The following is a 56166-nucleotide window of genomic DNA, read 5'->3' on the forward strand; positions in this document are numbered from 1 at the left end:
CGTCGAGGGCGATTTGCGGTTCGGCCAGGTATTCCTGGGGCAGGGCGCCCATCGACGCGGAATTCACGTACGGCGGGTTGCTGATGATCAAATCATATTTCTTGGCCGGCACGTTCGTGTACAGGTCCGATTCGATCAGGGTGACGCGGTCTTGCAGCTTGTACGTGTCGACGTTGCGCTTGGCCACGGCCAGCGCATCGGCGGAAATGTCCACGGCGTCGACCTGGGCGTTCGGGAAGGCGTCGGCCATCATGATAGCCAGGCAGCCCGAACCGGTGCACAGTTCCAGGATGTTTTCCACGGCTTCCGGTTCCGCCACCCACGGCGAGAAGTATTCAGGGATCAGCTCGGCGATGAAGGAGCGGGGCACGATCACGCGCTCGTCGACGTAGAAGTTATACGTGCCCAGCCAGCCTTCCTTGGTGATGTAGGCGGCCGGCACGCGGTCGATGCTGCGGCGGTCGATGACGCTCATCACGCTGGCCACTTCCGACGGCAGCAGCTTGGCATCGAGGAACGGTTCGAGCTTGTCGAGCGGCAACTTCAACGTGTGCAGGATCAGATAGGCCGCTTCGTCGAACGCTTCGGCGCTGCCGTGGCCGAAAAACAGCTTGGCGGTATTAAAACGGGTGACGGCGTAGCGCAGCAGGTCGCGTGGCGTGGAAAACGGGTTCGGGGTCATGGCATTCTCGAAAAGACGGTGTTCTGGCCCGCCGTGACGGGCCTCGGTATTCTGGTTCAGACGGGCAGCAAATGCTCCAGGGTGCGCCGGTAAATATTCTTCAGAGGATCGATGTGGCGCAGTTCGATGTGCTCGTCGATCTTGTGAATACTGGCATTGGGCGGCCCGAATTCTATCACTTGGGGGCAGATTTGCGCGATAAACCGGCCATCCGAGGTGCCGCCCGTGGTCGACAGCTCCGTCGTGAGGCCCGTTTCTTCCAGGATGGCGGCCGACAGCGCATCGCTCAAGGTGCCGCGCGGCGTGAGGAAGGGCAGGCCGCTCAGGGTCCACTGCAAATCGTATTGCAAGTCATGCCGGTCGAGGATGGCGTGCACCCGTTCCTGCAATCCCTCGGCCGTGCTGGCCGTGGAAAAACGGAAATTGAAGTCGATCACCATGTCGCCCGGAATCACGTTGTTCGCGCCCGTACCCGCATTGATATTCGACATTTGCCACGAGGTGGGCAAGTAATACTCGTTGCCCGCATCCCATTTTTCCTCGACCAGGTCGGCCAGCGCCTGCGCCGCTTCGTGGATGGGATTCATTGCCAGGTGCGGATAGGCAATGTGACCCTGCACGCCCTTGATCGTCAAACGGCCCGACAGCGAACCGCGGCGGCCGTTCTTGATCATGTCGCCCAGCTGCGCGCTCGACGTCGGCTCGCCCACCAGGCAATAGTCGATCTGCTCGCCGCGCGCCTTCAGTTGCTCGCACACGATGACGGTGCCGTCCGTGGCCGGGCCTTCCTCGTCGCTGGTGATCAGAAAGGCGATCGAACCCGTGTGCCCGGGCGTGGCGGCGATAAATTCCTCGCAGGCAATTACCATGGCGGCGATCGAGGTCTTCATGTCGGCCGCGCCACGGCCGTACAGCTTGCCGTCGCGGTGCGTGGGAATGAAGGGCAACGAGCGCCATTGCTCGACGGGGCCGGTCGGCACCACGTCCGTATGGCCGGCAAAGACGAACACGGGCGACGTCGTGCCGCGCCGCGCCCACAGATTGGTGACGTCGTTCGACTGTATCGTTTCGCAGACAAAGCCCAGCGGCGTGAGGATGTCGATCAGGTGCTGCTGGCAGCCCTTGTCGTCGGGCGTGACCGAGGACAGGGCGATCAGTTTTTCGGTCAGGGCGAGGGTTTTGGAGGTGGTCATGGGTAAGGTCGTGCCGGCAACATCGTTCCGGTGGTCAACTAAGTATGGTTACAGCGAGAAAAGGGTCTGGTACTGCGCATCCGAAAACGCCACGCTGAACTGGCCATCCTTGTCCAGCACGGGGCGCTTGATGATGGACGGGTTTTCCAGCATCAGCTCCAGGGCGCTGGCCGCGTCGGTGATCGATGCTTTGCGCTCGTCGGACAGGGCGCGCCACGTCGTGCCTTTCTTGTTGACCAGCACGTCCCATGGCAATTGCGCCAGCCACGCCTCGACGGTGGCGCGTTCCAGGCCCTGCTTCTTGAAGTCGTGGAAGGTGAAATCGAGTTGCTGCGCGGCCAGCCAAGTGCGGGCCTTTTTGACGGTATCGCAGTTGGGGATACCGTAGAGTGTAATGGTCGTCATGGGTAGGGCTAAGGGGATATGAATGCGGTTCGCTTGATCGCGGCGCTTGCGCTGGCGCGATATGCGATGTTAGCCGACATTATACAGTCGATGCGCGGTCGATGCGGCAGTGCAACACGCCCCAGTGATTTCCCTTACACAGGCCGTGGCGCCGCCTTGCCCGATTCGGCCGGACCGAAATGCAGGCCCAGCCGCAGGGCCAGGGCGCGCAGGGCGCCGCTTTCCTGCAGGTGCAGGGCCAGCGCGATGTGGCCGTCGGGGCGCACCAGATAGGCTGCGTCGCGGCCCAGGCCGGCCAGCTTGGCGGCGACATTGAAGGTGTAGCAATGCACGGGCAGTTTCAGCACGCGCGCTTCGTCCAGCAGTTCGGGCGCCGCTTCGCCATAGATGTGCAATTGCCAATCCATGCTGCGCAGGGCCGTGAAATTGTCTTGCGTGCCGTCCGAGAACCACGGCAGGCGGTCGCCGCCGCGCAAGTATTCCGCGTGGCCCGCGGACAGGGCGCTGCCTTCATAGCTGATCTGGATTTGCGACACGGTCCGGAACAGCAAGCGGCGCGCCCGCCCGAAGCCGGACAGGAAGGGCAGCGCGTGCGGCACCAGCCAGCGGCGCAGGAATTGCCCGGCGATGCCTTGCGCGACGATGGCCTGGAAGGCGCGGTCGGTGGTGGCGACGAGCTTGCGGGCAAACACGATGCGCTCGCTTTCATAGGTGTCGAGCAGGGCGTCGTTGCTTTGTCCCCGCAGCTTTTGCGCCAGTTTCCAGGCCAGGTTGACGGCGTCGCCCAGGCCCGTGTTCATGCCCTGGCCGCCCACGGGGCTGTGCAGGTGGGCCGCGTCGCCGAGGATGAAGCAGCGCCGCTCGCGAAACTGCGCCGCCACCCGGTGATGCACTTTATACGTGGAAAACCAGTTCACGTGCTCGACCTGGATATTCAGCAAGCTTTCCACCTGTTCCCGCACGTCGTCGAAGACGGGCGCGGGCGCGCCATCGGGGCGGTCGGGCAGGATGCCGATCAGGCGCTGCATGCCGCTGGTGCGCACGGGCAACATCAGCGCAAAAGAGTTCGCGCCCAGGTGGGCGTGCAAATCCGTATTCTTGCCGGCCACTTGCGCATCGGCCACGTAGTACAGGTGGTCGTAGGTGCCGCCGGAGAACGCGAAGCCGGCGATTTCGCGCACCTTGCTGCGCGCGCCGTCGCAGCCGCAAATGTAGTTAAACGTGCAATATTGTCGCTCGCCATTGTTGAGCAGGATGGCTTGCACTTCGCTATCGTCCTGCGTCCACAGGTCCAGTGCGACGTTCCATTCCACATGCACGCCGGCCGCGGCCAGCTTGCTGATAAGAAAGCGCTCATGCTCGTCCTGGGGCAGGCTCAGCACGAAGGGGTAGGGACTCAGGCCTTCGCCGATCTCGCCCAGCGCCAGTTTCACCAGCTCCTCGCCGCCTTCGTGGATGTGCATGGCATTGATCTTGATGCCCAGGCTGACGAGCTCGTCGGCAAAGCCCAGCTGCTGGTAAAACTCCAGGGTGCGCGCATGCACGGCCATGGCCCGCGACGCCTGGCCCGGTCCGCTGTTTTTATCGATGATGCGGCAATCGACGCCATGGCGCGCCAGGCGCAAGGCAAGCATGAGGCCGGTAGGGCCGGCGCCGACGATCAATACGGGAGGAGTATTCATGCCATCCAGTATAGGACAGGATGGGTGATGGCTGCGCGACGATTGAAGTTGCTAGTCGGAAATGAAAATGTCCCGCCGGGGCGGGACATTCAGGGTGTTACGTGCGCCTTACGGCGCAGTAATTAAATACCGCGCAGCAGTTCGTTGATGCCGGTCTTGGCGCGGGTCTTCGCATCCACGCGCTTGACGATCACGGCGCAGTACAGCGAGTACTTGCCGTCTTCCGAAGGCAGGTTGCCCGAGACCACGACGGAGCCGGCTGGCACGCGGCCGTAGGTCACTTCGCCCGTGGCGCGGTCGTAGATCTTGGTCGACTGGCCGATGTACACGCCCATCGAGATGACGGAGTTTTCTTCGACGATCACGCCTTCGACGATTTCCGAACGGGCGCCGATGAAGCAGTTGTCTTCGATGATGGTCGGGTTCGCTTGCATTGGTTCCAGCACGCCGCCGATGCCGACGCCGCCGGACAGGTGGACGTTCTTGCCGATTTGCGCGCAGGAACCGACGGTGGCCCAGGTGTCGACCATGGCGCCTTCATCGACGTAGGCGCCGATGTTGACGTAGGACGGCATCAGCACGACGTTCTTGGCGATGAAGCTGCCGCGGCGGGCGACGGCTGGCGGCACCACGCGGAAACCGCCCTTGGCGAAGTCTTCCTTGGTGTAGTTGGCGAACTTGGTCGGGACCTTGTCGTAGAACTGCATCGTGCCGTCCGATGGCAGCACGACGTTGTCTTCCAGGCGGAACGACAGCAGCACGGCTTTCTTGACCCACTGGTTGACGACCCAGTCGCCCGAGGTTTTTTCCGCCACGCGGATGCTGCCGTTGTCCAGGCCATTGATGACGTGGGAGACGGCGTCGCGCAGTTCGGCCGTGCCGTTGCCCGGATTGATCTCGGCGCGGTTTTCCCAGGCCTGGTCGATGATGTTTTGCAGTTGTTGGCTCATGATGATGTCTTATTAGTGAGTTAATGCGGATGCGGAAAGCTGCTGGCAGAATTTTACTATGCGTAAGGCTGCTTCCAGCCCTTCGGCCGTTTCGGCCACGAGGGCCATGCGGATGCGGTTGCGGCCCGGATTGATGCCGTGCGCGTCGCGCGCCAGGTAGCTGCCAGGCAATACCGTCACATTATATTCGGCGTACAGGCGTTGCGCGAATTCGGTGTCGGACAGGCCCGTGCGGCTGACGTCGGCCCACAGGTAGAAGCCGGCGTCCGGCAATTGCACGTCCATCACCGATTGCAGCAGCGGCGTGATGGCGTCGAACTTGGCGCGGTACTTGGCGCGATTTTCCTCGACATGGGTTTCGTCGTTCCAGGCCGCGACGGAGGCCGCCTGCACGGCAGGGCTCATGGCGCCGCCGTGGTAGGTTCGGTAGAGCAGGAATTTTTTCAATACTTCGGCATCGCCGGCAACAAAGCCCGAGCGCATGCCCGGCACGTTCGAACGCTTCGACAGGCTGGAAAACACCACCAGGCGGGCATACGGGCGCTCGATGGTGGACAGGCCCAGCATGTGCGCCGCCTGCAGCGCGCCCAGCGGCGGCGTGTCGCCGTGGTAGATCTCGGAATAGCACTCGTCGGCGGCGATGACGAAATCGTAGCGCTCGGACAGGGCGAACAGATGTTCCCAGTCCGTCAGGCTCAAGACGGCGCCCGTCGGGTTGCCTGGCGAGCACAAAAACAGCAGTTTGACTTTTTCCCACACGCTGGTCGGTACGCTGTCGTAGTCGCAGCCGAAATTGCGCGCCGGGTCGGAATTGACGAAATACGGTTCGGCGCCGGCCAGGTAGGCGGCGCCCTCATAGATCTGGTAAAACGGATTCGGGCTGATCACGAGCGAACCGGCGGCCGGATCGATCACCGTTTGCGCCAGCGCAAACAACGCTTCGCGCGAACCGTTCACGGGCAGGATTTGCGTGGCAGGATTGAGCTTGGGGATGCCATAGCGGCGCTCGAGCCAGCCGGCGATGGCTGTGCGCAAGGCTTCCGAACCGATGGTGGTCGGATAGCTGGCCAGGCCATGGATATTGTCGACCAATGCCTGCTCGATGAAAGCCGGCGTCGGGTGCTTGGGTTCGCCCATGCCCAGGCTGATGGGCGCATACTCGGGATTGACCGTCACGCCGGCAAACAGCTGGCGCAGCTTTTCAAAGGGATATGGTTGCAGTTTAGCAAGAAGTGGATTCACGGAACGGACCAGGGCAAGAGTGGAAAGACGATGTTGCTCAGCGATTGCTAGGCGATTGCTTGGCGCGGCAGACTTGATGCCGGTCAAATAATGAGCCGCGTCTTTCATTATAGCCGTCCTCGCGGGGCCGCTGTGCAAGCGGCATCGGCGTGAGGGCTGCCCGGCTTGCCACGGCATGCCGCAGCGGGGAGTGCCATGCCATGGCGCGGCAAGGTAAAATACGCTATGTCTACCTTACTTCCCACCCTGCTTGCCATTGAAACCTCGTCCGAACTCGCCTCCTGCGCCTTGTTGCGCGGCGATGTCGTCCTGTCCCGTGCGTCGTCGGGCGTGCGCACCCATTCCCAGTCCATTCTGCCGATGGTGCAGGAATTGCTCGCTGAAGCGGGCGTGACCCTGGCCGACGTCGACGCCATCGCCTACGGCTCCGGCCCCGGCTCGTTTACGGGCGTGCGCACGGCTTGCGGCATCGCGCAAGGCCTGGCCTATGGCGCCAAGCTGCCCGTCGTGCCCGTCGTCACCCTTGACGCCATGGCGCTCGCGTGCCACCAGCAACATGGCGCGCAACGCATCGTGACCGTGCTCGACGCCCGCATGGGCGAAGTGTACTGGGCGCAATATGATTACCAGGATGGCTTGCAGATTGTTGCGCCACCGGCCCTGAGCGCGCCGGCCGGCGTGGCGCCGCAAGGCGATGTCGCCGCTTGCGGCAACGGTTTCAGTGCATACGCCGAGGCGCTGGCCGTGCTGCCGTGCGCCGCGACTGCCGACGCCGCCATCATGCCGCACGCCGTGCAAGTGGCGCAGCTGGCGCGCATCGCCTTTGCGGCCGGCCAGTTCGTGACGGCGGCCGAGGCGCAGCCTTTGTATTTGCGCAACAAGATCGCCTACACGAGCGCGGAACGCCTCGACATGCAGGCCGCCAAGGCCGCTGCGGAGTCCGCGCAATGAGTGTGGCGGACCAGGACCGCGCTGCCGGCTGGGACTTGTTGCGCCTCGACTATCAGCCGATGGCCGAAGCGGACTTGACCGAGGTGCTGGCGCTGGAGCAGCGCGTGTATCCGCATCCCTGGACGCACGGCAACTTCGTCGATTCGCTCAAGAGCGGATATCCGGCCTGGGTGCTGCGCGACGTGGATGGCACCCTGCTCGGCTACTTCCTGTTGATGCTGGTCGTCGACGAGGCGCACTTGCTGAACGTGGCCGTCGAAGGCGCCATCCAGGGCCAGGGACTGGGCCGCTTCCTGCTGAACCAGTCCTGCGCCTGCGCGCGCCAGCTGGGCATGGAATCGATGCTGCTGGAAGTGCGCCCGTCGAACGTGCGCGCGCTCGATATTTACCAGCGCTATGGATTTGAACAGATCGGCCGGCGCAAGGGATACTATCCGGCCAGTAACTCGCAACGTGAGGACGCCATCGTGATGCGTTATACCTTATGAGCCGCAGCGCCGTTTTCCTCGATGAAATGGGCGTCGGCCCCCTGTGGCGCTTGCGTCAGGGTGGCGCGCCCGAGGCCGCTGAAGCGGCTGACGTTGCCGAGATCGTGGAAGCAGCAGCGGCACCGGTGGCCGCCGTGCTTGACGCTGCCGCGCCGCCCGTACCCGCAGCGGAGGTTGTTGCTGAGGTGAAAGCCGTTGACGTTGCTGCGCCTGTCGACGTCGCTCCCGCTCCCGCCACGCCTGCCGCTCCCGCCGCATCTGACGATACGGCCTGGTTCGACGATGCGCCGCCACCGCCGCCCGCCAGACAGCTGAGCGATACGGATATCGCCGCCCTCGACTGGGATGGCTTGACGGCTGCCGTCGCCAAGTGCGCGCGCTGCGACCTGTGCAAGACGCGCAAGGGCGTCGTCATGGGCCGCGGCGACCGCCAGGGCGATTGGCTGATGCTGGCCAGCAGCCCGTCGCGCCTGGAAGAGCGGGAAGGGCGCGCCTTGCCGGGCGAGCAGGGCAAATTGCTCGACAATATGCTGAAAGCCATCGCCGTCGATGCGGATAGCGATGTGTACATCACGCACTTGCTCAAGTGTCGTCCGCTCGACGAGGGGGGGCAGGAACGCTTGCCGACAGAAGCCGAGTCCGCCGCCTGCCGCCCGTATTTCGAGCGCGAACTGGCCCTGCTGCAACCGCGTACTATTTTGACGCTCGGCTCGATGGCCGCCGCCGGCATCAATCCCGGCGAGAAACCCGTGCGCGGCACCGTGTGCCAACTGGGGAAGGCCTCCGTCGTGGCCACTTTCCACCCGGAAATGCTGCTGCAGGACGAGACGGGCAAGGCCAAGGCGCGCGCCTGGGCCGATCTGTGCCTGGCGAAAAGCACGCATGGTGATTCGCACGGTGAGTGATGCGGTCGCCGGCGCTTTCCAGGCCCGCTTCGAGCGCCGCTGGGGGCATCTGACGCACCCCCGCGTGCGTGCGCTGGCCTGGCTGCTCGACTCGCCCGACTTGCTGGACCCGGCCAGCTCCCACTGGGGCGGGCGCATCGCCAGCCTCGCGCCCGTCTCGCCTTCTGTTATTAGCTGGCTGGGCGCGCTGCAAGACGATCCGTCGCCGCTCGATGCGGCGCTGGGGCCGAAATTCTACTCCCGCCTGGGCCTGTACGCTGAAAAGCTGCTGGCCTTTTATTTTGAGCAACACGGACTGCTGCAAGCGCATGGCTTGCAAGTGCAGGTGAACCGCAACGACACGGTGGGCGAGTTCGATTTCCTGCTGCGCGATGGGGCGCAGGGTGACGCGTTGCTGCACTGGGAATTCGCCACCAAGTTCTACCTGCTGGAAGGCGCGCCTGATCCCGGCGTCTTCAATCACTTGATCGGCCCCAACCTGGCCGATACCCTGGGATTGAAGATGCGCAAGATCCTCGACAAGCAACTGGCCTTGTCCCGCCATCCGGCCGCGCAAACCCTGCTGGCGCAGCCCGTGCGGGCGGCGCAGGCGCTGGTCAAGGGCTGGCTGTTTTATACCCCGGACGCCACGCCCGCCCTGGACGGTATTTCCCAGGATCATGGACACGGCTTCTGGTGCGCGCCCACACAATTGCCGGCGCAGCGCTATGTCGTGCTGCCGCGCTTGCAATGGCTGGCGCCGTTCAAGGGCCGCGACGTGGAAGTGCTGGACGTGGAGGCCTTGCGTGCGCGCTTGTTTGATCTGGCGCAACCGGTGATGGTGGCCACGGTGGATAATGTCGAAGGCTGGGAAGTGGAGCGCACGCGTGGTTTTGTCGTGCCGCCTGACTGGACGGAGCAGGCTGCCGCGCGGCGGCTCGCTGGCATGCTGCCAGCGTAATGCCGGGGGCTGATCCGCCGGCTCAGCCCCCGAAATTAATGCTTTTGCTCACCGATCAGCGATAAATTGTCGTGCTCGGCCTGGTTCAGCTTGTGCTTGCGCATGATCATGTACATGGTGCCGGCGACGAACAGGCCGAACAGGGTGATGATGATGTTCAGCGGCAGGTGCAAGCGGATCATGATCGAATACACGGCCAGCATGGTCAGAATCGACAGGTTTTCATTGAAGTTTTGCACGGCGATGGAGTGGCCTGCGCTCATCAGCACGTGGCCGCGATGTTGCAGCAGAGCATTCATTGGCACGACAAAGAAGCCGGACAGGGCGCCGATCAGTATCAGCAGCGGGTAGGCGATCCACACGGAATGTACTTGCGTCATCATCATGACGATCACGCCCATGGCGATGCCCAGCGGAATGACGGTAAGCGATTTGCGCAGCGGAATGAAGCGGGCCGACAGCACGGCGCCGGCGGCCACGCCGATGGCGACCACGCCCACCAGGCTGGTCGCCTTGTCGAAGGGCATGTTCAAGGATTGCTTGGCCCATTCCAGCACGATCAGCTGCAAGGTGGCGCCGGCGCCCCAGAACAGGGTCGTCACGGCCAGGGTGATCTGGCCCAGCTTGTCTTTCCACAGGATGGAATAGCAATTGGCAAAATCGGTGATCAGTTTGATAGGATTGCGTTCCTGGTGCGGATATACGCAGCCCGTGTCGGGAATCTTCAGGTTGGCCAGGGTCGCCAGCACATAAATGCCGACCACCACGCACAGGGCCGCTTCCGTCTTGTTGGTGATGCCCGTGTCGATCAGGGGGAAGTCGAAGGACAGCAGCATGTCGGACACGTGGCCGCTGACGAGCGCGCCGCCCATGACGGTGCCGAGGATGATGGAAGTGACGGTCAAGCCTTCGATCCAGCCATTCGCCGCCACGAGCTTTTCCGGCGGCAGCAGTTCCGTCAGGATGCCGTATTTGGCGGGCGAGTACACGGCCGCGCCAAAACCGACGACGGCGTAGGCCAGCAGCGGGTGTACGTGGAAGAAGACGAGGGCGCAGCCGAAGATCTTGACCATGTTGGCGATGAACATGACCTTGCCTTTTGGCAATGCATCTGCGAAGGCGCCGACAAAAGCGGCCAACAGCACGTAAAACAGCACGAACGACAGTTTGAGCAGCGGCGTGATCCACGCCGGGGATTTCATGGACACCAATAAATCGACGGCGACAAAAAAGAGGGCGTTATCTGCCAGCGAGGAAAAGAACTGCGCCGCCATGATGGTATAAAAACCACGATTCATTCTGGATTGCCTGAAATCATATCTGGCTTGCTTTATACCACGAAAAAACGGCAAACCCCAAGTTTGGAAGGGGCCGCTTTGCATACTCTTGCCTAAGCGAACCTTAATTTTTCTGCCGTAGAAAAATACACATACATGTGAGCATTTTATAAATGATGTCCTCTGCATACGACCTTGGGCGTCTGCCGTGTCCGCGTACTGTGCATCCGGTAAAATACGGCTTTCCCACCCGCCGTGAACGATGCATATGCCCAGGCCCCTTCTCGCCACCATCCATCTCGATGCCATGCAACACAATCTGGCGCGCGCCCGTGCCGGCGCCCGCGGCGCCAAGGTGTGGGCCGTCGTCAAGGCAAATGCCTATGGCCACGGCCTGGAACGGGCCATGCGGGGCTTTGCCGATGCCGATGGCCTGGCGCTGGTCGAGGTCGACTACGCCGTGCGTCTGCGCGAACTGGGCTGGACCAAGCCCATCTTGCTGCTGGAAGGTTTTTTTGACGCCAGCGATTTGCCCGTCATGGCGCAATATGGCTTGAACGGCAGCGTGCATTGCGAGGAACAGATCGCCCTGCTGGCAGCGGCGCGCCTGCCGCACGCCATCGATGTGCACTTGAAAATGAATACGGGCATGAATCGCCTGGGCTTTACGCCGGACGCCGTGGCGGGGGCGTATGCGCGCCTGCGCGCCATGCCGCATATCGGCACGATCACCCTGATGACGCACTTCGCCAATGCGGATGAGGCGGCGCCCACGCGCTTGCCCCTGGAGCAGCAGATGCTGCGTTTCGAAGCGGGCGCGGCCAGCATTGGTGTGCCCTTGCCGCGCAGCCTGTGCAATTCGGCTGGCGTGCTGCTGCACCACCTGGACAGCGACTGGGTGCGCCCCGGCATCATGCTGTACGGCGGCACGCCCAGCGGTGCTCCCGGCGGCACGTCCGCGCAGGCGTTCGGCTTGCTGCCCACCATGACCTTGCGCAGCAGCATTATCGGCATCCAGGATATCGCCGCCGGTGAAGTGGTGGGTTACGGCAGCCGCTACGAAGCGGCCGGCAATATCAAGGTGGGCGTGGTGGCGTGCGGCTATGCGGACGGCTACCCGCGCCATGCGCCCGAAGGCACGCCCGTGCTCGTCGACGGCGTGCGCACGGGACTCATCGGCAGGGTGTCGATGGACATGCTGATGGTTGACCTGACGCACGTGCCCGGTGCAAAAGTCGGCAGTGCCGTCACCTTGTGGGGCCAGGGCATGCCGATCGACGAGGTGGCCCTGGCCGCCGGCACCATCGGCTACGAGCTGATGTGCGCATTGGCGCCCCGCGTGCCCGTGGTCGAAGCGACACAGTGACGGCGGCCCGCCGTTTGTATATACTGTATATATAGACAGCAGTTTCACCTTACCCGGGCAAAGTACACCATGGCAAAAGTCAAGACCATCTACACCTGCAGCGATTGCGGCGCCATCAGCAACAAATGGATGGGGCAGTGCACCTCGTGCAACCAGTGGAACACCATGGTGGAAACCCTGCCCGAGACGGGCGGCAACAACCGCTATTCGAACCCGCAACACATGTCGCTGGCGCAGACGGCGCCCGTGCTGTCGCTCGACGATATCGACGCCATCGACGTGCCCCGCTTCGGCACGGGCATCGAGGAATTCGACCGCGTGCTGGGCGGCGGCATGGTGGCGGGCGGCGTGGTGCTGATCGGCGGCGACCCCGGCATCGGCAAGTCGACCCTGCTGCTGCAGGCGCTGGCCAATATGTCGCACCACAAGCGCGTGCTGTACGTCAGCGGCGAGGAATCGGGCGCGCAGATCGCCTTGCGCGCCAAGCGCCTCGTCATCGACGCCAAGGAACTCAAACTGCAGGCCGAGATCCAACTGGAAAAGATTCTCGCCACCCTGGCCGATTTAAAACCGGAAGTGGTGGTGATCGACTCCATCCAGACCGTGTATTCGGACGCGCTCAGCTCGGCGCCCGGTTCCGTGGCGCAAGTGCGCGAATGCGCGGCCCAGCTCACGCGCGCGGCCAAGCAGACGGGCGTGACCATCATTCTGGTCGGCCACGTGACGAAAGAGGGCGCGCTGGCCGGCCCCCGCGTGCTCGAACACATCGTCGACACGGTGCTGTACTTCGAGGGCGACGCCCATTCCAGCTTCCGCCTCGTGCGCGCCATCAAGAACCGTTTCGGCGCCGTCAATGAACTGGGCGTGTTCGCCATGACGGAAAAGGGCTTGAAAGGGGTGTCGAACCCGTCCGCGCTGTTCCTGTCGCAGCACGACAACCAGGTGCCGGGCTCGTGCGTGATGGTGACGCAGGAAGGTACGCGCCCGCTGCTGGTGGAAATCCAGGCCCTGGTCGATACGAGCCACTTGCCGAATGCGCGCCGCTTGTCCGTCGGCCTGGAGCAGAACCGCCTAGCCATGCTGCTGGCCGTGGCGCACCGCCACGCGGGCATCGCCGCCTTCGACCAGGATGTGTTCATCAACGCCGTCGGCGGCGTGAAGATCACGGAACCGGCGGCCGACCTGGCCGTGTTGCTGGCAATTAACTCATCGATGCGCAACAAGCCGCTGCCGCGAGGGCTGGTGGTGTTTGGCGAAGTGGGCCTGGCCGGCGAGATCCGTCCCGCGCCACGGGGCCAGGAGCGCTTGCGCGAAGCGGCCAAGCTGGGCTTTACCCTGGCCGTGGTGCCCAAGTCGAACTTGCCCAAGCAAGTCATCGAGGGCCTCAAGGTCATCGGCGTCGAGCGCATCGATGAAGCGTTCAACAAGCTGCGCGACCACGAGTAAAAGTTGGTATGGTTTAAATGCCAAGCTTGAGACAAGTCAAACAAAATTTCCGTTTAGAACTATAATATTTGTCCGATGGATGCGCCTCGCGCATCCGCATCGACAATGCATAGATAGAGAAGCGGAATACAGTGTCAGTTGAGCAAAGGCAGGGCGCACGCAAGATATTGCGTGCCAAGGCAATGTTGGTAATGGATGGCGCGGGCCCCGTGGCGGCGCGCACCCTCGACGTGGGGCCGGGCGGCATGTCGGCCGTCATCGCGGAACCGGTGCCGACAGGCAAGAAGGGCAAGGTGCTGTTCGAATTGTTTTACGATGGCGCGGCGCACATCATCGAGGCGCGCGTATCCGTCTCGCACTGTATTTTCAGCAGTGCCGGTTTCAAGGTGGGACTCACTTTCCAGCAGCTGGACATGGCCGTCAGCAGCGCCATTTCGAAATTCATGCGCTGAGGCACGTCCGAAGATAAACGGCAAGTGATTGCGCTAAAATGGTGCATATGGGTTTGCAGTCAGGAAAAACCTGTTCTGTTCGCTGTTTTGATATTCCGGTAATACTGCATAATTATCAACCAGAAGAGGGACCTTGCCGCGCCATGCGCGCCTGCCGTCCGTTTCCAGCGCAGCACGGTCACGACCTGAACCGTGCGCCATGACCTTATACCCGACGGGAACGCCTACCATGTTTAATTCGACCATCAACAGCAGGGCCTACACCAATAACACGCAGCAGACGACGCAGGGCAATATCTCGGCCGATGTGTATGCGAAGGTGGAGCGCCAGATGCAGTCGCAAAACACGGGCGTCGTCAAGCTCAACGCCAGCCTGGCGCGCGACCAGGCCAAGTTCTCGGGCCTGGGCCAGCTGCAATCGGCGCTGGCGAAATTCCAGACCGTGGCCAAGAACATGGCCGGCAGCGGCCTGGCCACGTCGGCCACGTCCAGCAGCAAGGATGTGCTGAGCGCCACCACCACCGACAAGGCGGTCAGCGGCAGCCATGAAATGAACGTCAAGCAACTGGCGCAGGGACAGACCTTGCTCAGCGGCGCGCAGAAATCCTCGAGCGCGGCCATCGGCACGGGGGCGCCCGCGCTGGTCAAGATTGAAGTGGGCTCGGCCGACGGCAAGCAATTTACGCCCGGCAGCGGCAAGATCATTGCGGTGACCATCGACAGCAGCAACAATAGCCTCGACGGCATCGCCGCCGCGCTCAAGCAGCAGGGCGTCGACGCCAGCGTGGTCAAGGGCGCCGATGGCTACTCGCTGGCCCTGAACGGCAAGAGCGGCGCCGACAGCAGCATGCGCATCAGCGTGTCCGGCGACGCGGCCGTCAGCAATCTGCTCAGCTATGCGCCCGGCGCGGGCAAGGGCATGCAGCAGACGGCCGCCGCGCAGGATGCGCTGCTGACCGTCGACGGCAAGGAAATCAAGAGCGCCACGAATACCCTGACGACGGCCGTCGAGGGCGCCACCATCGAATTGAAGAAAAAAGGCACGACCGACCTCGTCATCGCCAAGGACAGCAGCCAGATCGCCAGCAACGTGGCCAGTTTCGTCACGGCCTATAATGAACTCAACAGCAAGCTGCAGAGCCTGCAGCAGGGCGACTTGAAGTCCGACACGGCCCTGGGGCAAGTGCGCTCGCAGATGGAACAAGTGCTGCGCACGGCCAGCACGGGCGTGCCTTCCTCGGTCTTGGGCAGCGCCGGCGTGACCCTGGGCAAGAGCGGCGAGCTGGTGCTCGACGACAAAAAACTCAAGGCCGCCATCGCGGCCGATCCGGACGCCGTCAGCAAGATGTTCACGAATAACGGCAAGGGCGTGGCGGACCAGTTCGCCAGCAAGATCGGCGAGTTGACGGGCGAAACGAGCATCATCCGCAAGGAAGTGCAGACGGTCGGCAAGGACATCACGACGCTCACCAACAAGAAAGCCGTGCTGGCCAAGGCGCTGACGGCCCAGGCGCAGGCGCTGGTGAAAGCGTATTCCGCGCAGGAACAGATGGGAACGAATTCGGCCTTGCCGGGTTATACGGGCAAGAATTCCCTGTTCGACTTCATGGCTTGAGAGCGCACCGCTAAAGCGCCCATGGCGGCGTTGCATCGCCTTGCCGTACCAGCGTACTGCCTGCGGCGCTGCGCCTTGCCCTAAGCGCTGTATCGGCGCGCTTTCCAGTTGGCTAGATTCTGTCGCCCTGGGCAAAGAAGGCCGACGGCGAACTGCCGAAAGTCTTCTTGAACATGGCGGAAAAGGCCGACTGGCTGGCGTAGCCCAGTTCTTCGGCCACTTGCGACAGCGGCACGCCGCGCGCGATCAGGGGCGCCGCGTGCGCCAGGCGCACTTGCTGGCGCCACTGGCCAAAACTCATGCCCAATTCCCGTTCAAACAGCCGCGCCAGAGTACGCTCCGAGGCGCCGACCTGCTGCGCCCAGTGTTCCAGCGTCTGGTTCAAGCCCGGTTTCTCGATCAGGCTGTCGCACAGGCTTTTCAGGCGCTTGTCGCCCGGCAAGGGCACGCGGATGGGGCGCGTGGCCGAGCGTTTCAATTCATCGAGGATCAGTTCGGCCAGCAGCGCCTCGCGCGCCGGTTCCTGCCCCGGATCCAGCTGTTCCAGCGCCATGATCAGCTGGCGCAGCAAATTCGATACTTCCAGCACCTTGCAATCGTGGCCCGCAAAGGGCGCGCGCGCGGCGTGGATGCACAGGGGGCGCAAGCGGGTCTTTTCCAGTATCGTGACGGCATGCTCCACGTTGGGCGCGATCCAGATGGCGCGCATGGGCGGCAGCACCCAGCTGCTGTTGTTGGCGGTGATGCGCAGCACGCCTTCGAGCGCCATCGTGACCTGGCCCCAGGGGTGGCTGTGCGGCAATAAGAATTCATCGGGTTGCAGGTCGCGCGCGATCATGGTCACGGGAATGGTGGCGCTGGGCGCTTCCCGTGGCGGACACATGCGGGTATGGTGGAGGATAGGTACACCCATCAGCTTGGCCTTAATTCGATAAATTATGTCGTTCTGTCGGAAAACAGACGATGGTATTTTGCATACACTTGAGCTTCACCAGTATAAGACAGGGTATGACATGATAACAACTAACTCGGCATCCGGACTTCCCACCTTGCGCGGCGATGCGCGCGTCATCGCCCTGGTGGGGCTGGCGCATGGCGTGTCGCACTTTTATCACCTGATCCTCGCGGCCCTGTTCGTCTGGCTGAAACCCGCCTTCGGCCTGTCGTATGCGGAACTGGGCTTGCTGATGACGGTGTTCTTCATCATCTCGGGCGTGGGGCAGGCGCTGGCCGGCTTCGTCGTCGACCGTTTCGGCGCCCGTGCCGTGCTGTTTTCCGGCATTTTCTTGCTGGGCGTGTCGGCGCTGGCCCTGTCCACCGCCCACAGCTATGCGGCGCTGATGCTGGGCGCCATGCTGGCCGGCATGGGCAACAGCGTGTTCCATCCGGCCGACTACACGATCCTCAACCAGCGCGTGTCGGCGGCCCGCGTGGCGTACGGCTTTTCCGTGCATGGCATCAGCGGCAACATCGGCTGGGCGCTGGCGCCCCTGTTCATGACGTATGTCGCCACCAACTACGACTGGCGGGTGGCCTTGCAATGCGCGGCCGTGCTGCCGTTCGGCGTGCTGCTGATCCTGTTCCTGAACCGCCACGCCATCCGCCCCGAACCCGTGAAACAGGCCGCGCCGGGCCAGGCCGCCGGCGGCGAAGGCACGCTGGACTTCCTGCGCCTGCCGGCAGTGTGGATGTGCTTTGCCTTCTTCTTCATTACCGCCATCGCCCTGGGCGGCATCCAGAGCTTTGCCAGCGTGGCCCTCGTCAAGCTGTACGGCATGAGCCTGGCGCTGGCCACGAGCGCCTACACGGCCTATATGCTGGCCTCGGCCGTGGGCATGCTGGCCGGCGGCGTGGTGGGCGCGCGCAGCAAGCAGCCGGACCGCAACGTGGCGATCGCCTTTGCCGCCGCCGCGCTGCTGGCCGTGCTGCTGGGCATGGCCGTCGTGCCGGCCTGGGGCGCGGTGGTGCTGATGGGCGCCATCGGCCTGATGTCGGGCGTGGCGGGGCCGTCGCGCGACCTGATGATACGCGCGGCGGCGCCGAAGAATGCCACCGGGCGCGTGTACGGCGTCGTGTATTCGGGCCTCGACAGCGGCCTGGCCGTAGGGCCTTTGTTCTTTGGCGCGCTGATGGATGGCGACCATCCGGCCCTGCTGTTCGTCTTCATCGGCCTGTTCCAGGCGCTGGCGATCGCCACGGCCGTGGGCGTGGGCGGCAAAACACGTGCCGCGGCGCTGCAAAAGGCATAGAATCGTTGCCATCTGCCACGAAAGGAATCCCCATGACCTTTGCCACCACCGACCTGTGCGACGACTATGCAGCCATGCTGGACGACGGCACCCTGGCCGTGCTGCCGCCCGTGTACCGCGCCTTCGGCCAGCGCGTGCGCTTCAGCGGCCCCGCCACCACCTTGCACGTGTTCGAAGACAACGCCCTCGTGCGCAGCACCCTGGAAACGCCGGGCCAGGGCCATGTGCTGGTGATCGATGGCGGCGGCAGCCTGCGCCGCGCGCTGGTGGGCGGCCAGCTGGGCGTGTTGGCCGAAAGCAACGGCTGGGCCGGCATCGTCGTCGATGGCTGCATCCGCGACAGCGAGGAAATCAATGTCTGCCAGATCGGCGTGCGCGCCCTGGCCACGCATCCGCGCAAGAGCAACAAGACGGGCGCCGGCCAGCGCGACGTGCGCGTGCAGATCAGCGGCGTGGCCGTGCATCCGGGCGACTGGATCTACGCCGATGCGGATGGCATCCTGGTGGCACGGCAAGAGCTTGATTGAGCTGTCGCCCTCCGGAGGAGGGGGGAAGGGCGCCTGAAGACGTTGCAAATTGCTCACATTAAATATATTTTTGCAAAGTTCTTGGATTTTCATCCTGGCTGCGATATGATTTTACTTAAGGTAACTTTAATGCCAATAAGGCAAGGAAATCAACTCATGAAAATCGCCACCATCGCAGCCGTTGTCGCCCTGTTTGCTGCCGGCACCGCCAGCGCCAGCCCCGTCAACCTGATCACGAATGGCAATTTTGAAACAGTTGCTTCCGGCTATACCTTCGACAGCGGCTTTAAAGTCGTCAACAGCGGTTCGTCGGCCATCACGGGCTGGACCGTGGGCGCCAGTTCCGTCGACCTGATCCGCAATGCGTATAACGCCATCAACGGCTACAGCGTCGATTTGCTGGGTACGCCAGGTCCGGGTTTCCTGTCGCAAAATTTCAGCGTCGTTGCCGGCCAGACGTACAGCCTGACCTTTGACATGGCGCGCAATTCCGGCGGCCCTGCAGGCCAGGGCGTGAGCGTCAATTTCGGTGGCGTGGTGGGGGATTTCTACTCGACGGCCGCCGCTTCGAACACCTTGTACAGCAACACCCTGAGCTTCACGGCCGCTTCCACGGGCCTGGCGACCCTGTCGTTTGCCAGCGCCGCCAAGGCAGGCACGCCGTTCGACAATTACTCGGGCGCCGTGATCGACAATGTTTCCGTGATGGCCGCCGTGCCGGAACCGGAAACCTACGCCATGTTGCTGGCCGGCCTGGGCCTGATGGGTTTCCTGCGCCGCCGCAAGGCCGCCAAGTAATTCCAGCCTTGCGCCACGTCAAAACCGCCTGCGGCCATGCCCAGGCGGTTTTTGTTTTTCAGGGAGCTGGTGCTGCATCGGCATCTCCCCGCAACGGACAGGCGGCCGCCTGCGGCTCCATCCGCCGCGCCAGTTCGCCGCGCAACTGCGTCAAGCCGGCGATGCGCGCATCGATGTCGGCCAGCTTGCGCGCCAGCGCCGCGCGCAGCAGGTCCGCCATGGCCGGATCGCCTGCGCCGGCCAGCAGCGGCATGTCGGCCTCGATTTCCGCCAGCGTAAAACCCAGCTGCTGCGCCGTGCGCAGGTAGCGCAGCCAGTCCGCCGCTTCGGGCGGATAGTCGCGGTAGCCATTCGCGCCGCGCCGCGCGCGCAGCAAGCCCCGCTTTTCATAGAAGCGCAGGGTATCGCGGCTCAAGCCCGTCGCCTGCGCCATCTCGCCGATCTGCATGGAAATATTCCTTCATAAAATGCTTGACCATGGAGTGTACTCCAGCCTTGAGAATGGATGCTTTCCATACACAGGAGTTGCCATGTTGTCCGTTTCCGCCTTCCGCCGCGTGGTGCGCGCCAGCGCCATTTACGATGTGCTCATGATTGCCCCGTTTACCACGCCGTGGACGTTTTTGCTGCTGCGCGAGCACTTGAACGCCATCAACCTGGCCCTGGGCGGCGCGCCACTGCCAGTGTTCGAACCCTTGCATTTGCTCATCAGCAGCTTGCTGGGCAGCGTGGTGATGGTCTGGTCGGTGCTGCGCATGCTCGATCCGCAGCCGCGCTTCGGCCGCTACGACGCCGTGGCCCGCTACCTGTTTTCCACCTGGATGGCGTGGGCCTTGCTCATGACGGGCCAGCCCCTGCTGTGGCTGTTCCTCGTGCCGGAGCTGGCCTGGGGTCTCGCGCAAAGCTTGCCGGTGCGCCGCAGCGAGGGCGGGCCGGAAGGGGGCGCGCGTGAATCGCTGTTGAGATGACGATAACGAAATGCAATAATAGCCGTGCTCGCAGTGCAACAATGACTGCAATGAACGACTATTAAGGGAATGACTATGCAGCAGGATGCCGCAGGAAAAAACATGGCGCTACTCGATCCGGTGGTGGCGCCGCGCATCGCGGTGACGCGCCTGGTGACGGGCCTGCTGCAAGGCTTGCTGCTGTACTGGCTGTACAGCACGGCGCAAGACAAGGTGTGGCCCGCCACGGAAGCCTATCTGCTGGGCCCGTTGATGCTGATCAGCTTGCTGCTGCCCATCCTGCTGGTGTCCAGCCTGGGCCACATGTCCCTCAAGCGCATCGCCCTGTGGATGGCGGGCGCGGCCGTCGTGCTGGCCGTGCTGGCCTGGCACGACGTGGCGCGTGGCGCTGAGCACGTGATTTGGGGCAACTACAAGCCGGGCGCGCCGCTGCGCGTGATTTCCGCCCAGCTGTTCGGTTTTTGCGTGGTGGGGTTTTATATCGCCCACGCGCTGGTGCTGGCCAGCGCCCAGGATGGCCAGCGCATCGCCCGCTACCCGACCTACTTTGAAATCGCCTGGAAGCTGGGTATCCAGCTGCTGTTTTCCCTGCTGTTCGTGCTGGGCCTGTGGCTGGTGCTGTGGCTGGGCGGGCAGCTGTTCCTGCTGATTAAGCTCAGTTTCCTGAAAAAGCTGCTGGGCCAGGCCTGGTTCGTGATCCCCGTCATCTGCTTCGCGTTTTCCTTTGCCATCCACATCACGGACGTGCGCCCATCCATCGTGCGCGGCATCCGCACCTTGCTGCTGGTGCTGTTGTCGTGGCTGATGCCGATCGCCGCCGTGCTCGTCTCCGGTTTCCTGCTGACCTTGCCTTTCATCGGCTTCGAGCGCCTGTGGGCCACGCGCCATGCGGCGTCCGTGCTGCTGGGCATGGCCGGCGTGCTGGTGGTGCTGATCAATGCCGCCTTCCAGAACGGCGAAGTGGGCCATGGCGTGGCGCGCGGCATCCGCCTGGGCACGCGCCTGGCTTGCCTGTTGCTGCCGTGGGTGGTGGGCATCGCCATCTATGCGCTGACCTTGCGCGTGATGTCGCACGGCTGGACGTCCGACCGCCTGATCGCGGCCGCCTGCCTGCTGGTCGCCACCTGCTACGCGGCCGGCTATGCCTGGGCGGCCAGCAAGTATGGCGACTGGCTGCACCTGATCGCCAACGTCAACGTGGCCACCGCCTTTGTGACCCTGCTGGTGCTGTTCGCCCTGTTTTCGCCGCTGGCGGACCCGGCGCGCATTTCCGTGGCCAGCCAGATGGCGCGCCTGGACAGCGGCAAGGTGGGCGTGGACAAGTTCGATTTCGAATACCTGCGCTTCCAGGGCGCCCGCTATGGCCAGGCGGCCCTGCAGGAATTGACGAAACGCACGACGGGCCCGGATGCGGCCATCGTGCGGGCGCGCGCCGACGCCATGCTCAAGCGCCAGAACCGCCTCGACGAGGCGGGCGCGCTGAGCGACGTGTCGATCAACCTGACCCTGCGTCCGGCGACGGCGAAGCTGCCGGACAGTTTCCTGCGTCAGGACTGGACGCAAGTGGGCCCGGCCTGGCGCCTGCCCGCCTGCCTGAAGCGGGCAGGGCCGCAGTGCGACGCCTACCTGCTCGATTTCGATGGCGACGGCAAGCAGGACGTGTTGCTGATCAGCAATGATCCGCGCGCCTCGTCGGTGTTGCTGGCGGAAAAAGAAGACGGCAGCTGGACGGCGCGCGGGCAAATCCCCACCGATGCCCTGCGCTGCAAGCCCCTGCGCGAGAAGCTGCAAGCGGGCCAGTTCCAACTGGTGCCGCCGAAGGTGCGCGAGCTGGAAGTGGATGGCCAGCGCGTGCCGATGACTTTGTATACGCCGGAGGACGAGGTCAGCTGCCCGGACGAGACGGCGCCGGCCCCGTAGATGGCAGGAAGAGGGCGCGCAGCGGGGCGTGCAGCGCGGGATGGAACCGCCAGCTTGCCCTGACGGCAGCGACGTGGTGCACTGAATCATTCCGACGGTCCCGTATCGGCGGAAGCTGCGAATGACGATGGCCGGCCGGAGGCTGCCACTGAAGCGTTGAATCTGACAGCGCTGGCCGAAGCCTCCTTCTGGCGAGAGCAGATCGGACGGAAGCGGAGGTTGTCTGCTTCCCTCATCGAGGTGATTTGATTTTTCTGCAATATGTTGCGCAATATATTGTATGATTGGATTTCACCGAGGGGAGGGAACATCAGAATGCGTTATCACTTATGTCTGCTTCAAGCGCTGTCGGCGCTGTCCATCCTGTGCGCACCGGGCGCCTTTGCCGGGGAGCCTGGCCTTTCGCGCAATGAAAAGAGCGAGATCATCGCCTCCCTCAATAGCACCTTGAATGCAAACTACGCGTTTCCGGACATCGCAAGAAAAATTGCGCCGGTGCTTCAGGAGCATCTGAGCAAGGGCGATTATGACTCGGCGACGACGCAGGCAGAGTTTGCGGGCAAGCTGACGGACGACCTCGTCAAAGTCAGCGGCGACCTGCATTTCTTCGTGGGCGCCGACCCCAAATGGATCGCGGAATTCAAGGCAAAGGCCGACCCGACGCTCAAGGCCAAGATACGCAAAGAAGAATTGAGCAGGCTGGAAGAGACCAATTTCGGTTTCGACGAGGTCGCTCGCCTGAAGGGAAATATCGGCTATCTACGCTTCAGCTATTTTGCCGATCCGGAACTTGCCCATGATACGGCGGCGTCCGTTATGCGCTTCGTCGGCAATACGGACGCCCTCATCATCGATTTGCGCTATAACAATGGCGGACATCTGGAAATGGCGCAGTTTCTGGCGAGCTATTTCTTCTCCAGCGAGAAAGACCAGCTGCTCTTCGACTATTACTATAATGAGGATGGCAGGCGTATCCAGCGCGGGCAATGGGTGCTGCCGGGCTTGCCGAGCAAGCGCATGGTGGACAAGCCCGTGTATATCCTGACCGGCTCGACGTCGTTTTCCTCCGCAGAATGGTTTTCCTATGCGATGAAGAAGCTCGGGCGAGCGACACTGATCGGGGAGCGCACCGCCGGTGGTGCGCATCCGGTGGCGCGCAAGCCGCTCAACGACGATTTTTTCGTGCAAGTGCCGATCGGCCAGATCCAGGATCCCGTGGAGCATGGCGATTTCGAAGGAACCGGCGTGCAACCCGATATCCCAAGCCCGTCCATCCGCGCGCTGCCTCTGGCGCACAAGCTGGCGCTTGAACATCTGGCGAAGACCGATGACGCCAGGCGAACCGAACTTGCCTGGCTGCTCCCCAGCTTGACGGCAGCGATCGAGCGCCCGCATGTCGATGCCGGGCTGTTGACGCAAGCCGCCGGAAAATATGAAGGCCGCCAGATCGTCCTGGACAAGGGCACGCTCTACACTATCTGGCGCGACCGGTTTCGCGTCGCGCTGGAGCCGATTGGTCCCGACCTGTTCGCGGTGGAAGGCGTGTCGGATTTTCGATACCGCTTGAATGTTTCGCGCGGGAAAGTGACGGCGCTGGAACGCGTGAACCAGGACGGCAGCATCCAGAGGTACAAGCGCCTTGACTGAGAAGACACCTCACCCGGCCGCGATCGATGACGCCGTGTTTCTCGGCCGCGCCGTCGAACGGCTGAGCGTCCTGATCGCTGAGCAATCCAAGACCGTCTTCGACACGATGGGGATCGTCATCCCGGTGCGTTCGTGTTCGCTGATGACTGTTCTGGCGACGCTCGGCACGGCCTCCGCCTCGGACCTGGCGCGCGAACTCGGACATTCGCACCAGCTGGTCATGCAAAAGATACCCAAGCTGCTCCGCCTGGGCCTGATACAGCATCGGAACGATGACAATGATGCCCGGCGACGGATATTCATGCCCACTGATGAGGGTTTGTCGCAGCTGGCGAAATTCGGGCAGTGCACGGTGCTGATACGGGCGGCCTACGCCGGCTTGTTTGCCGAGGTGGGGGACGTGAGGCAATTCGTGGATCGGGCCGCCGATGCCCTCCACGCGAAGCCGCTGGACCAACGCATCGATTCCCCGGGCTGACGCAGACGGTGTTCGCTTCAGGCCGCGAGCAGAGCTTTCCGCATGCTTGTCCGGGCGGGGGCCGCTGTAGCAGTCGTTCGACTGATACAGCATGTGCTTGTATGCGTCGCCTTGTGCCTTGTCCCCGGCGTGCCGCGCTTCTAGACTGGGGCCTTCTCCACGCTGCGACTGCCTGCCATGACCGAACTCTTGCCCCTGATGAGCTATTGCTTTGTGATGTCCGCCACGCCCGGGCCGAACAACGTCATGCTGGCCACCACCGGCGCCAATTTCGGCTATCGCGGCGCGCTGCCGGTAATCCTCGGCATCCAGGCCGGCATCTTCGTGCAGACCGTGCTCATGTGCGTGGGGCTGGGCAGCGTGTTCGTCGCGTACCCGATGGCGCAGCAGGTGCTGCGGATCGCGGGCGCGCTGTACCTGATATTCCTGGCCTGGAAGCTGGCCGGCGCCTCGGTGGCGGGAAGCGGCGCGCCGAAGGCCGTGTCGTTTGCGCAGGCGGCGCTGTTTCAGGCGCTGAACCCCAAGAGCTGGCTCAAGGCGGTCACCATGGCGTCCGTCTTCATGCCTGCGCAGGGCAATATGCTGGCCAGCGCGCTGCTGGTGTCCGCGATCGGCACCGTGGTGGGCACGCCGTGCAACGCCATGTGGGCGCTGTTCGGCGTCTCGATCCGCAGCGTGCTGAAAGCGCCCCGCAACCAGCGCATCTTCAATCTGGCGATGGGGGCCGTCCTGCTGGTCCTCGCCGTGCTGTTTTTGCGTTAGACTGCCACCCATGTTCGCCATCGACCGCTCCTCGCCCATCGCCCTGTTCCAGCAGATCGAGGCCGCATTGCGCCAGCAGATCGCGCAACGCGTCCTGCCCGGCGGGACCAGGCTGCCGTCGATCCGCCAGCTCGCCACGCAGCTCGCGGTGAGCACCAACACCGTGGTGGTGGCGTATGACAGGCTGGTGGCCGCAGGCGTCATCGATACCCACGGCACGACGGGCTTCTTCGTCTGCACGCCAGCTGACGCCGGCAGCGCCATTCCCGACGAGGTGGCGCTGGAAGCGGGCCAGGAGCAGGAGCCGGTCTGGCTGAGCCAGCAAGTGAACGACCAGCGGCCGGGCGTGCTGCTGGCCAGCAGCGGCGCCTTGCCGCCCACCTGGCTGCAGGATGCGCTGCCGGTGGCCGCCGTGCAACGCGGCCTGGCGCGCAGCGCGGCCGGCATGGCCTCGCGCTGTCCGCCGCAAGGGCTGGCCGAACTGCGCGAGCAGATCGCGCTGCTGTTGCGCGGCATCGGCGTCGCCGCGGACGCCAGCCACATCCTCACCACGTTCGGCGGCACCCATGCAATCGATCTGATCTGCCGCACGTTTTTGCAGCCCGGCGATACGGTGCTGGTGGAAGACCCCGGATACTTCCTGATGTTCGGCAGGCTGCGCCAGGATGGCGTGCGCCTGGTACCCATCAAGCGCCGCCCCGATGGCCTCGACCTGGACGAACTGGAAGCGGCCTGCCGCGCGCACCGTCCGCGCCTGCTGTTCGTGCAGACGGCCTTGCACAACCCCACCGGGTGGAGCAGCAGCGCCGCCAACCTGCACAAGGTGCTGATCATGGCGCAGCAGCATGGCTTCCTGATCGCCGAAGACGACGTGCACGGCCATTTCCAGCCCGGCCACAGCACGCGGCTGGCATCGCTGTCCGGGCTGGACGGCGTGATCTACTACTCCAGCCTGTGCAAGGCGCTGAGCCCGGCCCTGCGCATGGGCTACCTGGCTGCGGCGCCCGCCCTGCTCAAGCTGCTGATGCGCACCAAGATCCACGCCATCATGACTTTGCCTGCGCTGAACGAATACGTTTTGCTGGAAGTGCTCAAGGCCGGCAACCTGCGCAAGCACCTGGAGCGGCTGCAACGCAAGATCATGGTGGCGCGCAACGCCAGCACGCGGCAATTGAGCGCGGCCGGCGTGCTGTTCGAGCAACCCGGCGACGCCGGCATTTTCCTGTGGGGCAGCATGCCCGAAGGGCTGGACGTGGACTTGCTGGTGCAGGACGCCTACCGCAACAAGATCCTGCTGATGCGCGGCGCCGCGTTCTCGGCCAACGACACGCCCGACCAGCACATCCGCTTCAACGTCGCCTTCAGCCAGCATCCCCGCGTGAGCGCCTACCTTGAAGAGCGCCTGCGCGCGGTGGCTGGCGCACGCTCAAGCCTGGCCCGCGCCAGCGCCGCCGCCAGCCTCGGCGGCAAGTCCTGAGCATGGTCTGCGCCTTTCCTTGTCATTTGTTGATATTCTGGAGGGGTTCTTTTTTCGCCAGCGTGTCAATTTGGTGTGCCGCCACCCGTCGCCGGGACGGCGCACCGGTTGTCCATTCCACTTTCACCAGGGAAACAAGGAAGCGCCATGAACAAACAGATCATCCTCAACCTGCCCGTGAAGGACCTGGAGAAATCCAGGGCCTTCTTTTCCGCCCTCGGTTTTACCTTCAATTCCCGCTTCAGCGGCGAGAACGCGGCCTTCATGAACATCGTCGACGACACCATCCAGGCCATGCTGACGAGCGAAGCCTTCTTCCAGTCCCTGATCGGCAAGCCTGTGGCGAAGGCAAAGGAGGCCAATGAAGTGGTCATTTGCCTCAGTTGCGAAAGCCGGGAAGAGGTGGACAGCCTGATCGCCAGGGCCAAGGCCGCCGGTGGCCGCATACCGCATCCGCCGGAAGACCATGGCTTCATGTACGACCAGGGCTTCGAGGATATCGATGGCCACCTGTGGAACCTGGTCTGGACGGCGCCGGAAGCTTGAAGCAAACGGGCCGTATCAGTTTTTCGTGCGCACCTGGCGCACGTGGTTTTCCAGTTCGCTGAACGAGGGGCGTTCCGTGGCGGAAATGACCTTGCGGCCGAATTCCACGGCCAGCGCCGGCGCGTAGCCGTTCAGGCTGGCCAGCAGGGTCACTTTCACGCACTGGTACATCTTTGCCGTTTCATGGTGCTTGCGGCGCAGCAAGCTGGCCAGCGGCGCGATGAAGCCATAGGCCAGCAGGATGCCGATGAAGGTGCCCACCAGCGCCTGCGCGATCAGCACGCCCAGCTCGGCCGGCGGCAAGCCGACGGAGGCCATCGTGTGCACGACGCCCATCACGGCGGCCACGATGCCGAAGGCGGGCATGGCGTCGGCCAGCTGCGAAATCGTCTGGATCGGCATTTCCGCATCTTCATGGTGCGTCTCGATCTCGTTATCCATCAGGTTTTCGATCTGATAAGCATCCATATTGCCCGACACCATCAGGCGCAGGTAATCGGTAATGAATTCCAGGATGTGCTCGTCACCGAGCGTGTACGGGTATTTCACGAAGATGGGGCTGCGGTACGGGTCGTCGATATCGTCCTCGACCGACATCAAGCCTTCCTTGCGGATCTTGCTGAGGATTTCATACATCAGCCCCATCAGTTCCATATAGCGGGCCTTCGTGTATTGCGAGCCGTGGAACAGGGTGGGGATGGCCGCGAACGTGGCGCGGATGGCCTTGGCGTCGTTGCCGACAAAGAAGGTGCCCAGCGCCGCGCCGCCGATCATCAGCAGTTCCAGCGGCTGGAACAGGGCCGCCAAATGGCCGCCCTGCATGGCGAAGCCGCCGAAGACGGAAAACAGCACGACGAGAAATCCGAGTATGACTAGCAAAACCTACTCCTTCATAATATTGCCATATCGCAATATTGTAGTGTAACCCGATTTGCCTGCGGTAGCCGCGTCCGGCTGCAGCTGCTGGATGAGAAAATTGATAAAAGCGCGCACTTTGGCGGGCAATTGGTGGCGGCTCGGATAATAGGCGTACAGGTCGGCCGGCGCCAGCGCGTAATCGTCCAGCACCACGCGCAGGCGGCCGCTGTCGAGGTAGCGGGCCAGGTCCCATTCCGAGCGCAGCAGGATGCCGTGCCCGTCCAGGGCCCAGCCCAGCACCACGTCGCCATCGTTGCTGGCCACCGTGCCGCGCACCTTCACCGTGTGGGTGGCACGCCCTTTGCTCAAACGCCAGATGCCGTAGGCGTCATCGTTTTGCCGGTGCACGATGCAGCGGTGCTGCGCCAGCTCGTCCGGGGTGCGCGGCGTGCCGTGCGCCTGCAGGTAGGCGGGCGAGGCGCACAGGAAGCGCCGGTTCGACATGATCTTGCGCGCCGACAAACGCGTGTCGGGCAAGTCGCCGAAGCGGATGCCCAGGTCGTACGCCTGCTCGACCAGGTTGATGGGGCTGTCCGTCAATTGCAGCTGCACTTCCAGCTGCGGGTGGCGCAGGGCGAATTGCGACAGCAGGGGCGCGATCACCGTGCGGCCGAAACCCAAGGTGGCATTCACGCGCAGCAGCCCGCGCGGTTCGGCGCTGCCGCTGGCCAGCGACTCTTCCATGGCGCGGATATCGTCGAGGATCTGCCGCGCCTGCTGCAAATAACTTTCGCCATCGCCCGTCAGGCTGATGCGCCGCGTGCTGCGGTTCAGCAGGCGCACGCCCAGGCGCTGCTCCATCAGCTGCAGGCGCTTGCTGACGGCGGGCGGCGTGATGCCCAGTTCGCGCGCCGTGGCCGACAGGCTGCCCAGCTTGGCCAGCAGCACAAAGAAGGCCATTTCCGTGGTGGCGTCGCTTTTCATTATTAACTTCAAGTGAAGAATGGTTTAAATTGCTATCGATTATACGATTACGTATCGCGATTAAGCTGGCGTCACCATTCAAATACAGGAGACCCGCATGAAAATCGTCGAGATCCGCGAAAAGACCATCCCCATCTCTTCCCCCATCCGCAACGCCTACATCGATTTCACCAAGATGACGTTAAGCCTGGTGGCCGTCGTCACGGATGTGATGCGCGACGGCAAGCCCGTCGTTGGCTACGGCTTCAATTCGAATGGCCGCTACGGCCAGGGCATGCTGATGCGCGAGCGCTTCATTCCCCGCATCCTCGACGCCGATCCGGCCAGCCTCGTGACGGCTGACGGCGCCAATCTCGACCCGCACAAGGTATGGGATTGCATGTACACCAATGAAAAGCCGGGCGGCCATGGCGAGCGCTCGGTAGCCATCGGCACCATCGACATGGCCATCTGGGATGCCGTGGCGAAGATCGAGCGCAAGCCCCTGTTCCAGTTGCTGGCCGAGCGCCACGGCACGGGCGTGCCGGACAAAAAAGTGTTCGTGTATGCGGCGGGCGGCTATTACTATCCGGGCCAGAGCCTGTCCGCCCTGCAGGACGAGATGCGCAGCTATGTCGACCGCGGCTACACGGTGGTCAAGAAAAAGATCGGCGGCGCCTCGCTGGACGAGGATTTGCGCCGCATCGACGCCATCATGGACGTGCTGCAGGATGGGCAAAAGCTGTGCGTGGATGCCAACGGCCGTTTCGACCTCGACACCTCGATCGCCTACGCCAAGGCGCTGCGCCAGTACGACCTGTTCTGGTATGAAGAGGCGGGCGACCCGCTCGACTTCGAGCTGCAAGCGACCTTGCGCAGCTATTACGACAAGCCCATGGCGACGGGCGAGAACCTGTTTTCCATGCAGGATGCACGCAACCTGATCCGCTACGGCGGCATGCGCGCCGACCGCGACTGGCTGCAGTTCGACTGCGCCCTCAGCTACGGCCTGGTGGAATACCTGCGCACCCTGGACATGCTGCACCAGCACGGCTGGTCGCGCAGCCGCTGCATCCCGCATGGCGGCCACCAGATGTCCCTGAATATCGCGGCAGGGCTGGGCCTGGGCGGCAATGAATCGTATCCGGACTTATTTCAGCCGTTCGGCGGCTTCCCCGACGGCGTCAGAGTGGAAAACGGCCACATCACCATGCCGGACCTGGTCGGCATCGGCTTCGAGGGCAAGGCGAACCTGTATGCGGAAATGCGCGCGCTGAGCGGGCAATAGGCTCAGGCCGGCGCCTGGCGTTTCACCTGCGCGGCGGGGCTGCTCTTTTCCCAGCGGAACAGCCACATGATGATCAGCTTGGTCGTGGCGCTGACGCAGGCCAGCAGCAGCAGGGGCCAGCCTGTCGATAATCCCATGACGCAGGCAAAGAAGATGGTGCTGGCATCCATGGCGAGGATGAACTGGCTCATTTTCAGGGACACGGCGCCCGTCTTGCCCGAGCGCCAGATCAAGCGGATCTGGTGCGCGTAGCCCTGCGCCAGCAGCACGGTGACGGCGACGAGCAGGCCTTGCGAGATTACGCGCTTTTCATCGCTGAAGGTGGGGCCGAAGGCCAGCCCCGCCATGCCCGCGCCCAGCAGCAGTGCGCAGGCCAGCAGCGCATTGCGCGATGTCAAGCTGCGGCGGTCGCGGTGGATTTCATACAGGATGGCCAGCGCGATCAGCGAGGCGACCAGGCGGGGCCAGACGATGTAGTGGTTGAACGGCGTGATCGAATAGCCGTACACAAAGAACGCGCAATACGCGAGGAAGCTGACGGTGAACTGGTTGATGGACAGGATGTCCGTCGTCTTGCCGGCGCCGATGCCGGCATCGCGCTTGCGCTGCCAGATTTTTTGCAGCTGCGACCACAGCCCGTACAGGCTGACGACGATGAAGAGGGAATTGAGGCTGCCGGCAAGGGCGTACAGGGAAGGGGGCTGCAAGGTATCTCCTGGGAAAGCCAAGGCGCCGCTGCCGTGACAGGCCGCCTTGTCTATACATTTTATTTTGGCAATATGCTCTCATGAAATAAATTAGCAGGCAAGCAATGATTGCGCCGTCGGGGCCTGTTGCCGCGGCACTTGCCTGAACGTACCTGTTCCTGCGCTTGGCCCTATAATTGCGGCATGACTTTCTTATCACATCGTGCCCGCTCCGTGCTGGGCAGTATCGGCAAAATGGCCGTTTCCCTGATTCTCCTGTTGACCGCACTGTGGGGCGCGCTGGCGCTGTGGTACCAGTTGTCCGGCGGCACGGCCGCGCAAGCCATCGGCGCGCTGCTGTGGGGCGGGCTGGGCGTGGCCAGCATCGCGCTGTGGTGGACGCGCGGCGATGCGCGCGTGCTGCTGCCGTATGCGGCCGGTTTTCTCCTGCTGCTCCTGTGGTGGAGCCTCATCACGCCGAAACAGCAGCGCGTGTGGGCCGACGACGTGGCGCGCAACGTCACGGGCACGGTCAAGGGCAGCACCGTTACGCTGGACAATGTGCGCAATTTCGACTGGCGCAGCGACGACGACTACACGGTCAAGTGGGAACAGCGCAGCTACGACCTCGACGAGCTGCGCACGGTGGACACGGCGCTGTCGTACTGGACGGGGCCGTACATCGCGCATACCCTGATTTCGTTCGGCTTTGCGGACGGGCGCTTTTTGACGTTTTCCATCGAAATCCGCAAGGAAAAGGGCGAGAGCTTTTCCGCCATCGGCGGCTTTTTCAAGCATTTCGAGATGAGCCTGATCGCCGCCGACGAGCGCGACATCCTGCGCGTGCGCACGAATGCGCGGGGCGAGGACATGCATCTGTACCGCGTGATGATGCCCAAGGCGGCCATGCGCTCGCTGTTCCTCGCCTACCTGGACGAGGCGCAAGCGCTGAAGAACCAGCCGCAGTTCTACAACACCCTGACGGCCAACTGCACCACCATCGTCTTCGAGATGGTGCGCCGCATCGTGCCGGGCCTGCCGCTCGACTATCGGCTGATGGCTTCGGGCTACCTGGACCGCTACCTGTTCGACGTCAAGGGCCTGGTGCCCGGCCAGACCTTCCAGCAGCTGCGCGATGGCGGCCACGTCACGGCGCGCGCGCGGGCGGCCAACGACGACGCGGACTTTTCGCATGCGATCCGCCGCGGCATGCCGGGCTACGATGAAACGGGCCACCCGAAGCTGCAAATGCCCAGGCAGTAATCAACTTGCAGCACAACGTCCAACCAAACCGTAGCGAGCGGAAGGAAGAGGTGGTCGAGAAGCGGAACTGTACTTTAGTACAGTGAGCATCGCAGGCCGCCTATGCCGACGCGCAGTAGGCTTGGTTGGGCGTTATCTGTCATTGCTTTATACTGTCGCTATCCCGACCGGCCGCACATTGCGGCCGGTCTCACTTCATGACTAAATAATAAGAAGGCCCGCTATGCCATTTTCCTCACTGGGTCTGATTCCCGCCCTGGTCCGCGCCGTCGACAAGGCCGGCTATGCCGCGCCGACGGCCATCCAGGCGGCCGCCATTCCCGCCATCCTGCGCGGCAGCGACGTGCTGGGCGCGGCGCAGACGGGTTCCGGCAAGACGGCCGCCTATGCGCTGCCGCTGCTGCAGGCGCTGATGGCGCCCGTTTCCGGCCCGCGCCAGGTGCGCGCGCTGATCCTCGTGCCCACGCGCGAGCTGGCGGCGCAGGTGGGGCAGACGGTGCACGCGCTGGCCAAGCCGCTGCCGATCAAACTGAAGATTTCCGTGCTGTTCGGCGGCGTGTCGATCAATCCGCAGATGATGGACTTGCGCGGCGGCGCCGATATCGTCGTCGCCACGCCGGGCCGCCTGCTGGACCTGGTGCGCCAGAATGCCGTCAAATTGGGCGGCGTGTCGCTGTTCGTCCTGGATGAAGCCGACCGTTTGCTCGACATGGGTTTTAGCGAAGAAATCAACGCCATCCTGGCGCTGCTGCCCAAGCAGCGGCAAAACCTGTTCTTCTCCGCCACCTTCCCCGACAACGTGCAGGCGCTGGCCGACGGCCTGCTCCGGGAACCCGTGCGCATCGAAGTGGCGTCCGAACCGCAGGACAAGCCCGACATCGTGCAGCGCGCCATCACGGTCGACGTGCCGCGCCGCACGCAGCTGCTGCGCTACCTGATCCTGCAGCAGCAGTGGGAGCGCGTGCTGGTATTCGTCGCCACCAAGTACGCGGCCGAACACGTGGCCGACAAGCTGCAGCGCGCGGGCTTGCACGTGGGCGCCTTCCACGGCGAATTCAGCCAGGGCACGCGCAGCCAGCTGCTGGCCGACTTCAAGGCATGCCGCTTGCAGGTGCTGGTGGCCACCGACGTGGCCGCGCGCGGCATCGACATCGCCGGCTTGCCGGCCGTCGTCAACTATGACTTGCCCCGTTCGGCCGTCGACTACACGCACCGCATCGGCCGCACGGGCCGCGCCGGCGAAAGCGGCACGGCCATCAGTTTCGTGACGGCCGATACGGAAGCGCATTTCCGCCTGATCGAAAACCGCAACGACTTGCGCATCGTGCGCGAAGTGGTGGCCGGTTTCGAGCCGACGGAATTGCCGACGCCCGTGAATCCCGTCACCGATACGGTCAACGGCGGCGTAAAGGGTGCGCGCAAGAGCAAAAAGGACAAATTGCGCGAAGCTGCGGCCCTGGCGGCGAAGGCGGCCGAGGGCAATTAAATCCACCTTATGTGCGCTAGCCGCTTGAACGGCCACGTTTCCCGGACTAAGATTGTGTTTCTATAAAGCAAGGGGACGTGCATGCACAGGATCATGATCAAACGGGCGGCCGCTGCCGCCTGCCTCGCGGCGCTGGCCGCTTGCGCCGGCATGGGCGGCAACCATGGCACGTCCGGCATGCAGATGCCGGGCAAGACGCCGGCCGATGCCGCCGTGGCCGCCACCTGGTACAACCCGCCCAGCGAATTTCCCGGTATTTGCCTGACCCAGTTCAAGGATGGCAGCCTGCGTTTCGACGGCGGTTTCGCCTTCTTCAATCCGGGCCGCTGGGCCTACGATGCGGCCACGTCCGAACTGCGTTTGCAGCTGGCGCCGACCCCATCGCTGGAACTGGCGCACGCGCAAACGGTGCTGCACCAGAACCTGCTGAGAGTCGAGGCGGCCAGGAACACGCTGGTGTACGCCGTGAAAGCCGACACGCAAGCCATCGGCCTGGGCGGCTTTGTGTTTTACCGCGACACGCCGTGTCCGGCACGGCGCGGATAAGTGCCGGATAAGTGCCGGATAAATGCCGGATAAGTGCCATAGAGGAATATTTAGTCGTATAATTTCAAGGCAGGCTGGCTGCCGCGCAAGACTCTCCTGCGCGGCAAATCCCCCCTCCAGGCAAGCTCCGATATCGCCGCGGCGATGAGAGGATGGTCCGATGGATGTGCACGATGAGCATGGTATGCCAGGGACTGTGGCGGCGGACGCCGTGGCGCCGCCGCGCACCTTGCTGCTGGTCGATGACGAGCCGAATATCCTCGCTTCCCTGAAGCGCCTGCTGCGGCGCGACGGCTACCATATTTTGACGGCCGCCAGCGGCCAGGAAGGGCTGGAAGTGCTGGCCAGCCATGCCGTCGACGTCATCGTGTCGGACCAGCGCATGCCCGGCATGCTGGGCGCCGACTTCCTGCGCAAGGCCAAGCTGCTGTGTCCACAGACCATCCGCATCATGCTGTCGGGCTATACCGAATTGCAGGCCGTCACGGACGCCGTCAACGAAGGCGCCATCTTCAAGTTTCTTACCAAGCCCTGGGAAGACCATCAGCTGCGCGAGCATATCGCCGAAGCGTTTCGCCTGAAGGGCATCGACGACGACAATGTGCGCCTGAATGCGCAGTTGCGCGACGTCAACCAGGCGCTGGCCGCGGCCAATGCCGCCATGCAGGCGCTGGTGTGCCAGCAGCAGCACCAGATCAGCCGCGATGAAGTCAGCCTGGGCATTGCGCGCGAAGTGCTGCAATTCCTGCCGCTGCCCGTGATCGGGCTCGACGAGGACGGCATGATCGCCTTCATCAACGGGGCGGCCGCCAGCCTGTTCGAACGGGGCGCGGCCTTGCTGGGCAACGAGGCGGCGATCGTCCTGCCGCAGCTGTTCGACGGGCAGGCCACGCCTCGCCTGGCCGCCATCGATGGCCAGCCGTATGTCGTGGCCGTCCATCCGATGGGCCTGCATTCGCGCTCGCGCGGCAGCCTGGTCACCCTGAGTCGTCATGGAGCGGGTACATGAGTATAAGCGTGAGTACAAGCGTGAGTGCAAGCGGCCGCGAGATTTCCATGGAGCAGGCGCAGGAAGGCATGGTGCTGGCGCAAGCCTTGAACGACGCCAGCGGCGCCGTGCTGCTGGCCCAGGGCGCCACCTTGACGGCGGCGAACTTGACGGCCTTGCGCAGGCGCAATGTGGAGCGCTGCCACGTCGTCATGGACGAGGAGCCGGACCCCGCCGCGCAGGCGCATGCCGAGCAGGAACGGGCGCGCCGCCTGGAGCGGCTGGCCGTGCTGTTCCGCGCCACGCCGCCCGATTCCGCGGGTGCGGAACTGCTGGCGCTGCTGCAGCGCTACCGGCAAGGGGGCGCGGCATGACACGCCTCAGTTTTGAACACATCATCCGCCAGATCCAGGAACTGCCCTCGCTGCCCGTGGTGGTGCTGGAACTGCTGTCGAGTATGGACCAGGACGACACGGACGTGCATGTGCTGGCGCAAAAGATCGAACTGGACCAGGCCCTGGCCGCAAAGACCTTGCGCATCGCCAACTCCTCGTTCTACGGCATGCAATCGAAGGTCACCAGCATTCCGCAAGCCGTTTCCGTGCTGGGCTTTCACAGCATCCGCACCGTTGTCACGGCCTGCGCCCTGACGGGCAGCTTCGCGCCCGTCAGCGGCGGCTTCGATTTCCAGGCGTTCTGGCGCCACTCGCTGGCCACGGCCATCGCCGCGCGCCTGCTGGCGCCGCACTTGCGCGTCAATCCCGAAACGGCGTTCACGGCGGGACTGCTGCACGACCTGGGCACCCTGGTGCTGGTGACGCGCTTCCCGGCCGAGCACGCGCTCGTGCGCAGCCACCGCCAGGCGCAGGATTGCCAGATGGCCGAGGCGGAACTGGCCGTCATCGGCATCGATCACGCGCAGGTGGGCAGCGCCCTGGCCGCCTACTGGAAGTTTCCCGCCGCGATACAACAGGCGGTGGCCGACCACCACGCCATCGACCGCCTGGACGCGGGCGGCTTGCCGCTGGCCGTGCACCTGGCCAATGCCGTCGCCCTGGCGCTCGACCTGGCCGGCGTCGACGATGCGCTCGTGCCGCCCCTGTCGCCCACGGGCTGGCGCAGCGTCGCCCTGGACGAGCCGGCCTGGCTGGCGCTGCTGCGGCAAACGGAACACACCTTCGATGAAATGTCGCGGATCATGCTGGCATGAACAGGACAGAGGCCATGGACACAGAAGCAGGGCAGGCACTGCCGGCCAAGCCGGAACGCCGCAAGACCGATTCCATCGCGCTGTCGGCGTTTTTCGACGGCCATCCCGTGGCCACGTTCGCCATCGACACGGACCACGTGATCACGCACTGGAACAGCGCCTGCGAACAGTTGACGGGCTTCACGGCCGCCGAGATGGTCGGCACGCGCGACCACTGGAAGGCGTTTTATCCGCAGCCGCGCGCCTGCCTGGCCGACTTGCTGGTGGCCGACGATATCGCATTCGGCGAAAATGAACTCTATCTTGGCAAGCTGAAGCGCTCTTCCGTGATCCCCGGCGCCTTTGAGGCCGAGGATTTCTTTGCCGATATCGGCCCCGACGGCCATTGGCTGCATTTCACGGCGGCGCCCCTGCGCGACCGCCAGGGCTGCCTGGTGGGCGCCATCGAAACCCTGCGCGACGTCAGCGAGCGGCGCCTGGCGGAACTGGCGCTGCGCAAGGCGCACGACAACCTGGAACATCTGGTGGCCAAGCGCACGGCCCAGCTGGCTGCAATGAACGAGCGCCTGGCCGACGATATCCGCCAGCGCCAGATCGCCGATCTGGAGTTGCGCGAGCGCAACCTGGCCCTGACGGAATTGAACAGCAAGCTGTCGCTGGCCCAGCAAAAGCTGCTGCAGTCGGAAAAGCTGGCCTCGATCGGCCAGCTGGCCGCCGGCGTGGCGCACGAGATCAACAATCCCATCGGCTATGTGTTTTCCAACGTCGGCACGCTGGAAGGCTACCTGGACGACCTGTTTTCCATGCTGGACGCCTATGAAGAAGCGGAACCGGCCGTCGCCGACCCCGTGGTGGCGGCGCGCCTGCGGGCGCTGCGCGAGCAGATCGACCTGGATTTTCTGCGCACCGACATACCGATGCTGATGGGCGAATCGAAGGAAGGCATTGCGCGCGTGCGCCGCATCGTGCAGGACTTGAAGGATTTTTCGCGCACGGATGCGCACCAGGAGTGGGTCTGGGCCGACTTGCGCCAGGGCATAGATACCACGCTCAATATCGTGAACAACGAGGTCAAGTACAAGGCCGACGTGGTGCGCGAATATGCCGACATTCCCGATATCGAATGCCAGCCTTCCGAGCTGAACCAGGTGATCATGAACCTGGTCGTCAACGGGGCCCACGCCATGGGCGAGGCGCGCGGACGCATCACCCTGCGCACGGGCAGCGACAACGCGGCGGAAGTGTGGATCGAGGTCGAGGACACGGGCGGCGGCATCGCGCCCGAACACCTGTCGCGCATCTTCGACCCCTTCTTCACCACCAAGGCCGTCGGCAAGGGTACGGGGCTGGGCCTGTCGCTGGCCTACACGACGGTGCAGAAACACCACGGCCGCATCGACGTGCGCAGCGTCATCGGCCGCGGCACCACCTTCCGCATCACCTTGCCCGTGCGCCAGGCGCAGGCGGCCACACCATGACCGAACAGGACAGCATGAGCGCCAGCACCAGCGCCAGCACCGCGCCGCCCACCATCCTGTGCGTCGACGACGAACCGAATATCCTGTCGTCGCTGCGCCGTCTGTTCCGTCCGCACGGCTACCGCGTGCTGACGGCCGAGAGCGGCGCGGCCGGCCTGGCCCTGCTCGACAGCGAGACGGTGGACCTGGTCATCTCCGACATGCGCATGCCGCACATGGATGGCGCGCAATTCCTGGCCCAGGTGCGCCGGCGCTGGCCCGGCACCATGCGCCTGCTGCTGACCGGTTATGCCGATATCCAGTCCATCCTCGACGCCATCAACCAGGGCGAGATCTACCGCTACGTGACCAAGCCCTGGGACGAGAACGATATCGTGCTGGTGGTGCGCCATGCGCTGGAACGGCGCGCGCTGGAAGAGGAAAAGCGGCGCCTGGAAGCGCTGACGGCCAGCCAGAACGTGGAGCTGCAGGCGCTCAACGCCAGCCTGGAAGCGAAGGTGGCCACGCGCACGCAGCAGCTGAAACTGTCGCACGACGAGGTGCAGGCGGCCAACGAGCGCCTGAAGGCCACGTTCGTGACGACCATCAAGGTGTTTTCCAACCTGATCGAGATGCGCGGCGGCAAGCTGGCCGGCCATGCGCGGCGGGTGGCGGAGCTGTCGCGCAAGCTGGCGCAGGCGCTGGGCCTGGAAGGGCAGGAGGCGCGCGACGTGTTCATCGCGGCCCTGCTCAAGGATATCGGCAAGCTCAGCTTGAGCGACGACGTGCTGGAATTGCCTGCCAGCGCCTGGACGGGAGATCAACTGGCCGCGTTCCGCAAGCATCCGCTGCGCGCCGAACAGCTGCTGATGGCGCTGGAGGAATTGCGCGCCGTCTCCGTGATCCTGCGCTCGCAGCTCGAGCGCTTCGACGGCGGCGGCTTTCCCGATGGCCTGGTGGGCCTGGCCATTCCGCTGGGCGCGCGCATCCTGGCGCTGGCGTCCGATTACGACGGCTTGCAGATCGGCGCCATGGTGCAGCGCAGCCTGCGCGCCGACGAGGCCCGCAGCCTGATCTACGACAGCGTCGGCAAGCGCTACGACCCGGCCGTGGTGGCCGCCTTCCGCGGCATCATGGAAGAGACGGAACCGCCGGCGCGCGACCTGACGGTGCTGTCGGGCCAGCTGGAGCCGGGCATGGTGCTGTCGCGCGACCTGATCAGCCGCGACGGCCTGATGCTGCTGGCGGCCGAACACGTGCTGACGGCCCGCGTGATCAGCCAGCTGCTCGACTTCGAAAGCAAGAATGGCGGGCGCCTGAGCATCCGCGTGTATGCGCCCGTGAAGGAAGCCTAGGCGTTCGCGGCGCCCGGCGGCTGCAGCGGCAGGTGCACGGTAAAGCGCGTGCCGCGGCCCACTTCCGAGGCCACGTCGATGCGTCCGCCGTGCTTGTTGACGATGCCGTACGACAGCGACAGGCCCAGGCCCGTGCCGCTGCCCACGGCCTTGGTGGTGAAGAACGGCTCGAAGATGCGGTTCAGGTGCTCGGGCGCGATGCCGGCGCCCGTGTCGCCGATTTCCACCCATACCCAGTCGTCCGCGTGACCGGTGCGGATGCTGATCACGCCGTCGCTGCCGATGGCCTGGCCCGCGTTGACGAGCAGGTTCATGAAGACCTGGTTCAGCTGCGAGGCCAGGCACAGTATCGGCGGCAGCTCGCCGTAGTGTTTCTCGATGCGCGCCTTGTATTTCAATTCGTTGGCGACGATGTTCAGGGTGCTGTCCAGGCCCGCATGCAGGCTGGCCACTTGCCAGTCCGTCTCGCCCACGTGGGAAAAATCCTTCAGCGCCTGCACGATGTCGCGCACGCGTTTGAGGCCATCCATCGATTCGCGCACCAGGTCGCCGATGTCGTCCTGCAGGAAGGCCAGGTCGGCCTGCGCGCGCACCTGGGCCACGCGCGCGACCAGGGCCGGGCCGTCGAGCGGCTCGCCCATCGCCGCCTCGTATTGCGCGATGACGTCGAACAGGGTGGCGACATAGCCTTGCAGCGAACTCATGTTCGAATTGACGAAGCCGATCGGGTTATTGATTTCATGCGCGATGCCGGCCGCCAGCTGGCCGATGGACGCCATCTTTTCCGATTGCAGCAGCTGGTCGTGCGCTTCCTGCAGCTTGCTGATCAGTAGTTGCTGCTCTTCGCCGCGCGCCTGCAGCATCGCTTCCATGCGCTTGCGTTCCGTGATGTCCGTCAGCGAGCCGATCACCTCGAACGGCACGCCGTGCTCGTCGCGCACGAGGCGCAGGCTGTCGTGCATCCACAGATAGCTGCCGTCGCGCACGCGGAAACGGTATTCATACGCGCGCGCGCCTTCGACGAAGATCTGCGCCAGGCTGGAAAAGATGCCGGGCGCATCGTCGGGGTGGATGTGGTCGAACCAGAAATTGGGGTCGGCCACCATTTCCTCGGGCTGGTAGCCCAGCACGTTCAAGGCATTGTTGCTGACAAAAGTCATCTTGAAGTCGCCGCTGGGCACGGTGCAATAGATGATGGAGGGTGTATTGTCGAGCAGGTATTGCAGGCGCACGGCCGTGGCGGCCGAGGCGTCATCGCCAGGCGCCGACCCGGCATGCCGGCCGGTATCGGGAGTGGAAAGGTCGAAATCCTCGAACTGCATCGTCACACCTCGCTGCCTGCACGGCCTTGATGTCATCCCCGCTCGATTATGCCTGATTCTGCCTGCCCTGGGCCGCCAGCGGCGCGCTCAGGGGGCCAGCGGCTGCTCGACGATCGCCATGCGCCGCGCGATGTGCTGCGCCGCCTGCGTATCGCCCGCCTGTTCGGCGCGCAGGCGCTGCACGCCCAGCCACGCCAGCAGCGGACGGCGCCAGCCCTGGTCCGAGGCCGTGGCGACGGCCGTATCGAGCAGCTCCGGCGTGGCGCGGCTGGCGCGCAGCAGCACGCCGGCCGCCACCAGCTGCGACAGCGGGTCCTTGATGGCGGCCACGGCGCTGGCGGCGGCCGTGTCCGAGCCGGCGCCGGCGGCCGCCCGCTGCGCTTCCGGCAGCAGGGCGATGTCGGCCGTTTGCGCCTTGCCGGCCAGCCAGGCCGCATACGCGCGGTCGGCGGCTGTCGCGTCGGCTTGCAGGGCGTCAAAGCCGGCACAGTCCTCGAAGGCCAGGCTGGCCACGCGCGTGGCGCAGCGCAGCAGTTCGATACGCGCCACGAGTTCGAGCTTGCCCGTGCCGGCCACCTGGCTGCGGGCGCGCCGGAATTCCGTCTGTTCGACGAGGGCGTTGCCAGTCAGGTAAGCCGCTTGAAACCGTTCGACGGAACTTTGCGCATTCATTTTCCAGTCCGGCACGGGCGGGCCGCTGGAGCAGGCGGCCAGCGCGGCGGACAGCAGCGCGGCCAGGGCAGGCCGGAGGATATTGATATTTATCATGGCAGTTTGATCTCCGGATTGCGCTTGAATGGCCACTTGCGGTTGATTTCATTGACCAGCTGCTCGACCTTGCGCAGATTGCTTTCCACGTCCGCGCGCAGCGGGCCCAGGTCGGCCGTGGCCGCCTTGGCGTTGGCGCCCACGGCTTGCGCCTCGACCAGCACGGCGTCGACTTTTTTCAGGCTGTTGCGCGTGTCGGCCAGCAGGGCGTTCAGCTGCACGATGGTTGCCTGCGCATCCGTCATGACGCCCTTGTCGCCGAAGACGCGCGTATCGGCATTGGCCACCAGGCCATCCGTGCGGCGCGCCAGCTGGTCGGCCGTGACCAGCAGGGCGTTGGCCCGCTCGATCAGCAGGCGCGACTGCTTGTCGTCGCCCGTCAGCAAGCCCATGGCCCCGCCCGGACCGCTCAGCTTGCCCGTCACGGCCTGCACGTTGCGCATGGTGCCGTCGAGCGCGGAATCGCTGCCCGTCAGGTTGCCCAGGTTGTTCAGCAAGTCCTTGGCGGCGGCCAGCAGGCGGGGAATTTCCGCCGCCATGTCGCCCACCAGCAAGTCGCGCGTGGCGTCGTCGGGCAGCGGCGGGTCCGTCAGGATGCCGCTGTAGGCGCGCAGCTTGGCGCCGCCCACGATGCCCCGTTCCAGGGTGAAGATGGAGCTGGTGCGCAGCCAGTGCGCATCTTTGCGCGGCACGTCGATGATGACGCGCGCGCGCCCGTCCGGCGCCAGCTCGATGCGCTGCACGCGGCCGATGGGAAAGCCGGAAAAGGTCAGGTCGGCGCCCACGCCGACGCCGTCCGAATCGTCGGCCGTCAGCACCAGCGTCTGCGTCGCTTCGAAGGCGCCGCGCGCATACATCAGGTAGACGACGGAGCCGACCACCAGCACGAACATGAAGACGAGCAAAATGGCCGCCTTCAGTTCCGCGTGGCGCACGGGCGGCGGGGCGGGCAGGACGGCATCTTGCGCGACACCGGCGGGCGCCGTCACGTCGACCTGGTCTGGATTTTGGGGTTGGCTCATGGCTTCTGGCTCTCGTTTGGGTGGTTCGGGGATGGCTGGCGGCGGCGGGCGGGGCATCAGTAGTAATTGCCCATCAGCGAAGCCACTTCGACCAGCAGGATGACGGAAAACAGGCGCAGCATTTCAGACAGGCCATGCGCGGCCCACAGGCGGTTGCGCCGGCCGTGCGGCTCGTCCGGATAGTAGGACGAGGCCAGCGGGATCAGGGCCACGGCAAAGCTGAAGAAGATGACCTTGAGCATCAGGATCAGGGCCACGGCGGGATTGAAGATCTGCCCCACGACGCGCGTGTAACCCTGCAGCGCCCACGGCGTAAAACCGTAGATGGTGATGTAGGCGAGGATCAGCGAAGTGACGCAGCTGACGATGGCCAGCATCCACACGGCAAAGATGCCGGACATGACGCGTGGAAAGTATTCGCGGCGCAGCAGGTCGACGCCCTGGCGCTGCATGGTATCGAGCATGCCGGAAGAGCGCATTTGCGCAAACGCAATGCCGTCAGGCAAAGTCAGGCGCAGCGCGACGAACAGGGCGGCCGTCAGCGGGATCAGTTCCAGCACCAGCACGCGCACCACCATTTCCAGCGCATAGCGCGAGAGGCCGTAGCTTTGCGCGCTGACGACGACGATGCGGATGAGCACCAGGCTGACGAGTGCGCAGGCGACGCTGAACCACACGAGGTTCGGCGCCGTGTTCGTCACGAGGCGGTGCGCGAGGATGGGGCGGTTGTCGCGGTTATAGCTCGACGGCGACAGGGCCAGCGAAAACACGAGGATGGCGAAATGCAGCATGCGCCACCAGCTGACCAGCCAGGCCATGGTGGCCCGGTGCAAACGGCGCAGGCTGATGATGAGGGAGACGGATAGGGTCATCATGGCATCTTAACATCAGCCCGGCCCGGCAAGCACGGCTAGCGTGCGCGGCTATCCGAACAGGGCGAAGCCGGCCATGACGACCATCAGCACGGCGATGTATTGCATCGGAATCCAGAACAGGGTGTGGCGCTTGCGCAGGATGACTCTTTCCTGCGTGGCTGGGTCGATCAGTTCGCGTCCTGGCGCGTTGTTCAGGCGCACGCCCGCATACCAGCTGGCAGCAGCCGCCAGCAGGAAGGCCAGGGCCAGGGTCCATGCGTGGCTCTTCGTGTATTCCTCGCCCAGGGTGGCGCCAAACAGCGCTTGTGCAGCCACTACGACGATGAAACAGATCAGGGGGGCGAGTATGCCGAAGCCTTGCCAGATAAGCATAAAAATTCTCCAGTGGATTGAGGGAACCCGCGGCGGCGTGGCGGTGGCTGTGCCCGGCGGGGCTGCGGATTTTATCAGACTTATCAAAAAGAAAGTTTCTTCTCGGCACTATTGTGCGCGGCTGTCATGCGGTGCTGGCGGTGGCCACGCTGGCGATGATGGCATCGGCCGCTGCGCGCACGCGGGCAGAGCGGTTCAGGTCGGCATGCATGACGAGCCACACGTCGTAGCTTTCCGCCCGCTCGGGCCAGATGCGCACGAGCAGCGGGTCGATATCGCCCAGGTGGGTGGCCAGCTCGGCCACGCCCAGGCCCGCGCGCGTGGCTTCCTGCAGCATCGCCGCCGAGTTCACTTCCATTGCCACCCGGGCGTTGGCGACGGATTCGCCGGCCAGCTTTTCCGCGTGACGGGGCGCCACGGAATGGTGGTAGATGACGATGTCGTGTCCGGCCAGCGCCGTGCCGCGCACGGGTTCGCCCCGCTGCGCCAGGTAGCTTGTTGACGCGTACAGGCCCAGGCTGCGCTTGACCAGATGGCGCGAGATCAGGTCCGGGTCGGTGGGACGCACGGCGCGCACGGCCAGGTCCGCTTCGCGCCGCGTCAGGCTGGCCAGCTGCGGCGCCACGTGCAGCACGATGCGGATGTCCGGGTGCGCCGCGTGCAGCCGCTGCATGGCGCGGATGACGAAGTGGCTGGCCATGGTGTCCGTGGTGGCCACGCGCACCAGGCCGGACAGGCGGTTGTCGACGCCCTGCATCTCGCGTTGCAGCTTGTCGGCCGCCCGTTCCATCGCTTCGGCCGCGTTCAAGGCCAGCTCGCCGGCCGGCGTGGGCACGTAGCCGGACGGCGTGCGCAGGAACAGGGTGGCGCCCAGCGAGCTTTCCAGCGCGGCCAGGCGGCGCCCGCACGTGGCCTGGTCGATGCGCAGCAGGGCGGCCGCGCCGCGCAAGGTGCCGGCCCGGCCGATGGCGAGAAAGATGCGCGCGTTATCCCAGTCCATAAGCCCAATCCATGGTTTGTTTTCCTGTCGTTATTGTGATGCATTTTTGCATCATGGTGCCGATTTTATGCCTGTTTACTGCATTCCTCAACACTCGCATAATGACTGCCCCCCGTCCCTGCAAGGAAATACCATGCCTGCCCCCACACCACGCCGCGCCAGCGGCTTGATCCTGCTGACCCTGGCGTTCGGCTTCGTCATGGCCATGCTCGACGTCACGGCCGTCAACGTGGCGCTGTCCGATATCGCGCTGGACCTGGCCATACCGCTGACGGGCCTGGTGTGGGTGGTCGATGGCTACACCCTGACGTTTGCCGCGCTGCTGCTGGCCGGCGGCGCGCTGGCCGACCGCTACGGGCCGAAAGCCGTGTACCAGGGCGGCCTGGGCGTCTTCATTCTCGGTTCGGTGCTGTGCGGCGCCGCGCCCGACGGGCATTTTCTGACGGCCGCGCGCCTGCTGCAGGGCGCGGGCGCGGCCCTGTTCATGCCCAGTTCGCTCAGCCTGTTGACGCACAGTTTTGAAGACGAGCGCGAACGCACGCGCATGCTGGGCGCCTGGTCGGCGCTGGTGGGCGTGGCCGGCGCGTCCGGCCCCTTGATCGGCGGCATCCTCGTGCACCAGTTCGGCTGGCGCAGCGTGTTTTGGGTGAATGTGCCGCTGGGCGTGCTGGCCATCGTCATGGCGCAGCTGTTGCTGGCCGCGCCGGCGCGCCAGCCGCGCGATCTATCGCTGTTCAGCCATGCGCTGGGCGTGGCGGCGCTGGCGGGCCTGAGTTTCGTGCTGATCGAAGGTCCCGTGCTGGGCTGGCTGTCGCCGGGCGTGCTGGCGGCGGGGGCCTTGACGGTGCTGTCCGCCGGGCAATTGCTGCGGCGCGAGCGCAGCGGCAGCCACCCGCTGTTGCCGCGCGCACTGTTTCACAGCAGCAGCTTTGGCGCGGCCAATGGCGTGGGTTTTTTGATCAATTTCTGCGTGTTCGGCCAGCTGTTCTTGTTGAGCCTATTCCTGCAGCAGTCGGGCGGCGCCGATGCCTTGCAGTCGGGCTTGCGCCTGCTGCCCATGATGGCGGCCTATACGGTGGGAAATTTTATGGCGGGAAGTATTGCGGCGCGTCATGGCACGCGCTTGCCCATGCTGCTAGGCTTGCTGGTAGGCGCTGGCATGGCCTTGCTGCTGATGGCCTTGCGTCCCGGCACGCCATATTTCTTGCTGGCGCTGGGCACGGCTGTCATGAACGTGGCCATCGGCATCGCCATTCCTGCCATGACGGCTACCGTGATGCGGGTGGCCGGCAAGCAGCATGCGAACAGCGCGGCGGCGGCCTTGAATGCGAACCGGCAAATCGGCGCGCTGGTGGGCGTGGCCCTGATCGGCAGCATCCTGCACATGGTGCAAGACTGGTCGCTGCGCCTGCCGCTGGTCTACGCGACGATCGCCGTCGCGTATGGCCTGGCGGCTGGCCTCGTCTACCGCCACGTGCATCTGCCGAAGGCCGTGGCCGCCTGAAGGCTGGCTTGACGGATTATTGCCCGCGCGTGCTGCGCCACTCCACCAGTTCTTCGATGGTCAGGATCGGCATGCCGTGCAGTTCGGCGAAGCGCTCGATATCGTCGCCGCGCATCATGGTGCCGTCCGGGTTCATCAGTTCGCACAGCACGGCGGCCGGATTCAGGCCCGCCATGCGCGACAGGTCGACGGAGCCTTCCGTGTGGCCACGACGCTCGAGCACGCCACCGGGCGCGGCGCGCAGGGGGAAGACGTGGCCAGGACGCACCAGGTCGGCGGGCTTGGCGTTCGGCGCGATGGCCGCGCGGATGGTGGTCACGCGGTCGGCGGCCGACACGCCCGTCGTGACGCCGTCGCGCGCCTCGATGGAGACCGTGAATGGCGTGCCGTAGCGGCTGCCGTTGTCGGACGACATGGGCGGCAATTCCAGCGCGCTGACGACGTCCGTCGGCAGGCACAGGCAGACGATGCCGCTGCATTCGCGGATCAGCAGGGCCATGGTTTCGTTCGTCAATTTCTCGGCCGACAGGATCAAATCGGCTTCGTTTTCACGGTCGAAATCGTCGAGCAGGATGACGGGAATGCCGGCGCGCATGGCGGCCAGGGCGGATTGGATGCGACCTTCCAGGTCGTTGGAAAGCAGGGTATAGCTGTTGACTAACATGGTGAAACGCTCCTCGCATAGGCGAAAAACGCTGCAGGGCAAGCGAATAGACGCAACTGGCCGCATCGCCGTGGCGATGGGACATCACACTACTGCACATCTTCTTTCATCCGGACTATACCGTCGGCTCTGGAGTCACACCAGATCTGCTGACCTCGCCAAGCGGTGCCTGGAAAGCGCTCGCGGGCTTGACCGTTGCCGGTCTTACCGCCGGTGGGGAATCGCACCCCGCCCCGAAGACGTATGTTGTGCCGGTCCACATGACCGGCGGCAACACTTTAGCACAATTGAAAAAATATGGCAGGGCACTGTTGAGTTTGTCATTCGACAAAGTTGCCCGGGGAAAGCAGTTTTTCCTAAGCTGTTTTTAATGGCGGAAACAGGATTTCAGTGTAAGGTATGCCTACTGAATCTTACCGTTGAGAATACATGAAGCTGAGTAAATTACGCCTGATCTCGGGCGCCGTCTTGCTGGCGTGCGCCTGCATGGCCCAGGCAGAAATCCGTTTGAGCGATCCCTTGCCGCTGGCACCAGAAGTGACCGTTGGAAAATTGCCGAACGGCTTGACCTATTACATCAAGAAAAATGCCCGTCCCGCGCAAAAAGTGGAATTGCGCCTGGTGGTGAAAGCCGGTTCCATCCTGGAAGATGACGACCAGCAAGGCCTGGCCCACTTCACGGAACACATGGCCTTCAATGGCTCCACGCATTTCAAGCGCAATGAGCTAATTTCCTATTTGCAATCGATCGGCGTGAAGTTCGGCGCCGACTTGAACGCCTACACGAGTTTCGATGAAACCGTCTACGTGCTGCCGATTCCGACGAACAAGAAGGAAAACCTGGAAAAGGGTTTTCTCGTGCTGGAAGACTGGGCGCATGGCTTGAAATTCAATCCGGCCGACATCAACAGCGAGCGCGGCATCGTGCTGGAAGAGGCGCGCCTGGGCAAGGGCGCCAGCGACCGCATGAACAAGGTGCTGTATCCGAAGCTGCTGAACGGTTCGCGCTATGCGGAACGCATGCCGATCGGCAAGGAATCCGTGCTGAAGACCTTCAAGCCGGAAGCCATCAAGCGTTTCTACAAGGATTGGTACCGTCCCGACCTGATGGCCGTCGTGGTGGTCGGCGACGTGGAGCCGAAACAGGCTGAAAAACTGATCCAGCAGCATTTCGGCAAGCTGAAGAACCCGGCGAAACCGCGTCCGCGCCTGTATGCGGAAGTGCCGCAGCGGGCGCAAACGGAAGCGCTGGTGATCACGGACAAGGAAGCGCCGGACGACGCGGTCTTCATCCGCTACCCGATCCGCGCCGCGCAGGAACCCGTCACCATTGCCGACTACCGCCGCCAGATGATCGAAAACCTGTATGGGCAGATGCTCAGCGCGCGCATGCAGGAATTGACGCAGCAGGCGAACCCGCCGTTCATCCAGGGCGGCAGCAGCATGGGCAAGCTGGTGCGCGGCTATGAATCGTTCAGCGCGTATGCCTTGCTGGGCAAGGGCGGCGTGCAGCCTGCCGTCGATGCGCTGGTGCAGGAAGATGAACGGGCGCGCCGCTTCGGTTTCAGCCAGGATGAGCTGGACCGCGCGCGCAAGAACATGCTGCGCAATTACGAGCGTGCGTACAGCGAACGCGACAAGTCCGATTCGAGCGGTTTCGTGGCCGAGTATTCGCGCAACTTCCTGGAGCAGGAAGCCATCCCCGGCATCGCCAATGAATTGCTGTACGCGCAGGAACTCTTGCCGCAGGTAACTTTGCAGGAAATCAACGAGACGGTGGCCAAGGTGATTCCCGACCAGCAAAAGAAACTGGTGGTCTTCATGGGCGCCGAGCCGAAAGCGGGCGATGCGGCCTCGGTGGTGCCGACGCAGCAGCAATTGCTCGACGCCGTGGCGAAAGCCGAGCAGCAAACCATCGAGCCGCGCACGGAAAAAGTGCTCGCCAGCAAGCTGATGGATGGCCCGCCGGCCGGCGGCAGCATCGTCGCGGAAAAGCTGAACAGCGCCATCGGCGTGACGGAACTGACCCTGGGCAATGGCGTGCGCGTGCTGCTCAAACCGACTGACTTCAAGAATGACCAGGTGCTGATGGGCTCGACCCGCTTCGGCGGCCAGTCGCTGTTCGGCGACGCCGACATCTACAACGCCCGCTACGCCAGCGCCGTGGTCGGCAGCATGGGCTTGAAAGACCTGGCGCCGCTGGACTTGCAAAAAGTGCTGGCCGGCAAGACGGTCAACGTGGGCGCTTCGCTGGGCGAGCTGAGCGAAGGCTTCGGCGGCTCGGCCAGCAGCGCCGACGTGGAAGCCATGCTGCAACTGGTGTATTTGTATTTCCACGACGTGCGCAAGGATGCGGGCCTGTACCAGTCCTTCATCGGCAAGCAGCAGGACCTGGCGAAAAACAGCATGGCGCAGCCGGAAGCCGTGTTTTACGACGCCATCCAGCACGCCATGTATGGCGACAACCCGCGCGTCGATGGCGTGCCGCGCGTGGCCGATTTCGACAAGGTGGGCCTGGACCGCTCGCTGGACATCTTCCGCCAGCGCTTTTCCAGCGCGCGCGACATGACCTTCATCTTCGCGGGCAGCTTCGAGCTCGACAAGATCAAGCCGCTGATCGCCAGCTACCTGGGCACCTTGCCCGTGGCCGAGGTGCCGCACGCCTACCGCGACGTGGGCATGCGCCCGGTGACGGGCGTGGTCAAGAAGGATATCTACATGGGCAGCGAGCCGAAGAGCACGATTTCCATCACCTTCAATGGCGACGTGGCGTATTCGGACGAGCAAAAGCTGACCCTGCAGGCGCTGGGCGAGGTGCTGAACCTGAAAGTCATCGAAGTGCTGCGCGAAAAGATGAGCATGATCTATGGCGGCGGCTTCGAGACGTCCATGGGCCAGCATCCGTATGGCCATTATTCCGTGGCCCTGAACTTGCCGACGGGACCGGAAAACGTGGACAAGGTGATCGCCGCCGCGTTTGCCGAAATCAACAAGATGAAGACGGACGGGCCATCCGCGGCGGACCTGGAAAAGGTCAAGCTGAACTGGATCACGCGCCAGCAGAAATCCTTGCGGGAAAATAATTACTGGATGAACCAACTGATGGGTTCGGTAACGCAGGGCCGCGATCCCGCGTACCTGCTGCGCTACGAGCAGCGCGTGCGTGCCCTCACGCCGCAAGCCGTCAAACTGGCGGCGCAGCGTTACCTGGACATGCACAATTATGTACAGGTAGTCCTGTATCCGGAACGCAAAAATGTTGCAGCCAAGTAAGCTTCATTGTTGAACTGCGGGAGCGGCAAGGTGGCGAAGCTGTTAAACTGCCGCTGATGGATGTGATCGCAATTTAACAAGCAAGGACTGTACGATGGCTAAGAAAGAAGAACTCGATCCGGAAACCCTGGAATTGATCAACTGGTGTATCGAGGTCGAAGGCTTCCTCGTGGCCGGCGGCGCCACCGTGGCGCAGGCGCAGGACCATATCGAAGAGCAGGTCGAGTGGTTCACCGACCAGTTCTACGACGGCTTGACGCCGGAAGAGGCGGCCAAGGAAGCCTTGGCCTGACCTGTCAGTCAGACTTCAGCAAGACATATGCGGGCGGTGCCTGCCGGGCATCAGCCTGGTAGCGCCGCCCGCTTTGCTTTTCTGAAAAGATTTCCACATGGAAATTGTTTATAATTCCACATTTTATTCTTTACCCAGGCTCCCATGACTCTCCGTTCGCGCATTCTCCTCCTGTGTTTCAGTACCTTGCTGGGCATCGTCCTCATCGCTTCCTTCTCCCTGTATTCGCTGCGCCAGACCATGATGGCGGAAAGGGTCGAGCAATTGACGGTGCTGGTGGAATTGGCCAATGCCTCGGTGGAAAAGGCGTATGCGCTGGAACAGTCGGGCAAGCTCACGCGTGAGCAGGCCCAGCAGCAGGCCAAGCTGGCCATCGGCAGCTTCGTCAAGGACGAGATGTATTATTTCGTGCGCGATTTCAGCACGGACTTGCTGTACGTACACCCCAATCCTGCGCGCATCGGCACGCCGCAAAAGAACATGAAACAGTCGGGCGACCGCTACCGCGTGGCCCTGGCCACCAGCCGTATCGGCCTGGTGCAGGCGGATGGCACGCGTCCCGGCGTGAAGGACCCGGTGGCAAAAATGTATGCCGTGGTGAAATTTGCGCCATGGGATTGGCTGATCGGCACGGGCACGTATATCGATGACATCAACCACAAGTTCTGGGCCCAGGCGGGCGTGCTGCTGGCCATCGGCGGCGCGCTGATGCTGGTGGTGGGCGCCCTGGCGGCCCTGATGCTGCGCCGCATCCTGGGCCAGCTCGGTGGCGAACCCGACTATGCAGCGGCCATCGTGGCGCAAATCGCCCAGGGCGACCTGACGACGCAGATCGATACGCGTCCCGGCGATACATCCAGTCTGTTGATGGCGATCAAGGCCATGCGCGATAACCTGGCGCACCTGGTGAGCCAGGTGCGCAACGATGCGGAGTCCATTTCCACGGCGTCGGGCGAGATCGCTTCCGGCAACCACGACCTGTCGGCGCGCACGGAGCAGCAGGCGGGCTCGCTGGAAGAAACGGCGTCGACCATGGAAGAAATGACCTCGACCGTGCGCCAGAATGCGGACAATGCGCGCCAGGCCAACCAGCTGGCCATTTCTGCCTCGCAAGTGGCGAGCCAGGCGGGCGGCGTGGTGAGCCAGGTGGTCGACACCATGGGCGCCATCAATGCCTCGTCGAAGAAGATCGGCGACATCATCGCCGTCATCGACGGCATCGCCTTCCAGACGAATATCCTGGCCCTGAATGCGGCCGTGGAAGCGGCGCGCGCGGGCGAGCAGGGCCGTGGCTTCGCCGTCGTCGCCAGCGAGGTGCGCAACCTGGCGCAGCGCTCGGCCGCCGCCGCCAAGGAAATCAAGCAGCTGATCGACAGTTCCGCCGAGCAAGTGGGCGCCGGTGAAAAACTGGTGGCGCTGGCGGGCGAGACGATGGAAAAAGTCGTTTCCAGCGTGCAGCATGTGACCGATATCGTGGCCGAGATTTCCTCGGCCAGCGCCGAGCAGAGCGCCGGCATCGAACAGATCAACCAGGCCATCGTCGAGATGGACAACATGACGCAGCAAAACTCGGCCCTCGTCGAGCAGGCGTCGGCGGCGGCGCAAGCGATGAACGAGCAGGCGGCGGGGCTGGCGCAGATCGTCAGCGTGTTCAAGGTGGGCGCAGCGGCGCCGGCGGCGGCAGCACTACAGCGCAGCGTGCCTGCGGCGCGGCGCCTGACGCGCTAAGCGCCTTTTTCTGTCATTGGGGAACTTAACCCCGGCTCACCTGTCCAACTTTCTTCGTCCGCAAGGGATGCACAGAAGAGGTGAGCATGACAGACGGTTTTTCGTATCACGCGGCGTTCGCCCGCAACCTGGGCTGGGTCACGCAAGCGGAGCAGGACAGCTTGCGCGGCAAGCGCGTGGCCATCGCCGGCATGGGCGGCGTGGGCGGCGTGCACTTGCTGACCCTGGCCCGGCTGGGCATCGGCGCCTTTCACATCGCCGATTTCGACACCTTCGATATCGCCAATTTCAACCGCCAGGCCGGCGCCATGGTGTCCACCCTGGGCCAGCCCAAGGTGGCGGTCTTGGCGCAGATGGCGCGCGATATCAATCCCGAACTTGATATTAAACAATTTCCAGACGGCATACACGACAGCAACCTGGCCGAGTTCTTCGCCGGTGTCGACCTGTATGTGGACGGCCTGGATTTCTTCGCCTTTCCCGCGCGCCAGGCCACCTTCGCCACTTGCGCCCGCCTGGGCATCCCCGCCATCACGGCCGCTCCGCTGGGCATGGGCACGGCCGTGCTCAGCTTCCTGCCGGGCGGCATGACGTTCGAAGAATATTTTGGCTGGGGCGACTTGCCCGAGGAAGAAAAAGCCCTGCGCTTTCTCGTGGGGCTGGCGCCGGCCGGCTTGCATGCTCGCTACCTGGTCGACCCGTCGGCCATCAACCTGAAGGAGCGGCGCGGGCCGTCGACCATCATGGGCTGCCAGCTGTGCGCGGGCGCGGCCGCCACGGAAGCCTTGAAGATCCTGTTAAAGCGGGGCAAGGTGATGGCGGCGCCGCACGGCATGCATTTCGACGCCTACCGTAACAAGCTCGTGCATACCTGGCGTCCCGGCGGCCACCGTCATCCGCTGCAGCGCCTGACGATGGCGATCATCCAGCGGCGCCGCGCTGCGCAGGGGGCATAAATGGCGCAAGCACCGCAAATCGATCCCGTGCTGGAAAACATCCTCGAGCAGGCGCGCTGGGCGCCCAGCGGCGACAACACGCAGCCGTGGCGCTTTGAAGTCGTGGCGCCGCGCCATGTCGTCGTGCACGGTTTCGATACGCGCAGCCATTGCGTGTACGACCTCGACGGCCATCCCAGCCAGCTGTCGCTGGGCGCCTTGCTCGAAAGCATGGCACTGGCGGCCAGCAGCCATGGCTTGCGCATGGAAGCGCGCCGGCGCCTGTCCATGCCCGATACCCTGCCTACCTTCGATGTGCGCCTGGTCAACAGCCCCGGCATGCCGCCCGATCCGCTGGCGGCCTTCTTGCCGCAGCGCAGCGTGCAGCGGCGCCGGCTCAGCACGCGCAGCTTGCGCGCCAGCGAAAAGGCGGCGCTGGCGGCCAGCTTGCCGTCCGGCTACGGCGTGCAGTGGTTCGAAGGCAGGCGCGCGCGCCTCGCCTGCGCGCGGCTGATGTTCGACAATGCGAAGCTGCGCCTGACCATGCCGGAAGCGCACAAGGTGCACCGCGACGTGATCGAATGGGGCGCGCGCTACAGCACCGACCGCATCCCGGAGCAGGCGCTGGGCGTCGACGCGATGACGGCGCGCCTGATGCGCTGGGTCATGCACAGCTGGCGCCGCGTGGATTTTTTCAATACCTGGCTGGCGGGCACCGTCGCGCCGCGCCTGCAGATGGACTTGCTGCCGGGCCTGTATTGCGCCGCCCATTTCGCGCTGCTGGCCGACGCGTCACCGCGCCACATCGACGATTACGTGGCGGCCGGGCGCGCCATGCAGCGCTTCTGGCTGACGGCCACGCAACTGGGCTTGCAATTGCAGCCGGAACTGACGCCGCTGATCTTTGCCCGCTATGTGCGCGAACGGCGCGCCTTTTCGCGCACCGATGGCCTGCAGGAGCTGGCGCAGGCACTGGCCGTGCGCTGCCAGGCCGTGCTGGGGCCGGCCGCGTTGGATCGGGCCGTGTTTCTCGGGCGCATAGGCGCCGGCCCGGCGGCCAGTGCGCGCTCGCTGCGCCGTCCGCTGCAAGACTTGCTGGTGGCGCCAACGGCGGGGCAGTGAAGCGCGCGTGGCGCCATGCTCGCGCCTGGCGCCCCGTCAGCGCCGCCGCCGGGGCGCCAGGACGGCCAGCGCCAGCAAGCCGGCCGCCAGCAACGGCAAGGTGCCCGGCAGCGCCATTGGCGTGACGCCTGGCACATAGGCCAGTTCGGAACTGTTCAGCATATTCAACACCAGCGTGTAGCTGCCGGCCGCCAGCCTGTCCGTGACGGCGCCGTACTGCCCGCCGCACGCCGTGCCGACGCCCGTGCCCGTGGGGGCGCCGCAGCCGCTGGGATCGTAGGTGAACACGCTGCCGCTGGTGAGCGGCGTTTGCGCGTAGCCCGTATTGAGGCTGGCCGCATCGGCCAGTTCGGTGCCGCCCAGGATGCCGGAGCCGAGCTTGCCGTCGGGCGCCCAGCTGAAGACGATCTGGCCATGTTCATCGATGATGCTGAACGTCATCGCCATATTCGTCGTGGCCGCCGAGCCCGTGCCGGCCAGCGCGTCCAGGTACAGTTGCATGAAGGGCAGGGCCTGGAAGTCGAAGGCCAGGGTCGCGCCCGGTTGGCCGACGACGAAATTGACGGTCATCGCGGTGCTGGAACCGTTGCGCCCCGAGGCGTCCGCGCTGCCGCCGCCCGTCAGGAAGGTTTCTGCCGCGTTCACGGTATGCGTGCTGGTCGAGCCCGGTGGGAAGGGGGGGATTTGCGAGGCGACGATTTGCGCCTCGCCGCGCGCATACGAGGCGTTGCCCATGCCTTGCGGGGTAAAGTCGTTTTCCCCCTTGGTGACGGCGCCGCGTTTCGCCTGCGGCGCGTCGATTTCGTTGCTGCCGCCATTGATGACGCTGCTGCCATTGAGCGTGGCGGTCGTGCGCGACAGGTCGATGTTGCTGAGCAGGGTGACGGAGCCGGAGGGATTGCTGATGACCAGGCCAAAGACGCTGGTGTACGAATAGCCGTAGGCGGCGGCGCCGGCAGGGCCGCTGCTGGCCAGCAATAGCAAGCTCAGCAGGAGCATGGGCAATCGGGTACAAGAAAATGTAGTCATGAAAATCCTCATCTCCTGGTCGGCCGCGTTGTAAGGAAAACCGACAGGCTTGCCACATGAAAAAGGCGAGGAAACTCCCTCGCCTGTGCATCCCCCTGTTGCCTGGTTCAGGCGCTGACTTTGCGGCGGCTGGCATAGCCCAGGCCGGCCAGACCCAGGCCCAGCAGCGCCAGGGTGCCCGGTTCCGGCGCCTGCTTGACCAGGTCCACGCTCTCCACCGCATTCAAGGTCAAGGTGTAGTTGCCGGCCGCGAGGGCATTGCTGACGGCGTTGAAGTTGCCGCCGCAAGTCGTGCCCACGCCGGTGCCGCCAGGCGTGCCGCAACCGGTGGGGTTATACGTAAACAGGTTGCCGCGCGTCAGGAAGTTGGTCGCCAGGCCGGTGTTCAGGTTGGCCGCATCGGCGTTTTCCGTGCCACCGAAGATGCCGGAGCCGACGACGCCATCGGGTGTCCAGTTGAAGACGGTCGCACCGGTCGAGTTGGTGATGGTAATGGTCATCACCAGGTTGGCCGTCGCGGTGGACAGTTGTCCCACTGTGCTTTGCAGGAAGACTTGCATGAATGGCGAGGAGAAGAAGTCAAAGCTCAGCGTTGCCGTGGGCGAACCGACGACGAAGTTGACGGAAAAGCCCGTGGTCGAGCCGTTGCGGCCGGACGCGTCGGCCGTGCCAGCTGGGCCGGCCAGGTGGGCCTCGGCCACGTTTACCGCCTGCGTGGAGGTGGAGCCGGGCGGGAACGAGGGAAACTGCGTGCTGACGATCTGCGCATCGCCGCGCGAGTAGTTGCCCGAGGCGCCCTGTTGCGTGAAATTGTTTTCCCCTTTGGTCACGGCGCCGATGGCGGCGCGGGGCGAGTCGAGCAGGCCGGGACCGCCATTGATGACGCTGACGCCATTCAAGGTGGCCGTGGCGCGCGAGATCGTGGTGCTGTTCAGGGCAGTGATCGAGCCCGTGGCGGCGACGATCTGCAAGCCGAAGATGTTGTTGTAGGCGTAGCCATAGGCGCCCGCCTGTGCGCTACCGGCGGCGCACAACATGGCCAGTGCGGCCGCGGCCGGAAGCAGTTTCAGTTTCGAGAGTTTCATTGTATTCACCTCGTGGTTGAGTGAGTCTGGGAGTGTTGCCTGAGTCCTGTCTGCAGGTGCTCATGGCCAGACTTAAGCGACTTCCATGCCAACGCATGAGGTTCTTTTG

The 56166-nt window shown here is 64.1% G+C and carries 54 protein-coding genes and 1 riboswitch (1 of these 55 running past the window's edge); of the genes, 33 read left to right on the forward strand and 21 right to left on the reverse strand.

The features are described 5' to 3' along the window. The 6 genes from prmB to dapC all read right to left on the reverse strand — a co-directional run. On the reverse strand, positions 1 to 682 hold the 5' portion of the coding sequence (prmB, locus tag CLU94_RS22185) for a 50S ribosomal protein L3 N(5)-glutamine methyltransferase (protein WP_099667205.1). The gene continues 209 nt to the left of window position 1, outside the view; the window shows 682 of its 891 coding nt (coding positions 1-682); it begins with the start codon at positions 680 to 682; its stop codon lies beyond the left edge, outside the window. Positions 683 to 738: 56 nt separating this feature from the next. Continuing rightward, positions 739 to 1875, reverse strand: coding sequence for a succinyl-diaminopimelate desuccinylase (gene dapE / locus CLU94_RS22190; RefSeq protein WP_099667206.1), 1137 nt, complete (start codon positions 1873 to 1875; stop codon positions 739 to 741). A 48-nt stretch (positions 1876 to 1923) separates the two neighbouring features. After that, on the reverse strand, positions 1924 to 2280 hold the full coding sequence (locus CLU94_RS22195; RefSeq protein WP_099667207.1) for an ArsC family reductase: 357 nt from the start codon (positions 2278 to 2280) through the stop codon (positions 1924 to 1926). Between the two features lie 134 nt (positions 2281 to 2414). Continuing rightward, entirely contained in the window at positions 2415 to 3962 is a 1548-nt protein-coding gene (locus tag CLU94_RS22200) for an FAD-dependent oxidoreductase (protein ID WP_099667208.1), read from the reverse strand. A gap of 122 nt (positions 3963 to 4084) precedes the next feature. Then, complete coding sequence (gene dapD, locus CLU94_RS22205; protein WP_070282206.1) at positions 4085 to 4912, reverse strand: 2,3,4,5-tetrahydropyridine-2,6-dicarboxylate N-succinyltransferase; 828 nt, start codon at positions 4910 to 4912, stop codon at positions 4085 to 4087. A gap of 12 nt (positions 4913 to 4924) precedes the next feature. Further along, entirely contained in the window at positions 4925 to 6154 is a 1230-nt protein-coding gene (gene dapC / locus CLU94_RS22210; protein ID WP_099667209.1) for a succinyldiaminopimelate transaminase, read from the reverse strand. A 225-nt stretch (positions 6155 to 6379) separates the two neighbouring features. Here dapC and tsaB point away from each other — a divergent pair, with 225 nt between their 5' ends. Genes tsaB through CLU94_RS22230 form a run of 4 tightly spaced genes read left to right on the forward strand, consistent with a single transcriptional unit; the run spans position 6380 to position 9438 of the window. Further along, entirely contained in the window at positions 6380 to 7105 is a 726-nt protein-coding gene (gene tsaB / locus CLU94_RS22215) for a tRNA (adenosine(37)-N6)-threonylcarbamoyltransferase complex dimerization subunit type 1 TsaB (protein ID WP_099667210.1), read from the forward strand. Next, entirely contained in the window at positions 7102 to 7593 is a 492-nt protein-coding gene (gene rimI / locus CLU94_RS22220) for a ribosomal protein S18-alanine N-acetyltransferase (protein ID WP_099667211.1), read from the forward strand. The genes tsaB and rimI overlap by 4 nt, the downstream gene beginning before the upstream one ends. Continuing rightward, positions 7590 to 8498 carry a uracil-DNA glycosylase gene (locus tag CLU94_RS22225; RefSeq protein WP_099668438.1) on the forward strand — a complete coding sequence of 303 codons (909 nt, stop codon included), beginning with the start codon at positions 7590 to 7592 and terminating at the stop codon, positions 8496 to 8498. The genes rimI and CLU94_RS22225 overlap by 4 nt, the downstream gene beginning before the upstream one ends. Further along, a complete protein-coding gene (locus tag CLU94_RS22230) occupies positions 8476 to 9438 on the forward strand; it encodes a DUF1853 family protein (RefSeq protein WP_099667212.1) in 963 nt (320 codons plus the stop codon). Before CLU94_RS22225 ends, CLU94_RS22230 begins: the two co-directional genes overlap by 23 nt. Before the next feature lie 35 nt (positions 9439 to 9473). On the opposite strand, the gene lplT is transcribed toward CLU94_RS22230, so the two are convergent. Next, positions 9474 to 10736: a lysophospholipid transporter LplT gene (gene lplT, locus CLU94_RS22235; RefSeq protein ID WP_034779369.1), complete on the reverse strand. Its 1263-nt coding sequence runs from the start codon at positions 10734 to 10736 to the stop codon at positions 9474 to 9476. Between the two features lie 247 nt (positions 10737 to 10983). Here lplT and alr point away from each other — a divergent pair, with 247 nt between their 5' ends. From alr to fliD, 4 genes are all read left to right on the forward strand, one after another. After that, positions 10984 to 12081, forward strand: coding sequence for an alanine racemase (alr, locus tag CLU94_RS22240; RefSeq protein WP_099667213.1), 1098 nt, complete (start codon positions 10984 to 10986; stop codon positions 12079 to 12081). Between the two features lie 69 nt (positions 12082 to 12150). After that, positions 12151 to 13527: a DNA repair protein RadA gene (gene radA / locus CLU94_RS22245; protein ID WP_099667214.1), complete on the forward strand. Its 1377-nt coding sequence runs from the start codon at positions 12151 to 12153 to the stop codon at positions 13525 to 13527. Between the two features lie 131 nt (positions 13528 to 13658). Further along, positions 13659 to 13979 (forward strand): PilZ domain-containing protein, encoded by a 321-nt coding sequence (locus tag CLU94_RS22250; RefSeq protein WP_257218936.1) that lies wholly within the window; start codon positions 13659 to 13661, stop codon positions 13977 to 13979. A 229-nt stretch (positions 13980 to 14208) separates the two neighbouring features. Next, positions 14209 to 15594 (forward strand): flagellar filament capping protein FliD, encoded by a 1386-nt coding sequence (gene fliD / locus CLU94_RS22255; protein ID WP_099667215.1) that lies wholly within the window; start codon positions 14209 to 14211, stop codon positions 15592 to 15594. Positions 15595 to 15706: 112 nt separating this feature from the next. On the opposite strand, the gene CLU94_RS22260 is transcribed toward fliD, so the two are convergent. Further along, positions 15707 to 16507 carry an AraC family transcriptional regulator gene (locus tag CLU94_RS22260; RefSeq protein ID WP_180278731.1) on the reverse strand — a complete coding sequence of 267 codons (801 nt, stop codon included), beginning with the start codon at positions 16505 to 16507 and terminating at the stop codon, positions 15707 to 15709. Positions 16508 to 16607: 100 nt separating this feature from the next. Here CLU94_RS22260 and CLU94_RS22265 point away from each other — a divergent pair, with 100 nt between their 5' ends. From CLU94_RS22265 to CLU94_RS22275, 3 genes are all read left to right on the forward strand, one after another. Beyond that, entirely contained in the window at positions 16608 to 17843 is a 1236-nt protein-coding gene (locus CLU94_RS22265) for an MFS transporter (RefSeq protein WP_099667217.1), read from the forward strand. A gap of 32 nt (positions 17844 to 17875) precedes the next feature. Next, the gene (gene rraA / locus CLU94_RS22270; protein ID WP_035820358.1) at positions 17876 to 18370 is read left to right on the forward strand and encodes a ribonuclease E activity regulator RraA; all 495 of its coding nucleotides are present in this window, start codon (positions 17876 to 17878) and stop codon (positions 18368 to 18370) included. Between the two features lie 156 nt (positions 18371 to 18526). Further along, a complete protein-coding gene (locus CLU94_RS22275) occupies positions 18527 to 19168 on the forward strand; it encodes a choice-of-anchor C family PEP-CTERM protein (protein WP_251351617.1) in 642 nt (213 codons plus the stop codon). Positions 19169 to 19226: 58 nt separating this feature from the next. Here CLU94_RS22275 and CLU94_RS22280 read toward each other — a convergent pair whose 3' ends face one another. Then, positions 19227 to 19616, reverse strand: a complete 390-nt coding sequence (locus CLU94_RS22280; protein ID WP_099667219.1) for a MerR family transcriptional regulator — start codon at positions 19614 to 19616, stop codon at positions 19227 to 19229. Between the two features lie 82 nt (positions 19617 to 19698). Here CLU94_RS22280 and CLU94_RS22285 point away from each other — a divergent pair, with 82 nt between their 5' ends. The 7 genes from CLU94_RS22285 (at position 19699) to CLU94_RS22315 (ending at position 26966) form a co-directional block, all read left to right on the forward strand. Further along, positions 19699 to 20136: a hypothetical protein gene (locus CLU94_RS22285; RefSeq protein ID WP_099667220.1), complete on the forward strand. Its 438-nt coding sequence runs from the start codon at positions 19699 to 19701 to the stop codon at positions 20134 to 20136. Positions 20137 to 20238: 102 nt separating this feature from the next. Beyond that, positions 20239 to 22056 carry a DUF4153 domain-containing protein gene (locus tag CLU94_RS22290; RefSeq protein WP_099667221.1) on the forward strand — a complete coding sequence of 606 codons (1818 nt, stop codon included), beginning with the start codon at positions 20239 to 20241 and terminating at the stop codon, positions 22054 to 22056. Positions 22057 to 22371: 315 nt separating this feature from the next. Next, complete coding sequence (locus tag CLU94_RS22295; protein ID WP_180278732.1) at positions 22372 to 23703, forward strand: S41 family peptidase; 1332 nt, start codon at positions 22372 to 22374, stop codon at positions 23701 to 23703. Beyond that, positions 23696 to 24181 (forward strand): MarR family winged helix-turn-helix transcriptional regulator, encoded by a 486-nt coding sequence (locus tag CLU94_RS22300; protein ID WP_099667223.1) that lies wholly within the window; start codon positions 23696 to 23698, stop codon positions 24179 to 24181. The genes CLU94_RS22295 and CLU94_RS22300 overlap by 8 nt, the downstream gene beginning before the upstream one ends. Positions 24182 to 24358: 177 nt before the next feature. Next, a complete protein-coding gene (locus CLU94_RS22305; protein ID WP_099667224.1) occupies positions 24359 to 24943 on the forward strand; it encodes a LysE family translocator in 585 nt (194 codons plus the stop codon). A gap of 10 nt (positions 24944 to 24953) precedes the next feature. Next, positions 24954 to 26420: an aminotransferase-like domain-containing protein gene (locus CLU94_RS22310; RefSeq protein WP_099667225.1), complete on the forward strand. Its 1467-nt coding sequence runs from the start codon at positions 24954 to 24956 to the stop codon at positions 26418 to 26420. Between the two features lie 147 nt (positions 26421 to 26567). Continuing rightward, positions 26568 to 26966 carry a VOC family protein gene (locus tag CLU94_RS22315; protein WP_099667226.1) on the forward strand — a complete coding sequence of 133 codons (399 nt, stop codon included), beginning with the start codon at positions 26568 to 26570 and terminating at the stop codon, positions 26964 to 26966. A 15-nt stretch (positions 26967 to 26981) separates the two neighbouring features. Here the strand turns inward: CLU94_RS22315 and motA are convergent, their stop codons facing one another. Both motA and CLU94_RS22325 read right to left on the reverse strand, forming a co-directional pair. Further along, the gene (gene motA / locus CLU94_RS22320; RefSeq protein ID WP_077406831.1) at positions 26982 to 27845 is read right to left on the reverse strand and encodes a flagellar motor stator protein MotA; all 864 of its coding nucleotides are present in this window, start codon (positions 27843 to 27845) and stop codon (positions 26982 to 26984) included. A 3-nt stretch (positions 27846 to 27848) separates the two neighbouring features. After that, positions 27849 to 28808, reverse strand: coding sequence for a LysR family transcriptional regulator (locus CLU94_RS22325; protein ID WP_099667227.1), 960 nt, complete (start codon positions 28806 to 28808; stop codon positions 27849 to 27851). Positions 28809 to 28905: 97 nt separating this feature from the next. On the opposite strand from CLU94_RS22325, the gene CLU94_RS22330 reads away from it, so the two are divergent. Beyond that, positions 28906 to 30075, forward strand: a complete 1170-nt coding sequence (locus CLU94_RS22330) for a mandelate racemase/muconate lactonizing enzyme family protein (RefSeq protein WP_099667228.1) — start codon at positions 28906 to 28908, stop codon at positions 30073 to 30075. A gap of 2 nt (positions 30076 to 30077) precedes the next feature. Here the strand turns inward: CLU94_RS22330 and CLU94_RS22335 are convergent, their stop codons facing one another. Further along, on the reverse strand, positions 30078 to 30782 hold the full coding sequence (locus tag CLU94_RS22335) for a hypothetical protein (RefSeq protein ID WP_180278733.1): 705 nt from the start codon (positions 30780 to 30782) through the stop codon (positions 30078 to 30080). A gap of 183 nt (positions 30783 to 30965) precedes the next feature. Here CLU94_RS22335 and CLU94_RS22340 point away from each other — a divergent pair, with 183 nt between their 5' ends. The 8 genes from CLU94_RS22340 (at position 30966) to CLU94_RS22375 (ending at position 39066) form a co-directional block, all read left to right on the forward strand. Further along, complete coding sequence (locus CLU94_RS22340; protein WP_180278734.1) at positions 30966 to 32024, forward strand: Lnb N-terminal periplasmic domain-containing protein; 1059 nt, start codon at positions 30966 to 30968, stop codon at positions 32022 to 32024. A gap of 223 nt (positions 32025 to 32247) precedes the next feature. After that, positions 32248 to 33510, forward strand: coding sequence for a DEAD/DEAH box helicase (locus tag CLU94_RS22345; protein WP_099667230.1), 1263 nt, complete (start codon positions 32248 to 32250; stop codon positions 33508 to 33510). An 81-nt stretch (positions 33511 to 33591) separates the two neighbouring features. Then, on the forward strand, positions 33592 to 34056 hold the full coding sequence (locus CLU94_RS22350) for a hypothetical protein (RefSeq protein WP_143451503.1): 465 nt from the start codon (positions 33592 to 33594) through the stop codon (positions 34054 to 34056). 184 nt (positions 34057 to 34240) lie between these two features. Beyond that, positions 34241 to 35065, forward strand: coding sequence for a response regulator (locus tag CLU94_RS22355; RefSeq protein ID WP_257218938.1), 825 nt, complete (start codon positions 34241 to 34243; stop codon positions 35063 to 35065). 8 nt (positions 35066 to 35073) lie between these two features. Beyond that, positions 35074 to 35418, forward strand: a complete 345-nt coding sequence (locus CLU94_RS22360) for a hypothetical protein (protein ID WP_143451504.1) — start codon at positions 35074 to 35076, stop codon at positions 35416 to 35418. Beyond that, the gene (locus tag CLU94_RS22365) at positions 35415 to 36254 is read left to right on the forward strand and encodes an HDOD domain-containing protein (protein WP_099667234.1); all 840 of its coding nucleotides are present in this window, start codon (positions 35415 to 35417) and stop codon (positions 36252 to 36254) included. Before CLU94_RS22360 ends, CLU94_RS22365 begins: the two co-directional genes overlap by 4 nt. A 14-nt stretch (positions 36255 to 36268) precedes the next feature. After that, on the forward strand, positions 36269 to 37732 hold the full coding sequence (locus CLU94_RS22370) for an ATP-binding protein (protein ID WP_099667235.1): 1464 nt from the start codon (positions 36269 to 36271) through the stop codon (positions 37730 to 37732). Further along, positions 37729 to 39066: an HD domain-containing phosphohydrolase gene (locus tag CLU94_RS22375; RefSeq protein ID WP_099667236.1), complete on the forward strand. Its 1338-nt coding sequence runs from the start codon at positions 37729 to 37731 to the stop codon at positions 39064 to 39066. Before CLU94_RS22370 ends, CLU94_RS22375 begins: the two co-directional genes overlap by 4 nt. Here the strand turns inward: CLU94_RS22375 and CLU94_RS22380 are convergent. The 6 genes from CLU94_RS22380 to CLU94_RS22405 all read right to left on the reverse strand — a co-directional run bounded on the left by CLU94_RS22380 (position 39063) and on the right by CLU94_RS22405 (position 44425). Beyond that, a complete protein-coding gene (locus CLU94_RS22380; protein WP_099667237.1) occupies positions 39063 to 40388 on the reverse strand; it encodes an ATP-binding protein in 1326 nt (441 codons plus the stop codon). The genes CLU94_RS22375 and CLU94_RS22380 overlap by 4 nt on opposite strands. Positions 40389 to 40475: 87 nt before the next feature. Continuing rightward, the gene (locus tag CLU94_RS22385; RefSeq protein WP_099667238.1) at positions 40476 to 41156 is read right to left on the reverse strand and encodes a hypothetical protein; all 681 of its coding nucleotides are present in this window, start codon (positions 41154 to 41156) and stop codon (positions 40476 to 40478) included. Next, positions 41153 to 42178 (reverse strand): MlaD family protein, encoded by a 1026-nt coding sequence (locus CLU94_RS22390; protein ID WP_099667239.1) that lies wholly within the window; start codon positions 42176 to 42178, stop codon positions 41153 to 41155. Before CLU94_RS22390 ends, CLU94_RS22385 begins: the two co-directional genes overlap by 4 nt. A 56-nt stretch (positions 42179 to 42234) precedes the next feature. Continuing rightward, positions 42235 to 43053, reverse strand: coding sequence for an MlaE family ABC transporter permease (locus tag CLU94_RS22395; protein WP_369811429.1), 819 nt, complete (start codon positions 43051 to 43053; stop codon positions 42235 to 42237). A 48-nt stretch (positions 43054 to 43101) separates the two neighbouring features. Further along, the gene (locus CLU94_RS22400) at positions 43102 to 43425 is read right to left on the reverse strand and encodes a hypothetical protein (RefSeq protein WP_099667240.1); all 324 of its coding nucleotides are present in this window, start codon (positions 43423 to 43425) and stop codon (positions 43102 to 43104) included. A 124-nt stretch (positions 43426 to 43549) separates the two neighbouring features. Beyond that, entirely contained in the window at positions 43550 to 44425 is an 876-nt protein-coding gene (locus tag CLU94_RS22405; RefSeq protein ID WP_099667241.1) for a LysR family transcriptional regulator, read from the reverse strand. Between the two features lie 133 nt (positions 44426 to 44558). Between CLU94_RS22405 and CLU94_RS22410 the strand changes: the two genes are divergently transcribed. Further along, a complete protein-coding gene (locus CLU94_RS22410; protein WP_099667242.1) occupies positions 44559 to 45929 on the forward strand; it encodes an MFS transporter in 1371 nt (456 codons plus the stop codon). Positions 45930 to 45945: 16 nt separating this feature from the next. Here CLU94_RS22410 and ribB read toward each other — a convergent pair whose 3' ends face one another. Then, the gene (gene ribB, locus CLU94_RS22415; protein WP_099667243.1) at positions 45946 to 46593 is read right to left on the reverse strand and encodes a 3,4-dihydroxy-2-butanone-4-phosphate synthase; all 648 of its coding nucleotides are present in this window, start codon (positions 46591 to 46593) and stop codon (positions 45946 to 45948) included. Between the two features lie 94 nt (positions 46594 to 46687). After that, positions 46688 to 46838, reverse strand: a riboswitch (FMN riboswitch). 184 nt (positions 46839 to 47022) lie between these two features. Here ribB and CLU94_RS22420 point away from each other — a divergent pair. From CLU94_RS22420 to CLU94_RS22440, 5 genes are all read left to right on the forward strand, one after another. Further along, a complete protein-coding gene (locus tag CLU94_RS22420) occupies positions 47023 to 49866 on the forward strand; it encodes a M16 family metallopeptidase (protein ID WP_099667244.1) in 2844 nt (947 codons plus the stop codon). Between the two features lie 94 nt (positions 49867 to 49960). Then, on the forward strand, positions 49961 to 50158 hold the full coding sequence (locus tag CLU94_RS22425; protein WP_010399555.1) for a hypothetical protein: 198 nt from the start codon (positions 49961 to 49963) through the stop codon (positions 50156 to 50158). Positions 50159 to 50302: 144 nt separating this feature from the next. Then, entirely contained in the window at positions 50303 to 51886 is a 1584-nt protein-coding gene (locus tag CLU94_RS22430; RefSeq protein WP_099667245.1) for a methyl-accepting chemotaxis protein, read from the forward strand. An 86-nt stretch (positions 51887 to 51972) separates the two neighbouring features. Further along, positions 51973 to 52842, forward strand: a complete 870-nt coding sequence (locus CLU94_RS22435) for a ThiF family adenylyltransferase (RefSeq protein ID WP_099667246.1) — start codon at positions 51973 to 51975, stop codon at positions 52840 to 52842. Beyond that, positions 52843 to 53943, forward strand: a complete 1101-nt coding sequence (locus CLU94_RS22440; protein WP_099667247.1) for a nitroreductase family protein — start codon at positions 52843 to 52845, stop codon at positions 53941 to 53943. It begins immediately after the preceding gene. 36 nt (positions 53944 to 53979) lie between these two features. On the opposite strand, the gene CLU94_RS22445 is transcribed toward CLU94_RS22440, so the two are convergent. Together CLU94_RS22445 and CLU94_RS22450 are read right to left on the reverse strand one after the other, a co-directional pair. Continuing rightward, positions 53980 to 54972 (reverse strand): EDSAP-1 family PEP-CTERM protein, encoded by a 993-nt coding sequence (locus tag CLU94_RS22445; RefSeq protein ID WP_143451505.1) that lies wholly within the window; start codon positions 54970 to 54972, stop codon positions 53980 to 53982. Between the two features lie 107 nt (positions 54973 to 55079). Beyond that, complete coding sequence (locus CLU94_RS22450) at positions 55080 to 56057, reverse strand: EDSAP-1 family PEP-CTERM protein (RefSeq protein ID WP_099667249.1); 978 nt, start codon at positions 56055 to 56057, stop codon at positions 55080 to 55082. Positions 56058 to 56166 lie beyond the last annotated feature (109 nt).

Source organism: Janthinobacterium sp. 13 (assembly GCF_002749695.1).
GTDB lineage: Bacteria > Pseudomonadota > Gammaproteobacteria > Burkholderiales > Burkholderiaceae_D > Janthinobacterium > Janthinobacterium kumbetense.

Coding starts and splice junctions, on each gene's coding strand:
- dapD (WP_070282206.1), bottom strand. CDS start 4,912: ATGAGCCAACAACTGCAAAACATCATCGACCAGGCCTGGGAAAACCGC.
- CLU94_RS22450 (WP_099667249.1), bottom strand. CDS start 56,057: ATGAAACTCTCGAAACTGAAACTGCTTCCGGCCGCGGCCGCACTGGCC.
- CLU94_RS22410 (WP_099667242.1), top strand. CDS start 44,559: ATGCCTGCCCCCACACCACGCCGCGCCAGCGGCTTGATCCTGCTGACC.
- CLU94_RS22420 (WP_099667244.1), top strand. CDS start 47,023: ATGAAGCTGAGTAAATTACGCCTGATCTCGGGCGCCGTCTTGCTGGCG.
- fliD (WP_099667215.1), top strand. CDS start 14,209: ATGTTTAATTCGACCATCAACAGCAGGGCCTACACCAATAACACGCAG.
- CLU94_RS22385 (WP_099667238.1), bottom strand. CDS start 41,156: ATGATAAATATCAATATCCTCCGGCCTGCCCTGGCCGCGCTGCTGTCC.
- CLU94_RS22405 (WP_099667241.1), bottom strand. CDS start 44,425: ATGGACTGGGATAACGCGCGCATCTTTCTCGCCATCGGCCGGGCCGGC.
- CLU94_RS22305 (WP_099667224.1), top strand. CDS start 24,359: ATGACCGAACTCTTGCCCCTGATGAGCTATTGCTTTGTGATGTCCGCC.
- lplT (WP_034779369.1), bottom strand. CDS start 10,736: ATGAATCGTGGTTTTTATACCATCATGGCGGCGCAGTTCTTTTCCTCG.
- CLU94_RS22345 (WP_099667230.1), top strand. CDS start 32,248: ATGCCATTTTCCTCACTGGGTCTGATTCCCGCCCTGGTCCGCGCCGTC.
- CLU94_RS22280 (WP_099667219.1), bottom strand. CDS start 19,616: ATGCAGATCGGCGAGATGGCGCAGGCGACGGGCTTGAGCCGCGATACC.
- CLU94_RS22370 (WP_099667235.1), top strand. CDS start 36,269: ATGGACACAGAAGCAGGGCAGGCACTGCCGGCCAAGCCGGAACGCCGC.
- CLU94_RS22435 (WP_099667246.1), top strand. CDS start 51,973: ATGACAGACGGTTTTTCGTATCACGCGGCGTTCGCCCGCAACCTGGGC.
- CLU94_RS22380 (WP_099667237.1), bottom strand. CDS start 40,388: ATGCAGTTCGAGGATTTCGACCTTTCCACTCCCGATACCGGCCGGCAT.
- CLU94_RS22390 (WP_099667239.1), bottom strand. CDS start 42,178: ATGAGCCAACCCCAAAATCCAGACCAGGTCGACGTGACGGCGCCCGCC.
- CLU94_RS22375 (WP_099667236.1), top strand. CDS start 37,729: ATGACCGAACAGGACAGCATGAGCGCCAGCACCAGCGCCAGCACCGCG.
- CLU94_RS22365 (WP_099667234.1), top strand. CDS start 35,415: ATGACACGCCTCAGTTTTGAACACATCATCCGCCAGATCCAGGAACTG.
- CLU94_RS22425 (WP_010399555.1), top strand. CDS start 49,961: ATGGCTAAGAAAGAAGAACTCGATCCGGAAACCCTGGAATTGATCAAC.
- CLU94_RS22330 (WP_099667228.1), top strand. CDS start 28,906: ATGAAAATCGTCGAGATCCGCGAAAAGACCATCCCCATCTCTTCCCCC.
- CLU94_RS22445 (WP_143451505.1), bottom strand. CDS start 54,972: ATGACTACATTTTCTTGTACCCGATTGCCCATGCTCCTGCTGAGCTTG.
- rimI (WP_099667211.1), top strand. CDS start 7,102: ATGAGTGTGGCGGACCAGGACCGCGCTGCCGGCTGGGACTTGTTGCGC.
- CLU94_RS22400 (WP_099667240.1), bottom strand. CDS start 43,425: ATGCTTATCTGGCAAGGCTTCGGCATACTCGCCCCCCTGATCTGTTTC.
- CLU94_RS22260 (WP_180278731.1), bottom strand. CDS start 16,507: ATGGGTGTACCTATCCTCCACCATACCCGCATGTGTCCGCCACGGGAA.
- CLU94_RS22340 (WP_180278734.1), top strand. CDS start 30,966: ATGACTTTCTTATCACATCGTGCCCGCTCCGTGCTGGGCAGTATCGGC.
- radA (WP_099667214.1), top strand. CDS start 12,151: ATGGCAAAAGTCAAGACCATCTACACCTGCAGCGATTGCGGCGCCATC.
- CLU94_RS22440 (WP_099667247.1), top strand. CDS start 52,843: ATGGCGCAAGCACCGCAAATCGATCCCGTGCTGGAAAACATCCTCGAG.
- CLU94_RS22295 (WP_180278732.1), top strand. CDS start 22,372: ATGCGTTATCACTTATGTCTGCTTCAAGCGCTGTCGGCGCTGTCCATC.
- CLU94_RS22225 (WP_099668438.1), top strand. CDS start 7,590: ATGAGCCGCAGCGCCGTTTTCCTCGATGAAATGGGCGTCGGCCCCCTG.
- CLU94_RS22315 (WP_099667226.1), top strand. CDS start 26,568: ATGAACAAACAGATCATCCTCAACCTGCCCGTGAAGGACCTGGAGAAA.
- CLU94_RS22290 (WP_099667221.1), top strand. CDS start 20,239: ATGGCGCTACTCGATCCGGTGGTGGCGCCGCGCATCGCGGTGACGCGC.
- CLU94_RS22275 (WP_251351617.1), top strand. CDS start 18,527: ATGAAAATCGCCACCATCGCAGCCGTTGTCGCCCTGTTTGCTGCCGGC.
- CLU94_RS22430 (WP_099667245.1), top strand. CDS start 50,303: ATGACTCTCCGTTCGCGCATTCTCCTCCTGTGTTTCAGTACCTTGCTG.
- CLU94_RS22350 (WP_143451503.1), top strand. CDS start 33,592: ATGCACAGGATCATGATCAAACGGGCGGCCGCTGCCGCCTGCCTCGCG.
- CLU94_RS22325 (WP_099667227.1), bottom strand. CDS start 28,808: ATGAAAAGCGACGCCACCACGGAAATGGCCTTCTTTGTGCTGCTGGCC.
- CLU94_RS22285 (WP_099667220.1), top strand. CDS start 19,699: ATGTTGTCCGTTTCCGCCTTCCGCCGCGTGGTGCGCGCCAGCGCCATT.
- rraA (WP_035820358.1), top strand. CDS start 17,876: ATGACCTTTGCCACCACCGACCTGTGCGACGACTATGCAGCCATGCTG.
- CLU94_RS22230 (WP_099667212.1), top strand. CDS start 8,476: ATGGTGATTCGCACGGTGAGTGATGCGGTCGCCGGCGCTTTCCAGGCC.
- ribB (WP_099667243.1), bottom strand. CDS start 46,593: ATGTTAGTCAACAGCTATACCCTGCTTTCCAACGACCTGGAAGGTCGC.
- CLU94_RS22195 (WP_099667207.1), bottom strand. CDS start 2,280: ATGACGACCATTACACTCTACGGTATCCCCAACTGCGATACCGTCAAA.
- alr (WP_099667213.1), top strand. CDS start 10,984: ATGCCCAGGCCCCTTCTCGCCACCATCCATCTCGATGCCATGCAACAC.
- CLU94_RS22395 (WP_369811429.1), bottom strand. CDS start 43,053: ATGATGACCCTATCCGTCTCCCTCATCATCAGCCTGCGCCGTTTGCAC.
- CLU94_RS22355 (WP_257218938.1), top strand. CDS start 34,241: ATGCCAGGGACTGTGGCGGCGGACGCCGTGGCGCCGCCGCGCACCTTG.
- CLU94_RS22310 (WP_099667225.1), top strand. CDS start 24,954: ATGTTCGCCATCGACCGCTCCTCGCCCATCGCCCTGTTCCAGCAGATC.
- dapE (WP_099667206.1), bottom strand. CDS start 1,875: ATGACCACCTCCAAAACCCTCGCCCTGACCGAAAAACTGATCGCCCTG.
- tsaB (WP_099667210.1), top strand. CDS start 6,380: ATGTCTACCTTACTTCCCACCCTGCTTGCCATTGAAACCTCGTCCGAA.
- CLU94_RS22265 (WP_099667217.1), top strand. CDS start 16,608: ATGATAACAACTAACTCGGCATCCGGACTTCCCACCTTGCGCGGCGAT.
- CLU94_RS22200 (WP_099667208.1), bottom strand. CDS start 3,962: ATGAATACTCCTCCCGTATTGATCGTCGGCGCCGGCCCTACCGGCCTC.